58 protein-coding genes and 1 other RNA gene (1 of these 59 running past the window's edge) are annotated in these 55,859 nt (G+C 71.5%); 28 read left to right on the top strand and 31 right to left on the bottom strand.

Annotation, left to right across the window (positions count from 1 at the left end; genetic code table 11):
* On the top strand, positions 1-169 hold the final stretch of the coding sequence (locus AC1DVZ_RS02240) for a deoxyribonuclease IV (RefSeq protein WP_477616556.1). 644 nt of this gene lie to the left of the window's left edge; 169 of the gene's 813 nt are visible here — the last part of the coding sequence; its start codon lies off the left edge, out of view; its stop codon occupies positions 167-169.
* Positions 170-194: 25 nt separating this feature from the next.
* Here the strand turns inward: AC1DVZ_RS02240 and AC1DVZ_RS02235 are convergent, their stop codons facing one another.
* The 5 genes from AC1DVZ_RS02235 to clpS form a co-directional block, all read right to left on the bottom strand.
* A complete protein-coding gene (locus tag AC1DVZ_RS02235; protein WP_477616555.1) occupies positions 195-914 on the bottom strand; it encodes an MBL fold metallo-hydrolase in 720 nt (239 codons plus the stop codon).
* A 222-nt stretch (positions 915-1,136) separates the two neighbouring features.
* Positions 1,137-1,904: an MBL fold metallo-hydrolase gene (locus AC1DVZ_RS02230; protein WP_477616554.1), complete on the bottom strand. Its 768-nt coding sequence runs from the start codon at positions 1,902-1,904 to the stop codon at positions 1,137-1,139.
* Positions 1,901-2,752 (bottom strand): glutamate racemase, encoded by an 852-nt coding sequence (gene murI, locus AC1DVZ_RS02225; RefSeq protein ID WP_477616553.1) that lies wholly within the window; start codon positions 2,750-2,752, stop codon positions 1,901-1,903. The genes AC1DVZ_RS02230 and murI overlap by 4 nt, the downstream gene beginning before the upstream one ends.
* Positions 2,753-2,836: 84 nt before the next feature.
* Positions 2,837-3,538, bottom strand: a complete 702-nt coding sequence (locus tag AC1DVZ_RS02220) for a DUF2017 domain-containing protein (protein WP_477616552.1) — start codon at positions 3,536-3,538, stop codon at positions 2,837-2,839.
* Between the two features lies 1 nt (position 3,539).
* Positions 3,540-3,830 carry an ATP-dependent Clp protease adapter ClpS gene (clpS, locus tag AC1DVZ_RS02215; RefSeq protein WP_477616610.1) on the bottom strand — a complete coding sequence of 97 codons (291 nt, stop codon included), beginning with the start codon at positions 3,828-3,830 and terminating at the stop codon, positions 3,540-3,542.
* Positions 3,831-3,967: 137 nt separating this feature from the next.
* Between clpS and AC1DVZ_RS02210 the strand changes: the two genes are divergently transcribed.
* The 9 genes from AC1DVZ_RS02210 (at position 3,968) to AC1DVZ_RS02170 (ending at position 16,562) form a co-directional block, all read left to right on the top strand.
* Positions 3,968-5,221 carry a nicotinate phosphoribosyltransferase gene (locus AC1DVZ_RS02210; RefSeq protein ID WP_477616609.1) on the top strand — a complete coding sequence of 418 codons (1,254 nt, stop codon included), beginning with the start codon at positions 3,968-3,970 and terminating at the stop codon, positions 5,219-5,221.
* 29 nt (positions 5,222-5,250) lie between these two features.
* Positions 5,251-5,841, top strand: coding sequence for an isochorismatase family protein (locus AC1DVZ_RS02205; protein ID WP_477616551.1), 591 nt, complete (start codon positions 5,251-5,253; stop codon positions 5,839-5,841).
* 145 nt (positions 5,842-5,986) lie between these two features.
* Positions 5,987-7,399, top strand: coding sequence for an MFS transporter (locus AC1DVZ_RS02200; protein ID WP_477616550.1), 1,413 nt, complete (start codon positions 5,987-5,989; stop codon positions 7,397-7,399).
* Positions 7,400-7,412: 13 nt separating this feature from the next.
* A complete protein-coding gene (locus tag AC1DVZ_RS02195) occupies positions 7,413-9,644 on the top strand; it encodes a molybdopterin oxidoreductase family protein (protein WP_477616549.1) in 2,232 nt (743 codons plus the stop codon).
* Positions 9,641-11,242, top strand: coding sequence for an FAD-dependent oxidoreductase (locus tag AC1DVZ_RS02190; protein ID WP_477616548.1), 1,602 nt, complete (start codon positions 9,641-9,643; stop codon positions 11,240-11,242). Before AC1DVZ_RS02195 ends, AC1DVZ_RS02190 begins: the two co-directional genes overlap by 4 nt.
* A gap of 10 nt (positions 11,243-11,252) precedes the next feature.
* On the top strand, positions 11,253-13,832 hold the full coding sequence (gene nirB / locus AC1DVZ_RS02185; protein WP_477616608.1) for a nitrite reductase large subunit NirB: 2,580 nt from the start codon (positions 11,253-11,255) through the stop codon (positions 13,830-13,832).
* The gene (gene nirD, locus AC1DVZ_RS02180) at positions 13,829-14,245 is read left to right on the top strand and encodes a nitrite reductase small subunit NirD (protein ID WP_477616547.1); all 417 of its coding nucleotides are present in this window, start codon (positions 13,829-13,831) and stop codon (positions 14,243-14,245) included. Before nirB ends, nirD begins: the two co-directional genes overlap by 4 nt.
* Positions 14,242-15,453, top strand: coding sequence for a uroporphyrinogen-III C-methyltransferase (cobA, locus tag AC1DVZ_RS02175; protein WP_477616546.1), 1,212 nt, complete (start codon positions 14,242-14,244; stop codon positions 15,451-15,453). Before nirD ends, cobA begins: the two co-directional genes overlap by 4 nt.
* A gap of 20 nt (positions 15,454-15,473) precedes the next feature.
* Positions 15,474-16,562, top strand: coding sequence for a uroporphyrinogen-III synthase (locus tag AC1DVZ_RS02170; protein WP_477616607.1), 1,089 nt, complete (start codon positions 15,474-15,476; stop codon positions 16,560-16,562).
* Positions 16,563-16,574: 12 nt separating this feature from the next.
* Here the strand turns inward: AC1DVZ_RS02170 and AC1DVZ_RS02165 are convergent, their stop codons facing one another.
* Together AC1DVZ_RS02165 and AC1DVZ_RS02160 are read right to left on the bottom strand one after the other, a co-directional pair.
* The gene (locus tag AC1DVZ_RS02165; protein WP_477616545.1) at positions 16,575-18,500 is read right to left on the bottom strand and encodes a bifunctional metallophosphatase/5'-nucleotidase; all 1,926 of its coding nucleotides are present in this window, start codon (positions 18,498-18,500) and stop codon (positions 16,575-16,577) included.
* A gap of 155 nt (positions 18,501-18,655) precedes the next feature.
* Positions 18,656-19,954: a homogentisate 1,2-dioxygenase domain-containing protein gene (locus AC1DVZ_RS02160; protein ID WP_477616544.1), complete on the bottom strand. Its 1,299-nt coding sequence runs from the start codon at positions 19,952-19,954 to the stop codon at positions 18,656-18,658.
* A gap of 76 nt (positions 19,955-20,030) precedes the next feature.
* Here AC1DVZ_RS02160 and AC1DVZ_RS02155 point away from each other — a divergent pair, with 76 nt between their 5' ends.
* Both AC1DVZ_RS02155 and fahA read left to right on the top strand, forming a co-directional pair.
* On the top strand, positions 20,031-20,885 hold the full coding sequence (locus AC1DVZ_RS02155) for a hypothetical protein (protein ID WP_477616543.1): 855 nt from the start codon (positions 20,031-20,033) through the stop codon (positions 20,883-20,885).
* A 1-nt stretch (position 20,886) separates the two neighbouring features.
* A complete protein-coding gene (fahA, locus tag AC1DVZ_RS02150) occupies positions 20,887-22,137 on the top strand; it encodes a fumarylacetoacetase (RefSeq protein WP_477616542.1) in 1,251 nt (416 codons plus the stop codon).
* Between the two features lie 7 nt (positions 22,138-22,144).
* Here the strand turns inward: fahA and AC1DVZ_RS02145 are convergent, their stop codons facing one another.
* Together AC1DVZ_RS02145 and hppD are read right to left on the bottom strand one after the other, a co-directional pair.
* On the bottom strand, positions 22,145-23,116 hold the full coding sequence (locus tag AC1DVZ_RS02145) for an RDD family protein (protein ID WP_477616541.1): 972 nt from the start codon (positions 23,114-23,116) through the stop codon (positions 22,145-22,147).
* Between the two features lie 139 nt (positions 23,117-23,255).
* The gene (gene hppD / locus AC1DVZ_RS02140; RefSeq protein WP_477616540.1) at positions 23,256-24,476 is read right to left on the bottom strand and encodes a 4-hydroxyphenylpyruvate dioxygenase; all 1,221 of its coding nucleotides are present in this window, start codon (positions 24,474-24,476) and stop codon (positions 23,256-23,258) included.
* A gap of 107 nt (positions 24,477-24,583) precedes the next feature.
* Here hppD and AC1DVZ_RS02135 point away from each other — a divergent pair, with 107 nt between their 5' ends.
* The gene (locus tag AC1DVZ_RS02135) at positions 24,584-25,054 is read left to right on the top strand and encodes an Lrp/AsnC family transcriptional regulator (protein ID WP_477616539.1); all 471 of its coding nucleotides are present in this window, start codon (positions 24,584-24,586) and stop codon (positions 25,052-25,054) included.
* A gap of 110 nt (positions 25,055-25,164) precedes the next feature.
* Here AC1DVZ_RS02135 and AC1DVZ_RS02130 read toward each other — a convergent pair whose 3' ends face one another.
* The 5 genes from AC1DVZ_RS02130 to AC1DVZ_RS02110 all read right to left on the bottom strand — a co-directional run bounded on the left by AC1DVZ_RS02130 (position 25,165) and on the right by AC1DVZ_RS02110 (position 27,540).
* Complete coding sequence (locus AC1DVZ_RS02130; RefSeq protein WP_477616538.1) at positions 25,165-25,374, bottom strand: dodecin; 210 nt, start codon at positions 25,372-25,374, stop codon at positions 25,165-25,167.
* A 74-nt stretch (positions 25,375-25,448) separates the two neighbouring features.
* Positions 25,449-25,856: a hypothetical protein gene (locus tag AC1DVZ_RS02125; RefSeq protein ID WP_477616537.1), complete on the bottom strand. Its 408-nt coding sequence runs from the start codon at positions 25,854-25,856 to the stop codon at positions 25,449-25,451.
* A gap of 59 nt (positions 25,857-25,915) precedes the next feature.
* Entirely contained in the window at positions 25,916-26,308 is a 393-nt protein-coding gene (locus tag AC1DVZ_RS02120) for a hypothetical protein (RefSeq protein ID WP_477616536.1), read from the bottom strand.
* Positions 26,309-26,355: 47 nt separating this feature from the next.
* On the bottom strand, positions 26,356-27,141 hold the full coding sequence (locus AC1DVZ_RS02115) for an AfsR/SARP family transcriptional regulator (protein WP_477616535.1): 786 nt from the start codon (positions 27,139-27,141) through the stop codon (positions 26,356-26,358).
* 171 nt (positions 27,142-27,312) lie between these two features.
* On the bottom strand, positions 27,313-27,540 hold the full coding sequence (locus AC1DVZ_RS02110; protein ID WP_477616534.1) for a hypothetical protein: 228 nt from the start codon (positions 27,538-27,540) through the stop codon (positions 27,313-27,315).
* On the opposite strand from AC1DVZ_RS02110, the gene AC1DVZ_RS02105 reads away from it, so the two are divergent.
* The 4 genes from AC1DVZ_RS02105 to AC1DVZ_RS02090 all read left to right on the top strand — a co-directional run bounded on the left by AC1DVZ_RS02105 (position 27,539) and on the right by AC1DVZ_RS02090 (position 31,334).
* On the top strand, positions 27,539-27,727 hold the full coding sequence (locus AC1DVZ_RS02105) for a hypothetical protein (RefSeq protein ID WP_477616533.1): 189 nt from the start codon (positions 27,539-27,541) through the stop codon (positions 27,725-27,727). The genes AC1DVZ_RS02110 and AC1DVZ_RS02105 overlap by 2 nt on opposite strands.
* Before the next feature lie 39 nt (positions 27,728-27,766).
* Positions 27,767-27,958 carry a hypothetical protein gene (locus AC1DVZ_RS02100; protein WP_477616532.1) on the top strand — a complete coding sequence of 64 codons (192 nt, stop codon included), beginning with the start codon at positions 27,767-27,769 and terminating at the stop codon, positions 27,956-27,958.
* Positions 27,959-28,032: 74 nt separating this feature from the next.
* Positions 28,033-30,609, top strand: a complete 2,577-nt coding sequence (locus AC1DVZ_RS02095) for a nucleotide-binding protein (protein WP_477616531.1) — start codon at positions 28,033-28,035, stop codon at positions 30,607-30,609.
* Complete coding sequence (locus AC1DVZ_RS02090; protein ID WP_477616530.1) at positions 30,606-31,334, top strand: hypothetical protein; 729 nt, start codon at positions 30,606-30,608, stop codon at positions 31,332-31,334. The genes AC1DVZ_RS02095 and AC1DVZ_RS02090 overlap by 4 nt, the downstream gene beginning before the upstream one ends.
* 112 nt (positions 31,335-31,446) lie before the next feature.
* Here the strand turns inward: AC1DVZ_RS02090 and AC1DVZ_RS02085 are convergent, their stop codons facing one another.
* A complete protein-coding gene (locus AC1DVZ_RS02085; protein WP_477616529.1) occupies positions 31,447-31,797 on the bottom strand; it encodes a GntR family transcriptional regulator in 351 nt (116 codons plus the stop codon).
* 39 nt (positions 31,798-31,836) lie between these two features.
* Between AC1DVZ_RS02085 and AC1DVZ_RS02080 the strand changes: the two genes are divergently transcribed.
* The gene (locus tag AC1DVZ_RS02080; protein ID WP_477616528.1) at positions 31,837-32,694 is read left to right on the top strand and encodes a hypothetical protein; all 858 of its coding nucleotides are present in this window, start codon (positions 31,837-31,839) and stop codon (positions 32,692-32,694) included.
* A gap of 4 nt (positions 32,695-32,698) precedes the next feature.
* Here AC1DVZ_RS02080 and AC1DVZ_RS02075 read toward each other — a convergent pair whose 3' ends face one another.
* From AC1DVZ_RS02075 to AC1DVZ_RS02035, 9 genes are all read right to left on the bottom strand, one after another.
* Positions 32,699-34,453, bottom strand: a complete 1,755-nt coding sequence (locus tag AC1DVZ_RS02075) for a DEAD/DEAH box helicase (protein WP_477616527.1) — start codon at positions 34,451-34,453, stop codon at positions 32,699-32,701.
* Between the two features lie 129 nt (positions 34,454-34,582).
* Complete coding sequence (locus AC1DVZ_RS02070; RefSeq protein WP_477616526.1) at positions 34,583-35,548, bottom strand: zinc metalloprotease; 966 nt, start codon at positions 35,546-35,548, stop codon at positions 34,583-34,585.
* Between the two features lie 137 nt (positions 35,549-35,685).
* Positions 35,686-35,988, bottom strand: a complete 303-nt coding sequence (locus tag AC1DVZ_RS02065) for a DUF3039 domain-containing protein (RefSeq protein ID WP_477616525.1) — start codon at positions 35,986-35,988, stop codon at positions 35,686-35,688.
* Between the two features lie 31 nt (positions 35,989-36,019).
* Positions 36,020-36,577: a YqgE/AlgH family protein gene (locus AC1DVZ_RS02060; RefSeq protein ID WP_477616524.1), complete on the bottom strand. Its 558-nt coding sequence runs from the start codon at positions 36,575-36,577 to the stop codon at positions 36,020-36,022.
* Between the two features lie 152 nt (positions 36,578-36,729).
* Complete coding sequence (locus AC1DVZ_RS02055) at positions 36,730-39,135, bottom strand: DEAD/DEAH box helicase (protein ID WP_477616523.1); 2,406 nt, start codon at positions 39,133-39,135, stop codon at positions 36,730-36,732.
* Positions 39,136-39,350: 215 nt separating this feature from the next.
* Positions 39,351-39,782 (bottom strand): VanZ family protein, encoded by a 432-nt coding sequence (locus AC1DVZ_RS02050; RefSeq protein WP_477616522.1) that lies wholly within the window; start codon positions 39,780-39,782, stop codon positions 39,351-39,353.
* Positions 39,775-41,229: an NAD-dependent malic enzyme gene (locus tag AC1DVZ_RS02045; RefSeq protein ID WP_477616521.1), complete on the bottom strand. Its 1,455-nt coding sequence runs from the start codon at positions 41,227-41,229 to the stop codon at positions 39,775-39,777. The genes AC1DVZ_RS02050 and AC1DVZ_RS02045 overlap by 8 nt, the downstream gene beginning before the upstream one ends.
* A gap of 17 nt (positions 41,230-41,246) precedes the next feature.
* A complete protein-coding gene (locus AC1DVZ_RS02040; protein WP_477616520.1) occupies positions 41,247-41,711 on the bottom strand; it encodes a hypothetical protein in 465 nt (154 codons plus the stop codon).
* Positions 41,711-42,364 carry a class I SAM-dependent methyltransferase gene (locus AC1DVZ_RS02035; RefSeq protein ID WP_477616519.1) on the bottom strand — a complete coding sequence of 218 codons (654 nt, stop codon included), beginning with the start codon at positions 42,362-42,364 and terminating at the stop codon, positions 41,711-41,713. The genes AC1DVZ_RS02040 and AC1DVZ_RS02035 overlap by 1 nt, the downstream gene beginning before the upstream one ends.
* Positions 42,365-42,387: 23 nt before the next feature.
* On the opposite strand from AC1DVZ_RS02035, the gene AC1DVZ_RS02030 reads away from it, so the two are divergent.
* Both AC1DVZ_RS02030 and AC1DVZ_RS02025 read left to right on the top strand, forming a co-directional pair.
* A complete protein-coding gene (locus tag AC1DVZ_RS02030; RefSeq protein ID WP_477616518.1) occupies positions 42,388-43,014 on the top strand; it encodes an SIMPL domain-containing protein in 627 nt (208 codons plus the stop codon).
* A gap of 2 nt (positions 43,015-43,016) precedes the next feature.
* Complete coding sequence (locus AC1DVZ_RS02025) at positions 43,017-43,388, top strand: thioredoxin family protein (RefSeq protein ID WP_477616517.1); 372 nt, start codon at positions 43,017-43,019, stop codon at positions 43,386-43,388.
* A 54-nt stretch (positions 43,389-43,442) separates the two neighbouring features.
* Here the strand turns inward: AC1DVZ_RS02025 and AC1DVZ_RS02020 are convergent, their stop codons facing one another.
* The 3 genes from AC1DVZ_RS02020 to AC1DVZ_RS02010 form a co-directional block, all read right to left on the bottom strand.
* Positions 43,443-43,832, bottom strand: coding sequence for a hypothetical protein (locus AC1DVZ_RS02020; protein ID WP_477616516.1), 390 nt, complete (start codon positions 43,830-43,832; stop codon positions 43,443-43,445).
* Positions 43,833-43,920: 88 nt separating this feature from the next.
* Positions 43,921-45,600, bottom strand: coding sequence for a CDP-alcohol phosphatidyltransferase (locus tag AC1DVZ_RS02015; RefSeq protein ID WP_477616515.1), 1,680 nt, complete (start codon positions 45,598-45,600; stop codon positions 43,921-43,923).
* Entirely contained in the window at positions 45,597-46,424 is an 828-nt protein-coding gene (locus tag AC1DVZ_RS02010) for a CDP-alcohol phosphatidyltransferase family protein (RefSeq protein ID WP_477616514.1), read from the bottom strand. The genes AC1DVZ_RS02015 and AC1DVZ_RS02010 overlap by 4 nt, the downstream gene beginning before the upstream one ends.
* Positions 46,425-46,519: 95 nt before the next feature.
* Between AC1DVZ_RS02010 and AC1DVZ_RS02005 the strand changes: the two genes are divergently transcribed.
* The 6 genes from AC1DVZ_RS02005 (at position 46,520) to AC1DVZ_RS01980 (ending at position 51,642) form a co-directional block, all read left to right on the top strand.
* On the top strand, positions 46,520-47,503 hold the full coding sequence (locus AC1DVZ_RS02005) for a zinc-dependent alcohol dehydrogenase (protein WP_477616513.1): 984 nt from the start codon (positions 46,520-46,522) through the stop codon (positions 47,501-47,503).
* 3 nt (positions 47,504-47,506) lie between these two features.
* A complete protein-coding gene (locus AC1DVZ_RS02000; protein ID WP_477616512.1) occupies positions 47,507-47,905 on the top strand; it encodes a 6-pyruvoyl trahydropterin synthase family protein in 399 nt (132 codons plus the stop codon).
* On the top strand, positions 47,902-49,008 hold the full coding sequence (locus tag AC1DVZ_RS01995) for a glycosyltransferase family 4 protein (RefSeq protein WP_477616511.1): 1,107 nt from the start codon (positions 47,902-47,904) through the stop codon (positions 49,006-49,008). The genes AC1DVZ_RS02000 and AC1DVZ_RS01995 overlap by 4 nt, the downstream gene beginning before the upstream one ends.
* A gap of 176 nt (positions 49,009-49,184) precedes the next feature.
* On the top strand, positions 49,185-50,279 hold the full coding sequence (locus tag AC1DVZ_RS01990; protein WP_477616510.1) for a lysylphosphatidylglycerol synthase transmembrane domain-containing protein: 1,095 nt from the start codon (positions 49,185-49,187) through the stop codon (positions 50,277-50,279).
* Positions 50,272-50,994 carry a RibD family protein gene (locus AC1DVZ_RS01985; RefSeq protein WP_477616509.1) on the top strand — a complete coding sequence of 241 codons (723 nt, stop codon included), beginning with the start codon at positions 50,272-50,274 and terminating at the stop codon, positions 50,992-50,994. Before AC1DVZ_RS01990 ends, AC1DVZ_RS01985 begins: the two co-directional genes overlap by 8 nt.
* 24 nt (positions 50,995-51,018) lie before the next feature.
* On the top strand, positions 51,019-51,642 hold the full coding sequence (locus tag AC1DVZ_RS01980) for a hypothetical protein (RefSeq protein ID WP_477616508.1): 624 nt from the start codon (positions 51,019-51,021) through the stop codon (positions 51,640-51,642).
* A gap of 42 nt (positions 51,643-51,684) precedes the next feature.
* On the opposite strand, the gene AC1DVZ_RS01975 is transcribed toward AC1DVZ_RS01980, so the two are convergent.
* Positions 51,685-52,485 carry a phosphatase PAP2 family protein gene (locus AC1DVZ_RS01975; RefSeq protein ID WP_477616507.1) on the bottom strand — a complete coding sequence of 267 codons (801 nt, stop codon included), beginning with the start codon at positions 52,483-52,485 and terminating at the stop codon, positions 51,685-51,687.
* Positions 52,486-52,647: 162 nt separating this feature from the next.
* Positions 52,648-53,014: a transfer-messenger RNA gene (gene ssrA, locus AC1DVZ_RS01970) on the bottom strand.
* A 291-nt stretch (positions 53,015-53,305) separates the two neighbouring features.
* Here ssrA and AC1DVZ_RS01965 point away from each other — a divergent pair.
* A complete protein-coding gene (locus AC1DVZ_RS01965; RefSeq protein ID WP_477616506.1) occupies positions 53,306-53,947 on the top strand; it encodes a fasciclin domain-containing protein in 642 nt (213 codons plus the stop codon).
* A 52-nt stretch (positions 53,948-53,999) separates the two neighbouring features.
* Here AC1DVZ_RS01965 and AC1DVZ_RS01960 read toward each other — a convergent pair whose 3' ends face one another.
* Positions 54,000-54,686, bottom strand: coding sequence for a CAP domain-containing protein (locus tag AC1DVZ_RS01960; RefSeq protein WP_477616505.1), 687 nt, complete (start codon positions 54,684-54,686; stop codon positions 54,000-54,002).
* Between the two features lie 10 nt (positions 54,687-54,696).
* Positions 54,697-55,101 carry a winged helix-turn-helix transcriptional regulator gene (locus tag AC1DVZ_RS01955; protein WP_477616504.1) on the bottom strand — a complete coding sequence of 135 codons (405 nt, stop codon included), beginning with the start codon at positions 55,099-55,101 and terminating at the stop codon, positions 54,697-54,699.
* A 95-nt stretch (positions 55,102-55,196) separates the two neighbouring features.
* On the opposite strand from AC1DVZ_RS01955, the gene AC1DVZ_RS01950 reads away from it, so the two are divergent.
* Positions 55,197-55,808 (top strand): NAD(P)-dependent oxidoreductase, encoded by a 612-nt coding sequence (locus tag AC1DVZ_RS01950; protein ID WP_477616503.1) that lies wholly within the window; start codon positions 55,197-55,199, stop codon positions 55,806-55,808.
* Positions 55,809-55,859 lie beyond the last annotated feature (51 nt).

The raw sequence follows: 55,859 nt of genomic DNA, 5'->3' as shown, positions 1-55,859 counted from the left end.
CGAGTTCGACTCCGGGGCGGACCGCCACACCAACCTCGGCGAGGGGCTCATCGACCCCGACGAGCTGGCCGGTGTGGTCCGGGCAGCCGGCGCGCCGGTCGTCATCGAGACCCGGGGCGGCCTCGATGGTCAGCGCGCCGACCTCGACTGGCTGCGCGCGCGACTCTGACCGAGGTCAGTCCACCTGGGTGCGTTCAGTCGACCAGGGGGTGCGTCGCGAGGAACCGCCGGATCTGCTCGCGCGGGTTGTCGCCCAGGTGCGGGCCATGGGTGAACGCCGCCGTGGTGTAGTCCAGCTCGGCCAGCCGGTGGGCGGTCTTCTGGGTCAGCGCGAAGTTCGTGCAGAACGACTTGATCGGCCACCGCAGCCCGCGCACGTTGAAGATCGAGTCGCCGGTGATGAGCACCCCCGACTCACGATGCAGGTATGCCGCGTGGCCGGGTGAGTGCCCCGGCGTGTGCACGACCTCCAGACCTCCCGCGACGTCGAGCACCTGGCCGTCGACCAGCCGCTCCCCCACCGTGACCGCGGGGAAGGCGTTGGTCCCGAAGAAGCGCGTCATGAGCCTCGCGAGCAGGAACGACTGGTCGCGCTCGGCGGTGTGACCCGCCTCGGCGAACGGCGCGTCGTCCTCGTGGATGCCGAAGTCGAGCCCGGTCCTCGCGGCCACGTGAGCCGCGCCGCCCGCATGGTCGGGGTGCGCGTGGGTCAGCAGCAACCGGGTGACGTCCGAGGGGCCGGAGCCGATCGAGGAGAGGGCCGCCAGCACCTTGGGTCCGGACTGCTTGATGCCCATGTCGACGAGCGTGACCTGGCCGTCGGCGTCGCGGAGGATGAAGCCGTTGACGAAGTCACCGAGCAAGGGGATGCGCCAGACACCGGGCACGATCGGAACGGCTGCCGCTCTGGCCATGGTGGGAGCCTAGGCGATCACCCGCCACCACGCCTTCCCCCACTTCTGGCCACCCCTGCCGCACCAGGCGCCCTGAAACGGCCCTGCACCCGGCACCGGTGGCCAGAAGTGCGTTCGGGTCCCCACTTCTGGCCACCCCTGCCGCACCAGGCGCCCTGAAACGGCCCTGCACCCGGCACCGCTGGCCAGAAGTGCGTTCGCGTCCCCACCTGCGAGCTGCCCTCAGACCTGGTAGGTCTTTCCCTGGACCGCGAGGTCCAGCGGACCCGACCAGACGGCGGCGGCCTGCGCGCGGCATACCTCGGGGTCGTTCCAGGGCGGGATGTGGGTGAGCATCAGTCGCTGCACGCCACCCGCCGCAACCGCGGCCGCAGCCGCGCGGGAGCCGGACAGGTGGACACCCACCGTGTCGTCGCGGCCGTCGACGAACGCGCTGTCGACCAGCGCCAGGTCGGCGCCGGCGAGCAGCGGCGTGAGCGCATCGCACGAGTCGGTGTCGCCGGTGTAGGCGAGGACGGCGCCGTCGGCCTCGACGCGGAAGCCATACGCCTCCACGGGATGGTTGACCCGGTATGCCGTGATGCTGAACGGGCCGACGTCGGTCACCTGGGCGTCGGCGAGCTCGTGGACCACGAACTCGGAGCTCATCCCGCCGTGCTCGAGCCCGTGGTACATCAGGGCGAAGCGTTCCTCGGCACCGGTCGGCGCATGCACCGGGAGCTGACCCTCGACCCGACCGCCGGGACGGTACTTGCGGGTGACGTAGAGCCCGCAGACGTCCACGCAGTGGTCGGGGTGCAGGTGGCTGACGTAGACCGCGTCGAGCTCGGCCAGGTCGACGAACCGCTGCATGGGCCCGAGCGCGCCGTTGCCCAGGTCGAGCACGACCGACCAGGTGCGACCGGCGTGCTCGGCCTGCACGAGGTAGGACGAGGCGGGCGAGTCGGGACCGGCGAAGGAGCCCGAGCAGCCGACCACGGTGAGCCTCACCGGGAACCCCCCGAGGCAGCCGGTGCGGCGACGGACCGGACGACGGCATCCCCGAAGACCGCGTCACTGTCGGCGCCCACCTCCGGGCCGAGGAACCGGCGTGCGAGGCGGGTGAACTCCGCCGCGTCGCCGGTGGTCGTGAAGCCGTGGCTCGGCGGCGGCAGGTGGGCCGGACGCAGGGCGTCGGAGTCGGCCAGCACCCGGTAGACGTCCTTGGCCGTCTCGTCGGCGGAGGACACCAGGGTCACGCCGTCGCCCATGACGTAGGAGATCGCGCCAGTGAGCAGGGGGTAGTGCGTGCAGCCGAGGACCAGGGTGTCGACGTCACCGTCGATGAGCGGGGCGAGGTAGCCGCGGGCCACGTCGATGACCTCCGGTCCGCTCGTGACACCGGACTCGACGAACTCCACGAACCGCGGGCACGGGACGCTGGTCACGTCGAGGTGGGGTGCCGCGGCGAAGGCGTCGACATAAGCGCCGGACTGGTGGGTGCCCCAGGTGGAGATGACGCCGACGCGGTGGTTGCGGGTGGCTCGGGCCGCGCGCCGTACCGCCGGGCGGATCACCTCGACCACGGGCACGTCGTAGCGCTCGCGGGCGTCGTGCAGGACCGCCGCGCTCGCGGTGTTGCAGGCGATGACGAGGGCCTTCACGCCGTGGTCGACCAGGCGGTCGAGGCACTCGAGGGCGAACTCGCGGGACTGCGCGATCGGTCGCGGACCGTAGGGCGCGCGCGCGGTGTCCCCGAAGTAGGCGATCGACTCGTGCGGGAGCTGGTCGAGCACGGCACGTGCGACGGTCAGCCCGCCGTAGCCCGAGTCGAAGATCCCGATGGGTGCATCCGCCACGGGTCAAGGCTAGGTGCCGACCTCCCCGCGAACCTCATCCACGCGACGTCTGGTGTGTCACATCCTTTGGCCGCGTGGCCTCCGTCACGGAGTCAGGGCGTGGGCGAGGGTTTCCTGCAGCCAGGTGAGGAAGTCGTAGACCGCGAGCGCGTAGACCGCCGGGTCGTCCGGCGGCAGGCCCGACACCTGCTCCTCGAGCAGGTCGAAGTCGTCGTCCCGCTGGAGTCCGAGCCGCTCCCCCAGCACCAGCCGCACGTCGGTCAGCGCGATGAGCAGCGCGAGCGCCTGGGGCTGCTCGAGCGAGACCTTCTGGTCCTCGATGCCGGACAGCGCCCGGATGGCGGTCGTGAGGTTCGCCGACTTGCGGGCGCGCAGGCCGTCCTCGGTCAGCCGCCGGAACTCAGCCGCGATCTGGTCGTCCTCGCGGTTGGCCGTCGGGAAGATGCGCTCGAGCGCCGGGTCGCGCTCCTGTGGCACCGAACCGGTCAGCCGTGGCACCTGGTCGGCCGCCGACAGGGACACCCCCATGCCGATGCCACCGAGCCCCGCCACGATCTGGTCGAACTCGTCACCGGCCGCGCCGCCGCCGCCGTCGCCGCCGTCCTCAGCGCCAGCCGCGCCGTCCGCGCCGTCCGCGCTGTGCTGGCCACCCGGCACACCCTCGGCCGGCTGCTCGGGCTCGACGAGCTCGAGCACCTGCTCCATCAGCCCGACGACGAGGCCGCGCTCGACCGCGTCGAGCTTCGCGACGTAGCGCCCGTCGCGTCGCTTGAAACCCCGTGCCACGTCAGCTGTCCTTCTGGAAGGTGGCCCACAGGCCGTAGCCCTGGAGCGCCTCGGTGTCGGTCTCCATGCGCTCGCGGGCACCGGTCGAGACGACGGCGCGGCCCTTGGTGTGCACGTCCATCATCAGCCGCTCGGCCTTCGACTTGGAGTAGCCGAAGTAGGTCTGGAAGACGAACGTGACGTAGGACATCAGGTTGACCGGGTCGTTCCACACCAAGGTGATCCACGGGACGTCGACCTCGGCGAGCTCGTCGGTGGCGGCACTCTTCTGCTCGACGGGCGCGAGGGACATCTCGAGAGACATCTCGAGGGACATCTCGACGGGGACAGCATGTGGCACGGCCACCACCTTAGGCTGCCGACGTGACCCCACGTTCACCGAGCAGCCCGTCCAGCACGGCGCTGCTGACCGACCACTACGAGCTCACCATGCTCGAAGCCGCACTGCGCAGCGGTGCGGCCTCCCGGCGCTGCGTGTTCGAGGTGTTCGCCCGGCGCCTGCCCGACGGACGCCGCTACGGCGTCGTGGCCGGGACCGGCCGGCTGATCCCCGCCATCGAGCAGTTCCGGTTCGGCGACGAGGAGCTCGACCAGCTGCGTGGCGTCGTGGACGAGGCGACGCTCGCGTTCCTCGCGGACTACCGCTTCGACGGCGACATCGTCGGGTATGCCGAGGGCGAGTGCTACTTCCCCGGCTCGCCCGTGCTGGTGGTCGAGTCCGACTTCGCGCACGGGGTGGTCCTGGAGACGCTGGTGCTCTCGATCCTCAACCACGACAGCGCCATCGCGTCGGCTGCGTCGCGGATGACGTCGGCTGCGGGCGACCGGCCCTGCATCGAGATGGGCTCTCGCCGCACCCACGAGGAGGCCGCCGTGGCAGCCGCCCGTGCGGCCTACATCGCAGGGTTCGCGACCACGTCGAACCTGGAGGCGGGTCGCCGCTTCGGCGTGCCGACCGCCGGCACCGCGGCGCACGCCTTCACCCTGCTGCACGACGACGAACGGGAGGCGTTCGCCGCCCAGATCGCCGCGCTGGGCAAGGGCACCACCCTGCTGGTCGACACCTACGACGTGCCGGCCGCGGTCGCCCTGGCCGTCGAGCTGGCCGGGCCGGAGCTCGGCGGCGTCCGACTCGACTCGGGCGACCTGCTCGTCCAGGCGCGCGAGGTGCGCGACCAGCTCGACCGGCTCGGCGCCACGGACACCCAGATCATCGTGACGAGCGACCTCGACGAGCACGCCATCGCGGCCCTGGCAGCCGGGCCGGTGGACCGCTACGGCGTGGGGACCTCCCTGGTCACGGGCTCGGGCGCCCCCACCGCGGGGATGGTCTACAAGCTGGTGTCCCGTGAGGACGGCTCCGGCGCGATGGTCGGCGTCGCCAAGCGGAGCAAGGACAAGGCGTCGGTCGCCGGGCGGAAGTACGCCTTGCGTCGGCGCAACGCCCGCGGGATCGCCGAGGAGGAGGTGGTCGGCATCGGCCAACCCCCGCTCGACGACGGGGACGACCGCGCGCTGCTGGTGCCGCTCATGACCGCCGGCCGGGTCGTCGGTGACGGCGCCGGCGACCTCGAGGCCGCCCGCGCCCGGCACACGGCCTCCCGCGCCGAGCTCCCCGCCGCCGCCAGGAGGCTGCAGCGCGGGGAGCCCGCCATCCCGACGACCTACCTCGACACCGAGTGACAGGCCGCCGTGGCAGTAGCGTGCGGAGCATGAGCCGCGCGCTGGTCATCGTCGACGTGCAGAACGACTTCTGCGAGGGCGGTTCGCTCGCCGTGGCCGGCGGCGCCGAGGTGGCGCGACGGATCAGCGAGCACGTGCTCGCCCACCACGAGGAGTATGCCGCGATCGTCGCCACCGCCGACTGGCACGACGACCCGGGCGCCCATTTCAGCGAAACACCAGACTTCGTGGACAGCTGGCCGGCGCACTGCCGAGTGGGCAGCGACGGCGCGCTGTTCCACCCGGCCGCCGAACCCGCGTTCGAGTTCGTGGAGGCGATCTTCCGCAAGGGCCACCACAGCGCGGCCTACAGCGGGTTCGAGGGGCACACGGTGCAGGCCGATGCGACGGTGGGCCTGGCCGAATGGCTGCGCGACCGGGCCATCGAGGAGGTCCACGTGGTCGGCATCGCCACCGACTACTGCGTGCGTGCCACCGCCCTCGACTCCGCCGAGGAGGGCTTCGAGACGACGGTGCTGCTCGACCTGACGGCCGGGGTGGCGCCGGCGAGCACGGCGACGGCACTGGTCGACCTGGCCACAGCGGAGATCACCACGCGCGGCGAGGTCGTGCGCGGGTAGCCGCCCACGCGGCATACCCCGCCTTTCACCGGGACTTTCCCACCCGGACTTCTCACAGACCCCATGACGGGACTGTGCGGCAAGTGTTACGAGCGCTTTACGGCGGTCGCAGGGGTGCGAAACATCCGTTTGTCACGCTTCCCGTGTGACCACGAACCTGACCTCGGGCGACTCCGCCACCGCGACGGCGCCGGCCAGCACGGCCGGCGCCACACCTGGCAGCACCGCTGCCACCACACCTGCCACCACGTCTGCGCCGACCCACCGGTCGGGGCGCTGGATCGACCACTGGGATCCTGAGGACCCCACCTTCTGGCGCGGGGGCGGGCGCTCCATCGCGCGACGCAACCTCAGCCTGTCCATCTTCGCCGAGTTCCTCGGCTTCTGCGTGTGGGCCCTCTGGAGCGTGGTCGTCCCACTGCTGCCGGCGGCCGGGTTCAGCCTCACGCTCGACCAGCAGTTCTGGCTCATCGCCGTGCCCAGCCTGGTCGGCGCGACCGTGCGGATCCCCTACACCTTCGCCGTGCCCCGCTTCGGTGGACGCAACTGGACCATCATCTCGGCACTGCTCCTCCTCATCCCGGCGTCGGCCCTTGCCTGGGTGGTGACGGAGCCCTCGTCGTCCTTCGGCCTGCTCCTCACGTGCGCGGCCCTGGCCGGTTTCGGCGGCGGCAACTTCGCGTCCTCCATGACCAACATCTCCTTCTTCTTCCCCGAGGCGGAGAAGGGCAAGGCCCTGGGCCTCAACGCCGCCGGCGGCAACCTCGGCACCGGCCTCGTGCAGATGGTCGTGCCTGCGGTCATCGTCATCGGGGCGGGCACGCACCTCGAGCGGGCCGGGCTGATGTTCATCCCGCTGGCGTTGATCGCTGCGGTCCTGGCCTGGCGCGGGATGGACAACCTGACCGGGGCCAAGGCGGACTACCGCAGCTTCGCCGCGGCGACCCGCAACCGGCACACGTGGATCATCTCGTTCCTCTACATCGGCACCTTCGGGTCGTTCATCGGCTACTCGGGCGCGTTCCCGACGCTGCTCAAGACGCAGTTCCCCGAGACCCCGACGACCATCGCGTTCCTCGGTGCCCTCATCGGCGCGCTCACCCGGCCGCTGGGCGGCATCGTCGCCGACAAGCTCGGCGGCGCCCGGGTCACGATCGCCTCGTTCGTGCTGCTCGCGGCTGGTGCGCTCGGCGCCATCGAAGGGCTGAAGTCGCACAGCTTCGTCGTGTTCTTCAGCTCCTTCCTCGTGCTCTTCGTCGGGGCAGGCATCGGCAACGGCGCGACCTACCGGATGATCCCCGCGGTCTTCCGCGCCGGCGTCAGCCCGGAGCGCCTCCCGATCGCGCGCAAGACGGCCGCGGGCTGCATCGGGATCGCCGGCGCGGTCGGCGCCTACGGCGGCTTCTTCATCCCCCGCGGCTTCGCGATGGCCAAGGCGCAGTACGGCTCCCTGGTCCCCGCCCTGTGGGTCTTCATCGTCGCCTACCTCCTCATGGCCCTGACGACGTATGCCGTGTACGCGCGGCGGAGCTCGTCGCTCGCCGCCGAGACGATCTGAGCCGGGAAACCCTTTGACCCCCACGCCCCACGCCACCGGCAGCCCGGCTCCCAGCGCCACCAGCGCTGGGAGCCCGGGTGTCGCCACCCACTGTCCGTACTGCGCCCTGCAGTGCGCCCAGACCCTCACGCCCACCCCCGGACTCGACGGTGCCAAGGGCGTCACCGTCGAGGGCCGGGCCTTCCCCACCAACCGGGGAGGCCTGTGCCAGAAGGGCTGGACGAGCGGCGAGGTGCTGACGACACCTGACCGCCTGACCACCCCTCTCGTGCGCGGGGTCGACGGCGAGCTGGCGGCGGCCGGCTGGGACGAGGCCCTGGACCTCGTGGCGGACCGACTGCGCCGCATCCGGAGCGAGGACGGCGCCGACGCGGTGGCCGTGTTCGGCGGTGGTGGCCTGACGAACGAGAAGGCTTACCAGCTGGGGAAGTTCGCCCGCGTCGCGCTCGGCACCGCGAACATCGACTACAACGGCCGGTTCTGCATGAGCAGCGCCGCTGCCGCGGCCAACCGGTCCCTCGGCATCGACCGCGGCCTGCCCTTCCCGCTGACCGACCTGGCCGTTGCCGACGCGGTCCTGCTCCTCGGCAGCAACCTCGCCGAGACGATGCCGCCCTCTGTCGCCCACCTCGCAGACGTGCGCGGGCGCGGCGGGCTCGTGGTCGTCGACCCCCGGCGCAGCGCCACGGCGGACCTCACCAAGGACGGCCAGGGACTGCACCTGCAGCCGGTGCCCGGCACCGACCTCGTCGTTCTCCTCGCGATCGCCCACATCCTGCTGTCGGAGCACCTCACCGACGCCGACTACCTGGAGGCCCGCACCACCGGCCTCGAGGACGTGCGTCGTCGCGCTGCCGCGTGGTGGCCGGAGCGAGCCGAGCAGGTGTCCGGTGTCCCGGCCGGGCTCCTGCGAGACGCTGCCCGGCTGCTGGCCGCCGCGAGTCCCGCCCGGGGCGGCCGTGGAGCGTTCGTCCTCACCGGACGCGGTGTGGAGCAGTCCCGACAGGGAACGGCAACGGTGTCTGCGGCGATCAACCTCGCCCTGCTGCTCGGCCTGCCCGGCCGCGTGGGCAGCGGGTACGGCGCGGTGACCGGACAGGGCAACGGCCAGGGAGGCCGCGAGCACGGCCAGAAGTCCGACCAGCTTCCCGGCTACCGCATGATCGACGACCCCGACGCGCGCGCCCACGTGGCCGGCGTCTGGGGCGTCCCCGCGGCGTCGCTGCCCGGCAAGGGCAAGCCCGCCGTCGAGCTCCTTGCCTCACTGGGCACGCCGGGTGGTCCCCGCGCCCTGCTCGTGCACGGTTCCAACCTGCTGGTCAGTGCCCCCAACGCCCAGCCGGTGGCCGACCGGCTCCGTTCGCTCGACCTCCTCGTGGTCTGCGACTTCGTGCCGTCCGAGACGGCGATGCTCGCCGACGTCGTCCTGCCGGTGACGCAGTGGGCAGAGGAGGAGGGCACGATGACCTCGCTCGAGGGCCGCGTGATCCGACGTCGCAAGGTGGTGGACGCCCCATCAGGCGTGCGCAGCGAGCTGTGGGTCTGGGCCCAGCTCGCCTCCCGACTCGGCTCGGCGGGCACGTGGGACATCGAGCCGAGCCTGGTCTTCGACGAGCTCGCCCGGGCCAGCAAGGGCGGACGTGCCGACTACAGCGGCCTGAGCCACGGCCGTCTCGACACCGGAGAGGCCCTCTACTGGCCATGTCCCGAGGCTGCTCCCGGCGAGGCCCCGCATCCCGGCACCCCCCGGTTGTTCGACGAGTCCTTCCCCACCGCGGACGGGCGCGCCCGCATGGTCGCCGTCGACCACGTCGGACCCGCGGACGACCTGCGCCCGGACGCACCGCTCTACCTGATCACCGGCCGCGTGCTGCAGCACTACCAGTCCGGGGCCCAGACCCGACGCGTTCCGGCGCTGGCGGCCGCGGTCCCCGGCGTCTTCGCCGAGGTGCACCCGCTGCTCGCAGCGCGCCTTGGCGTCGTCGAGGGCGAACGGGTGCGCCTCACGACGAGCCGGGGATCGGTCGCCGTCCCGGCACGCATCACCGACTCCATCCGGCCCGACACGGTGTTCATGCCGTTCCACTGGGCAGGCACCAGCAGCGTGAACCGCCTCACCAGCGACGCGACCGACCCCGTCTCGGGGATGCCCGAGTTCAAGGTGTGCGCCGTCGACGTCACGCCCGCGAGGGTCCAGCTCACGGGCCAGGGCACCCACCACGTGAATGCCGAGGCCCGGGCATGACCCGCCTCGTCGTCGTCGGGAACGGCATGGTCGGCTCGCGGTTCGTCGAGGACCTGCTCGGCGCCGACGTCGCCGGCCGGTTCGAGGTGACGGTCGTCGGGGCCGAGGGGTGCGAGCCCTACAACAGGGTGCTGCTCAGCGAGGTCGTGGCGGGCAAGCACGACCTCGCCGCCCTCACCCTGCCGACTCCCTCCAGCCCCCGGCTGCAGGTGATGCGTGGCGAGAGCGTGACCCACGTGGACCGTGAGGACCGGCTCGTGGTCACCACCGACGGTTCGCGCCTGCGCTACGACCGCCTCGTCCTCGCCACGGGCTCCGCGGCGAGAGTCCCCCCACTCCCCGGTCTGTGGACCGGCAACCACCTCACCAGCGGCGTTCATGCCCTGCGCACCATCGACGACGCCCGTGAGATCGTMGCGGCCACGCTGAACGCCCACCGCGCCGTCGTCCTCGGGGCGGGAGTCCTCGGTATGGAAGCCGCGTGCGGGCTCGCCAGACGTGGGGTCGCCGTCACAGTCGTCCACCCCGCGAGCACCCTCATGGAGCGCCAGCTCGACGAGGAGGCCGGGCGGGTCGTCGAGCTCGCGATGTCGGGTCTCGGCATCGACCACCGCGTGGGTGTGGGCGCGACCGAAGCCCTGGTCGAGGGCGGTCGGCTGCACGGCCTTCGCCTCGACGACGGTGAGGTCGTCCCCGCCGACCTCCTCGTGCTCGCGACGGGCACCATCGCCAGCACCGCTCTGGCCAGGGCAGCGGGCCTCACGGTTGACCGGGGCGTCGTCGTCGACGACACCCTTCGCTCCCCCGACGACGCCCGGGTCTTCGCCCTCGGCGACTGCGCCCAGCCTCCCGAGGGCGGCACCGGTCTGGTCGCCCAGGGATGGGACCAGTCGCGACGGCTCGCCGCGCACCTGTGCGGAGACGCGACCACACCGGACGCCTCAGCCCCTCGGCCGAGCTCCACGTCGCGGCAACCGTCGGCGGTCGGGAGCGACGTCGTGCGGCTCAAGGCCCACGGCCTCGACGTCGTGACCATGGGGGTGTGCGGGTCGCAGCGCGCCGATGACCCGGCGCAGCGCACGCTGCGCCTCAGCGACCCCGACGTCGGCCGCCACATCGAGGTGGTCGTGTCCGGCGGAAGGCTCGTCGGCGCCACCTGTGTCGGTGCGGGCGCGGTCGCGGCAGACCTCGTCACGACGTACACGCGACGCACCCCTGTTCCTGCCGACCCGGCATACCTGCTGCTGCCGGCCCTCATGCCGCACCCGGCCAGCGCACCCACCTCACCCGCCGCCCTCCCCGACGACACAACGATCTGCCGCTGCAACGGCGTCACCAAGGCCGACATCTCCGCGTGCGTGCACGAGGGGGCCACCAGCGTGGACCAGGTCGCCGGCGCCACCCGCGCCACCACGGGCTGCGGGGGCTGCACCGACGACGTGTGCGCCCTCGTGGACTGGCTCTCGTCGAGCGCCGGCCCCACCGCAGCGGCCGACACCGCCCCCGCCCACTCCTCACCCTCCGACGTCCGTCCGGGTGAGAACCACGTAACGAAGGGGAAACACGTGATCCACAGCCCTGAAACGGCAGTCTCCTAACGTGGCCGCCATGGTCCAGAACCCGTCTCCGCGCCAGCTCGTGGTGGTCGGCGGCGGCATGGTCGCCCGACGCCTCGTGGACGCCCTGCGTTCGCGCGACGCCGCCGGTGCGTGGGCGGTGACGCTGCTTTGCGAGGAGCCGCGGGCCCCGTACGACCGGGTCGCCCTCACGTCGTACTTCACCGGACGCGACCCCGACGACCTCGCCCTCGGTGGCCAGGAGCTCTGGGACGACCCGCTGGTGACCCTGCGCCGCGGCGTCGCCGCCACGGCGGTCGACCGCGAGGCCCGCACCGTGGCCACGTCGGACGGCCGCACGCTCCCCTACGACTCGCTCGTCCTGGCGACGGGTTCGTATGCCGCCGTGCCCCCGGTCCCCGGCAAGGACCTCCGCGGCGCCTTCGTCTACCGCACCATCGACGACGTGGCCGACCTGCGGGCCTACGTCGAGAAGCTGCGCGACGAGCTCGGCCGTCCCCTGCGCGGAGCAGTCGTCGGCGGCGGGCTCCTGGGACTCGAGGCAGCCGGAGCCCTGACCGCGCTCGAGGTCGGCACCACGGTCGTCGAGTTCGCCCCTCGCCTCATGCCGCTCCAGGTCGACGACGGCGGCGGCGAGGCCCTTCGCCGCCTCATCGAAGCCCTGGGCGTCACCGTCCGCACCAGCACCGCCACGTCCAAGATCGTGGGACGCCTCGGGCGCGTCGCCAGGATGGAGTTCGCCGAGGGCGCTCCGCTCGACGTCGACGTGGTCATCTTCGCCGTCGGTGTCCGACCGCGCGACGAGCTCGCCCGGGACGCCGGCCTCGAGGTCGGAGAGCGTGGGGGCGTCGTCGTCGACGACTCCTGCGCGACGGCCGACCCTGCCGTCTGGGCCGTCGGCGAGGTCGCCTGCATCGGTGGCCGCACCCTCGGCCTCGTCGCCCCCGGCTACACCATGGCCGAGATCGTCGCCGACCGGCTGCTCGGTGGTGAGGGCACCTTCCCCGGCGCCGACCTCTCCACCAAGCTCAAACTGCTCGGGGTCGACGTCGCGTCCTTCGGCGACGCCTTCGCGGCCGAGCCCGGCGGCCTCGAGGTCGTCATCTCCGACCCTGTCGCCGGCGTCTACAAGAAGCTCGTGATGTCCGACGACGCCCGCACCCTGCGCGGCGGCATCCTCGTCGGGGACGCCAGTGCGTACGCCGCCCTGCGCCCGATGGTGGGGCGCCCCCTGGGTGGCGACCCGGCGGCATACCTCCTCCCCGAGGGGGCCGCGCCGGCACCGGCGGGCGACCTGCCCGACGACGCGACGGTGTGTTCCTGCAACAACGTCTCCGCCGGCGAGATCCGGTGCTCGGTCACCGACGCCGGCTGCACCGACCTCGCCGGGGTGAAGGCGTGCACGCGGGCTGGGACCAGCTGCGGCTCCTGCCTCCCGCTCGTCAAGCGCCTCGTCACCACCGAGCTGGAGAAGTCCGGCGTGGAGGTGAGCAACGCGCTGTGCGAGCACTTCGCGCTCTCGCGGGCGCAGCTGTTCGACGTGGTCCGCGTCCAGGGCCTGACGACCTTCAGCGAGATCATCGGCCGCCACGGCACCGGTCGCGGCTGCGACATCTGCAAGCCCGTGATCGGCTCCATCCTCGCCTCACTGGGCACCGGGCACATCCTCGAGGGCGAGCGGGCGTCGTTGCAGGACACCAACGACCACGTCATGGCCAACCTCCAGAAGGACGGTTCCTACTCGGTCGTCCCGCGCATCCCCGGGGGCGAGATCACCCCCGAGGGGCTGATCGTCATCGGTGAGGTCGCCAAGGACTTCGGGCTCTACACCAAGATCACCGGCGGCCAGCGCATCGACCTGTTCGGCGCTCGCATCGAGCAGCTCCCGAAGATCTGGAAGCGGCTCGTCGACGCGGGTTTCGAGTCAGGTCACGCGTACGGCAAGTCCCTGCGCACGGTGAAGTCGTGCGTCGGGTCGACGTGGTGCCGCTACGGCGTGCAGGACTCGGTCGGCCTCGCCATCGCGCTGGAGCTGCGCTACCGCGGGCTGCGGTCCCCGCACAAGCTCAAGCTGGGAGTGTCCGGCTGCGCGCGGGAGTGCGCCGAGGCACGCGGCAAGGACGTCGGTGTCATCGCGACCGACAACGGCTGGAACCTCTACGTGGGCGGCAACGGCGGGTTCACGCCGAAGCACGCCCAGCTGCTGGCCGAGGACCTCGACACCGAGACCCTCGTCCGCACCATCGACCGCTTCCTCATGTACTACATCCGCACCGCGGACCGGTTGCAGCGCACCGCGATGTGGGTCGAGGACCACGAAGGCGGGCTCGACGCCATCCGGGCGGTCGTCCTCGAGGACAGCCTCGGCATCGGCGCAGACCTCGACGAGGCGATGGCGGGCCACGTCGACGGCTACGAGGACGAGTGGGCCGCCGCGTTGGACGACCCCGAGAAGCTGCGCCGGTTCGGGTCGTTCGTCAACGCACCCGACCAGGCCGACGACTCCCTCGCCTACGTGAACGAACGCGGTCAGGCCCGACCGGCCACGCCGTCCGAACGCACCGATGGCGCAGTGCTCATCGCCGGAACGACCTTGGAGGTACGCCGATGACCGCCGAGATGAGCCTCTCGCCACGGGCTTCCGAGGCGAGCTGGCACCCGGTCTGCGCCCTCGAGGACCTGCCCCGCGAGCGCGGTGCTTGTGCGCTGGTGGACGGCGTCCAGATCGCGTTGTTCCGTGCCTACGACGACGCCGTGTATGCCGTGCAGCAGCTCGACCCCTACAGCGGCGCCCACGTCATGTCGCGTGGCATCGTCGGCACCCGGGGTGGGGCGCCCACCGTCGCGTCACCGATGTACAAGCAGGTCTTCGACCTGCGCACCGGCGAGTGCCTCGACTCCGTGGGCAAGGACGCTCGTCAGCTGCTCGTGTACCCGGTGCAGGTGGCCGACGACGTGATCAGCATCGGACTTCCGGTCCTGCCCGGTCAGCCTGAGCTGCCCGTCCAGCGCGGTGCCGGATGACGACCCTCGTCGGCCTCGAGGTCGCGGATCGCCCCGTCCTGGTCGTCGGGGGCGGCCCCGTTGCCGCACGCCGGGCTGCCCGGCTGGTCGCGGACGGCGCATCGGTCACCGTGGTGTCCCCCCACCTGTGCGAGGACCTCGTCGACCTGGTCGCCCAGGGGCAGCTGGTCTGGCACGACAGGGAGGTCGAGGAGTCCGACGTCGAGGGCGTCTGGCTCGTCCACGCAACCACTGACGACCCCCGCACGAACACCCTGGTCTGCGCGTGGGCGACCGCCCGTCGGGTGTGGAGCATCTGTGCCAGTGCAGCCGAGCACGGCACTGCCCGAACCCCGGCGACGACCGACCTGGCCGGGCTGGGCGTCGCGGTCGTGTCCCACGGCACGCCGGACCCCGCCCGCGCTCGCGCCGTCCGCGACCAGCTCGCGGCGAGCCTGCGCGACGGCGAGGTCGACCTGCGACGCCGCCGTGCGCGAGCCGGCCAGGGGCGGGTGGTGCTCGTCGGTGGCGGGCCAGGCGCTGCGGACCTGATGACCCTGCGCGCGCGGCGCATCCTGTCCGAGGCGGATGTCGTCGTCACCGACAGGCTCGGCCCGACCAGCGTGCTCGCCGACCTGCCGTCCGACGTCGAGGTCATCGACGTCGGGAAGACCCCGGGCCTGCATGCCGTCACCCAGGAGGAGATCAACGCCATCCTGGTGGAGCAGGCGGAGCGTGGTCGGCTGGTCGTGCGCCTCAAGGGTGGCGATCCCTTCCTCTTCGGACGCGGTGGCGAGGAGCAGCTGGCACTGGCTGCCCACGGCATACCGGTCGAGGTCGTGCCGGGCGTCAGCTCGGCGTTGTCCGCCCCTGCCGTGGCAGGCATTCCCGTCACCCACCGAGGCACGGTGGGTGCCCTGCACGTGGCCCATGGTCACGGCCGGCTCGACGACACCGCGGTCTCCGCCGTCGTCCGCCGTGAGGCGACCMTGGTGGTGCTGATGGGCATCTCCCTGCTGGCCGACCACGTGTCCCGGCTGCTGGACGCCGGGGCCTCCGGCGCGGTGCCCGTCGCCATCATCGAGAACGCCAGCCTGCCCACCCAGCGGGTGAGCCGGGGGACCATCTCGACCATCGTCGAAGTCGCCGCCGAGCGCGCGGTGAGGGCTCCGGCAGTGATCGTCGTCGGCGCCGTTGCCGCAGCGGGGTTCCTCGAGGGCGGCGAGTGAGCGCTCGCCTGGGCCAGGTGATGGCCGGCTGCGTCGTGCTCATCACGGCGGACCGGCGATCCGGCGAGCTCGCCTCCGCCCTGACCCGCCGCGGCGCCACCGTCCGGCACGCTCCGGCGATCAGCATCGTGCCGCACGAGCACGACGACGAGCTGATCGCCCACACCAGGGAGCTGCTCGCCGAGCCCCCTGAGACCGTCGTGATCACCACCGGTATCGGGTTCCGTGGGTGGGTGGAAGCGGCCGACGCGGCCGGCCTGGCCGAGCAGCTCTTCGGGGTGCTCTCGAAGGCACGCCTCATCGCGCGGGGCCCCAAGGCGCACGGCGCGATCCAGGCTGCCGGGCTGCAGGCCGACTGGGTGGCGGAGTCCGAGACGAGCGCCGAGATCCTCGAGCTGCTGCTCGCGGAAGGCGTGGCCCAGCAACGGATCGCGGTGCAGCACCATGGTGCGGGCGCGGACGGCCTCGACACGGAGCTCACCGCGGCGGGGGCGTTGGTGCGCAGCCTGGTCGTGTACCGCTGGGGGCCGCCACCCGATCCGGTGGCGCTGAAGCTGTCCGTCATCGCGGCCGCAGAGGGAGAGATCGACGCCGCCGTCTTCACCTCGGCGCCCGGAGCAGCCGCCTGGTTGGCCGAGGTCGACGCGCAGGGACTCGGCGAGCACGTCCTGGCGAGGATCCGCAGCGGCACGATGGTGATGGCTGCGGTTGGCCCGATCACGGCCAAACCATTGCAGGACAGGGGAATAGAGCCGATCGTGCCCGATCGGGGCCGTCTCGGCGCCCTGGTGCGCACCCTCGTGAGCCACTACGAACAAGCCCAGACCTCCGCCGTCCTGACGAGCGCCGGGCGCCTTCAGGTCCGTCGCACCGTCGCCCTGCTCGACGACCACGTGCTGCCCGTGTCCCCCAGCGGGCTGGAGGTGCTGCGCGTGCTGACCTCTGCCGGGGGCGAGGTCGTCACGCGCGCGCAGGTCCTGGCGGTGCTGCCCGGCGACTCGACCGATCCCCACACCGCCGAAGTGGCCGTGGCCCGGCTTCGCGAGGCGGTCGGACACAAGGGGCTCATCCAGACGGTCGTCAAGCGCGGTTACCGACTCGCGATCTGACGCCCGCCGGCGCTAGTGCCGACCGCCTTCTGCTGCACCCTCGACGACCACTGGCTCACCATTGGCGACCAGCTTCCAGTCGTAGGTCGTGAACGTGGTCGGGTCGATGGGCTCGTTGTTGGCTCCCTTGTCGACGGTCCAGTCGATCAGGAGCTGCCGGATCTCGACCTGCGCGTTGTACAGCACCGGCGCAGTGGTCACTCCGGGGAAGCCGCCACCACCGGACTGGCGGTAGTTGTTGATCGCGATGACGAACTGCGCCGCAGGATCGATCGCCTCGCCGTGGTAGGTGAGGTTGGCGATCCGCTGCCCCACGGGCTGGGCGATGTCGATGTCGTAGGCCAGCGAGAAGTCCAGGCCGCCCATGATGTCGTAGTTGTAGTCCGGGATGGCGGAGCCCGTCGTGGGGCTCAGGGCACCCGTCACGTCGTCCGGCGCGTACGGTCCGGTGCCGCTGACGGTCTCGAAGAAGGCGGCCGAGTACTCGAGGTAGGCCTTGACCTGCGCGCCGGTGAAGCGGATCCCCAGGAGCGTGTTGTCGTAGATGTAGAGGCCGGCGATGTCGCGGACCGTGACGTTGCCGGCGGGGATGGCGGCTTCGCGGTTGAACGGCGCGGCGATCGACAGCACCGGCAGCACTTCGTCGGGGGTGCCCACGAGGGCGGCCTTCACGGCTTCGGCCTGCACGCGGTTGATGAAGTCGATCGCGGCCGTGTCCTCGAACCGTGCCGTCGCCGCCGACATGGCGACGGTGCACCTGCCGATGACCGAGTTGACGTAGGTGCGCACGATCGCGTGGTCGTCACGGACCAGGTCGGCCACCGCCGGGTCCTCAGGGACCGAGTTGGCGTTGAGCACGTGCGAGTGGGCGGCGGCCAGCTGCCAGCGCCCCTTGACCAGCTCGAGGTCGAAGTCCATCACGGACAGCCGCATGCCCCACTTCAGCGGCTCGGTCAGCAGGACCTTCTTTCCCGGCGTGACCTTGCTGGCCACGAGGTCCTCGATGATCTCGACGTGGGCGTGACCGACGAGCACGGCGTCCACCCCGGCCACCTCTTCGGCCAGCTGGCGCGACGCGTTCTCCGGGAACGGCAGGGCGTCACCGTAGGACGACCCGGGCTTGGCCCCCGAGTGGCAGGACACGATGACCAGGTCGCAGCCTGCCGCCTTGAGCCTGGGGACCATGACCTTGGCCTGCTCGACGATGCCGGGGAAGCGGACCTGACCCTCGACGTTCGCCTTGTCCCAGATGGCGACGCCCGGCGTCACCAGGCCGAGGATGCCGACCTTCACGTCCTTGCCGCCACGAGCCTTGAAGGTGCGGATGAGGTAGGGCTTGAAGATCGGGGCGCCGGTGGCCCAGTCGACCGAGTTGGCGCTGAGCAGGGGGAAGTCGCACTGCGACTCGAAGGTGCGCAGGGTGTCCAGGCCGTAGTTGTACTCGTGGTTGCCGAGCGCCGCCGCGTCGTAGCCGATGGCGTTCATGGCCTTGGCCATCGGGTGGACCGAGCCGCCGGTGATCGGGTCGACCTTGGCGTAGTAGTAGGACAGGGGCGTGCCCTGGATCGTGTCACCGGCGTCCAGCAGGAGGGTGTTGGCCTCGCCCCGCTCGGCGCGCATCGCCGTCACGAGGGTCGAGATCTTGGCCAGGCCGATGTCGTTGTGGGCCGGGTCGTCGTACTCGACGTCCTTGAAGTAGTCCCAGTTGAAGACGTTGCCGTGGGTGTCGGTGGTCCCCAGCACGGTGAGCCGGAACCGACCCGGCGTGCCGGCCGCCACTGGCCTCGGGTCAGGCCCCGCGTCGGGCGCTGCGTCCGCACGCGTCGCGCCCCCGAAGAAGGCTGCCCCGGCTCCGCCGACCACGGCCAGCGCGATCATCTCGCGACGGCTGCGCTCCTGCAGGGCGAGGTCCTGAACGGCGGTGCGGGGCGACGTCACGATTGCCTCCAACGACAGGTGGCCGGGGACTCGACGGAGTGCCCGGGGGCGCAGGCCACGGCTGCGTCGACGTGGCGGGGTCTTCCACCCTAACCCGTGTGGCGGATACCCGACCACGATGTGCACAAAAACGGCATTGTGCACAGAACCCGCCGTCACCCGATGCTGTAGTCCGATCCGTCGGCACCTCGCGTGGCTCCACGGGAGGCAGCGCCACCGCGGCTCCACGACCAGGCGTACTTGCCGTCGTCGACCGTCCTGCCGCCCTCGCCGAGCTCGAGCGGGCGGAAGGTGTCGACCATGACCGCCAGCTCGTCGAAGTACTCCACGCCGATCGAGGCCTCGGAGGCACCGGGCTGCGGCCCGTGCGCATGCCCGCCGGGGTGCACCGAGACGGAGCCCTTGCCGATACCCGACCCCTTGCGGGCCTCGTAGTCGCCGTCGACGTAGAACATGATCTCGTCGCTGTCGACGTTGGAGTGGTAGTAGGGCACGGGGATCGACAGCGGGTGGTAGTCGACCTTGCGCGGCACGAAGTTGCAGATGACGAAGTTCCAGCCCTCGAAGACCTGGTGCACCGGCGGCGGCTGGTGCACCCGCCCGGTGATCGGCTCGAAGTCGCGGACGTTGAACGCGTAGGGGTACAGGCAGCCGTCCCAGCCGACCACGTCGAGTGGGTGGAACGGGAGCGTGTGGACGGTGCCCACGAGACCGCCACTGCTCGACGGACCGTTCCCGCGGTGCTTGATGAAGACCTCGGTCTCGTCGTCCGCCTTGCTGCCCACGTCCTCCGCCAGGAGCGGACCGGCCGGCCCGCGCAGGTCGCGCTCGCAGTAGGGGGCGTGCTCGAGCAGCTGGCCGTACTTGCTCAGGTAGCGTTTCGGCGGCGTGATGTGCGAGTTGGCCTCGATGCAGTAGACCCGCAGGGGCTCCTTGCTGGAGCGCTTCGGGATCCACCGGTGCGTGGTGGCCCGGGGGATCACGAGGTAGTCGCCCTCGGCGACGTCGAACGCCCCGAACACCGTCTCGACCCGAGCCTTGCCGCGCTCGACGTAGACGCACTCGTCGCCGATCCCGTTGCGGTACCAGGGGCTGGGAGCCCCCGCCACGGCATACGAGATGCGGACGTCACCGTTGCCGAGGACGAGGCGTCGCCCGGTCACGACGTCGGTGTTCTTCACGTCCTTGGCCTCGAAGAGGTCGTGCAGCCTGAGGTGCCGCGGCACGAGCGGGTGGTTCGGCGTCGTCGACAGGTCACCGATGGACCACTCGCGGGCGCCTGCGATGGTCGAGGGGATGTTGCGGTGGTAGAGCAGCGAGGAGTCCGAGGAGAAGCCTTCCTCCCCCATGAGCTCCTCGTAGTAGAGCTCGCCCTTCGTGCCGCGGCCTGCCGGCCGGCGGTGCTGGGTGTGCCTCTTGGGCGGGATGCTGCCCATCGCCTGGTAGTGCGCCACAGGTCCACCTCGGTGTGGTCTCGCGTCGGTCCGGGCCGGGTCCTCGGCCCCGTCCCACCCTAGTAGCCTGCCCGTCATGCCATCGCTGTCGGATGCCGCCGCCGACCGCCCGGCCGAGCCCTCGCTATTCGCCTCACTCGTCGACGACGCCGCTGTCTTCCCCCCGGGCAACGCACCCCTCCCCGAGGCGGTGCGCCTGCACCGCCTCCACCGCACCAGTGGGTATGCCGCGTGCGTGGGTCCGCTCCTCGTCCCCGCCTCCGCCGCCGGCGACCTCGGCCCTCTGCTCGACGGCACACGCCTGACCATGGCGGTCATCGGCCGGCCGGGCACCCCCGGCGCCGAGGTGGCCGCCGCCGTGCGGCGGCTCCGCTCGACCGAGCACGTCGAGGTGGCCGGGGTCGAGCTCGGCTGGGCCCCCGGCTGGCGGGTCACCGACTTCGGCGACCTGCCCGTCAGCCTCGAGGTGCCGCGGGGACCCGACCAGCTCGCCGCGATCGCCGACATCGCTGCGGATGCCTCGGATTCCGTTGCGCGGCAGGCGAAGTTCCGCACCGGTGCGACCGAGACCTGGGCGTGGCCGGACGAGACCGAGCTCGCGACCTTCGTGCGCAACGCCATCGACCACGACCTCGGCTTCAAGCTGACCGGCGGCCTGCACCACGTCGTCCGTGGCACCCACGACGGCCAGGAGCAGCACGGCCTGCTCAACGTCCTCGCCGCGGTGCGGTGGGCCCTCAACGGCGAGGACGTCGATGAGCTCGTTCCCCTTCTGGCGGAGCGTGATCCGGCCGTCCTCGTCCCCCAGATCACCCGCATGAGCGCCGCTGACGCGGCGATCGTGCGGGCCTTCTTCACGGCATACGGATGCTGTGAGGTGACCGACCCGATCGGCGAGCTCACCACGCTCGGCCTCGTCCAAGGAGCCTGACTTGTCCTCCCCCAGCACCTGGCTCGACCTTCCCGCCGACCACCCGTTCGGGCTCGCCCACCTCCCCTTCGGCGTCTTCTCGACGGCGGACACCGCACCACGGGTCGGCGTGCGGATCGGCGACTGGGTGCTCGACGCCAGCGAGGTGGCGCGGATCGGCCGCGACGCCCACGGCGTGGGCGACGGTCCGGACCTCACGGCGGCGTGGGAGCAGCCCAGCCTCAACGCGTTCCTCGAGCTGGGGCACGAGGCCTGGGCAGTCGCGCGCGCGTGGCTCATCGAGATCCTCTCCGAGGACGTGCACGAGGAGGGCGTCAGGCCACACCTGGTGCCGCTCGACGACGTCGCCCTGCACCTGCCGATCGAGGTCGCCGACTACGTCGACTTCTACGCCAGCGAGCACCACGCGACCAACGTGGGGCGCATCTTCCGCCCCGACTCCGAACCGCTCACCCCGAACTGGAAGCACCTGCCCATCGGCTACCACGGTCGCTCCGGCACCGTCATCGTCTCCGGGACCGACGTCGTGCGGCCGCAGGGCCAGCGCAAGGCCCCGACCGACGCATCGCCGACCTTCGGGCCGAGCCGCAAGCTCGACATCGAGGCCGAGCTGGGCTTCGTCGTGGGCGGCAGCACCACCCTGGGCGACCCGGTCGACGTCGGCCGGGCCGCCGAGGACCACCTGTTCGGTGTCGTCCTGCTCAACGACTGGAGCGCCCGCGACATCCAGGCCTGGGAGTACGTCCCGCTGGGCCCCTTCCTCGGCAAGTCCTTCGGGACGTCGATCGGCGCCTGGGTCACGCCGATGGCTGCCCTGCAGGCGGCACGCGTGCCGCTGCCCGGCCAGGACCCCGAGCCGCTGCCCTACCTGCGCGGCGGAGCGGACTCCGTGTTCGGGCTGGACCTGCACCTCGAGGTGGAGTGGAACGGCACCGTCGTCGCCCGTCCCGAGTTCCGCGACATGTACTGGTCGCCCGCCCAGATGCTGGCCCACCTGTCCGTCAATGGCGCCTCGATCCGCAGCGGTGACCTGTTCGGCTCGGGCACCATCTCCGGGGAGGCGAAGGACACTCGCGGCAGCTTCCTCGAGCTCTCGTGGAACGGAACCGAACCGGTCCGGCTGGAGGACGGCAGCGAACGCACCTTCCTCGAGGACGGCGACACCGTCGTGCTGCGAGCCACCGCTCCGGGGACCGACGGTTCACGCCTCGGACTCGGAGAGGTCGTGGGGCGGATCGTCCCCGCCCGCTGAACGAACGCTAGCTGCGGGGCTGCTTGCCGACGACCACGTTGGTCTTGGCGAGCTTGTCGTGCAGCGCCTGCTTCTTGTCGTCCCACGCGGGCCACAGGAGGTCCACCAGGGCGGCCAGCGAGAAGACGTTGCCGAGCAGGGGGATGTTGCCGAGCAGGCCGAGGATGGCCTGCACCGAGGTCCGCTTGGCGGCGACGGCCACCGTCAGCGGTCCCGGGCGCTCGCGCAGCCGCACGCTGATCCCGAGTGCGGACTTGCCGGGAGTCGCCCCCGTGCGAGTCAGGAAGAAGACGGCGTAGCCGAACCCGATCGCGGCGGCGACCGCCCCGAAGGCCAGCAGGTAGCCGTAGTTCACGTTGTTGGCGGTGATGGTCTCCAGCGTCGAGGCGTTCCCCGAGTCGACGGCGTTGGTGATCTCGTCCCACACGGGCTCGATGGCCTTGAACGCCAGCCAGCCGCCCAGGAGCATGAGGATGAGGAACTGGATGATGCCGTCGATGAGGTAGGCGCCGACCCGCTGCCAGTAGCCCGCGAGCGGCTGGCCGTCGGGCGTGGTCGCCACGGCCTGCATCCCCGGGTAGGCGGGGGCGTTCCAGCCGCCCTGCTGCGGTGCACCGGGGAACTGCGGGTTCTGCTGACCCGGGAACTGCTGGCCCGGGAAGTGCTGGCCCGGGAAGTGCTGGCCCGGGAACTGCTGGCCCGGCGCCCCCGTTCCGGGAGCCGGCGGCGCGGCATACCCACCCGGCGCCGTCGGCGATTGACCCTGGGACTGGTCCTGCGGCTGACCCTGTGCCTGRCCCGGGTACTGGGGCGGGTGTCCCTGGCCCGGGTACTGCTGCTGCCCGGCCTGGGACGCCGCCGCCGTCGGACGAGTCGACCGGGGGGTCGTGTGGTTGCTCCAGACGACACCGTCGAAGTAGCGCAGCTGCTGGTCGTTCTCGGGGTCGTCGTACCAGCCGGCTTTCGTGGGCATGTCCATGTGCCCAGCCTCTCACGCTGGCTGCGGGCTCCCCGACAGTCATCCCACCCTGCGTGCGCCCGTCATGCCACGAGCACACAGCGAGGTATGCCGGGTGGGTGACCACCCGGCATACCGGCGCGTGTCCTGCGCCTGTGGCTCAGAGGTTGCCGCGGGCGTCCTGCTCGCGCTCGATGGCCTCGAAGAGGGCCTTGAAGTTGCCCTTGCCGAAGCCGAGCGAACCGTGCCGCTCGATGATCTCGAAGAAGACGGTCGGGCGGTCGCCGAGCGGCTTGGTGAAGATCTGCAGGAGGTAGCCGTCCTCGTCACGGTCGACGAGGATCTTGCGCTTCTGCAGCTCCTCGATCGGGGCACGCACCTCACCGATGCGGGAGCGCAGCTCGTCGTCCTCGTAGTAGGAGTCCGGGGTGTCGAGGAACTCCACGCCGTTGGCACGCAGCTCGTCGACGGTGCGCAGGATGTCGTTCGTCGCCAGCGCGAGGTGCTGGGCCCCGGGACCGTTGTAGAACTCGAGGTACTCGTCGATCTGGCTCTTGCGCTTGGCGATCGCCGGCTCGTTGAGGGGGAACTTCACCCGGTGGTTGCCGTTGGCGACGACCTTGGACATGAGGGCGGAGTAGTCGGTGGCAATGTCGTCGCCGATGAACTCGGCCATGTTCACGAAGCCCATGACCTTGTTGTAGAAGGTCACCCACTCGTCCATCTTGCCGAGCTCGACGTTGCCGACGATGTGGTCCAGGGCCTGGAAGAGGCGCTTGGGGGCACCATCGCGCTTGACCCAGGTCGACTGCCGCGCGACGTAGCCGGGCAGGTAGGGACCGGTGTAGCGGGAACGGTCCACGAGGGTGTGCACGGTGTCGCCGTAGGTCGCGATCGACGCGATGCGCACGGTGCCGTGCTCGTCGGTGACGTCCTCGGCCTCGCGGACCACGCGAGCGCCCGCGGCCTTGGCCTGGGCGACGCACTTGTCGACGTCGGGGACCTCGAGGGAGATGTCGACGACACCGTCACCGTGCTTGGCGTGGTGCTCGATGAGCGGGCTGTCGGGGCTGACCGCGCCGTTGACGACGAACCGGATCGAGCCCGACTTGAGGACGAACGACTTGTGGTCGCGCTGACCGTTCTCGGGGCCGCTGTAGGCGACCAGCTCCATCCCCCACGCCGACTGGTAGTAGTGCGCGGTCTGGCTGGCGTTGCCGACGACGAACACGATGGCGTCCCACCCGGTGACCGGGAACGGGTCCTTGCTCTCGTCGTACTCGACGAGGCCGACCAGCTGCTTGAGCTGTTCGATGTCGAGGTTGGCCTCGCGCTCCTGCGGGGTCAGGTCAAGGGTGGTGTCCGTCGCGTGGGTGGTCATCTGTGCAGCGTGACGCGTGGCCACCGAGTGTGCAACTGTATGCCGCTGCGGTGCACACTCTGCGCAGAATGCTGGCTTGGAGGGCCTCCCCGATAGACAATGTGACCATGGATCTGGACGAGCTCGACGGACGGCTGATCGCCCTGTTCACCACCGCGCCGCAGATCGGTGTGCTGGGGGCCTCGCGCGAGCTCGGGGTCGCGCGGGGGACGGTGCAGGCCCGGATCGACCGACTGGTCGAGCGGGGTGTCATCCGGTCGTGGGCGCCGCAGATCGAGCCGGCGGCGATGGGCTACCCGGTGTCGGCGTTCTGCACGCTGGAGATCCGCCAGGGCCGGGGCCACTCCCCCGTGGTCGACCACCTGTCGCGCATCCCCGAGGTGCTGGAGGCACACACGATCACCGGCTCGGGAGACCTGTACATCCACATCGTCGCGCGCGACAACGCCGACCTGCAGCGCGTCATCGATGCCGTGGTCGACGACGAGCACGTCATCCGGGCCAACACCGCCATCTCGCTGGCCACGCGCATCCCGCTGCGCACCCTGCCGCTGGTCCAGGCGGCATCCGGCAGCTGACCCAGCCTGCACTTCTGGCCACCCATCGCGCACGCGAGCCCGGAATCCGGGGCAGCTCCGTGCACCAGTGGCCAGAAGTGCGGGAGAGAGAAGTGCGGGAGGGAGAGGGGTCAGGCGTCGAGGCGGAAGCCGAGCTTGACGGTCACCTGCCAGTGGGCGATGGCACCGTCGGTGATCTGCCCGCGGACGCTCTGCACCTCGAACCAGTCGAGGTTCCGCACCGTCTTGGCGGCCTGGGTGACGGCGTTCGCGACGGCGGACTCGACGCTGTCGGGTGAGGTGCCGACGACCTCGGAGATGGAGTACACGTGGTTGGCCATGGCCTGCTCCGTCCTCGGCGGCCCAGCGTCGCCGTCCTCGTCACGCTAGCGGCGCAGGGCTCGCGGGACCACCCTCAGAGGTGGTCGCCGACGAAGAACCAGGTGAAGAAGGCGATGCCCAGCAGCATGCCGACGTGCCCCAGCGCGGACAGCCACGGGCCGTGCGCCCAGCCGTCGTCGGTGGCCCCCGTGGCATGACGGCCACGGGTGGGTACCCATCGGGCCAGCACCAGCAGGCCGATCACGACCACCGCCCACCACGCAACCATGGCCACCCAGCCCACCAGCCGCGGCGCGCCGACCAGCCAGCCGATCCACGCGCCGAGGGCAACGACCCCGAGCGACGTGTGCGTGTTCAGCAGGACACGCGGGGTCTCGGTCACCCCCGACTGCTTCTCGGTGGCGATGAGCCGCGAGCGGGTGAGCAGCACGACCACCGCCGCGAGCGCGGTGAGCATCCAGACGAGGTTGACGAGGTCCACGCCCGCCAGCCTGTCGTGAACAGCCGCCACCACGCAACGTCCAGGCGGCGGACCTCAGGCTAGACCGAGGAGAAGGCGTCGGGGTCGGTGCCCAGCCGGGCCCGAAAGGCGCTGTCGAGGGCTGCGTCGTCCTCGATGGCCTCGTCGTAGTGGTCGTCCGACGACAGCTCGAGGACGCTCGCCCGGTCGTGGTCGTCGAGTGCCCCCGCTGCGATCTCGCGACGCACCGCCGCGATGGCCTCCGATGCTGCCGGCACGTGGAGCCACCGGTAGCCGGCCTCGGCGGCGTCCAGCTCCTCGTCGGTCATGTTCTGGACGGCATCCAGGACGCCACCCGACATCGCGGAGCTGTGCAACCTCAACGCAGCAGCGAGCGCCTGGTCACCGACGCCCGGGGTCGGGCCACCGGCCTCGAGCGCCGCGCGGTTCCAGATGGTGTCAGCCTCGTCCATGGGGGCAGCATGTCACCTCATCCCTGCCCGGCGCAGGACGAACACCGTCACCGTCCGCGTGGTGGCCGTCCCGGCCGCCGGTCGCKGGCCCCCGGACCGGTGCGCCAGTGCCGGGACGTCGGCGCGCGCGTGCTCAGCAGGGACTGCACCAGCGCCGTCGTCCGAGGGTCTGGTGCCAGGCCGAGCTCGCTGCGCAGGAGGGAGACGAACGCCTGGTAGTGGGACAGGGCCGCAGACCTGTTGCCCGACTCGAGGAAGATCCTGATCAGTGCTTGGTGCGACGACTCCCGCAGCGGTTCGAGCCGGATCGCTCGCAGTGCCGTGTCGAGGGCGTCGGTGACCATGCCACGACTGGCCAGCGCCGCCACCTGGTCGTCCAGCACCTGCAGCTCGAGGTGTCGCAGCCGCTCCCGCTCGAGGGTCACCCACTCGTCCGGCCAGTCGGGAAGCAGCTCGAGGTGGAAGGTGCCCGCCCAKGACGACACATCGTGCAGCTCGCCGGCTCCCTGGCGCGCGGCGGCGAGCCGGTTGGTGTCCACGTCGACGTCAGGCCCGAGGCGGAGGGTGGTCACGCCGGGCCGCAGGAGCGGGCCGAGCCGCCGGGCTCGCCACACCGTGGACCTCAGGCTTGCCGCGGCTTGAACGGCCGGCACCGCGGGCCACAGCTCGCTGGCGGCACGCACCCTCGCCACCGAACCTCCTTGCAGGGCAATGAAGGCAAGGAGTCGCTGAACACCAGGTGTGACCTCGACGAGGCCGTCGGGACCGCGGAGCTCGAAGCCACCGAACAGTCGCAGGAACCAGCTGTCCTGCTGCACCACTGCACCAGCCACGAGCCACCACCCAGGAGCCGGGGGGCAGGGTCGACCACGAACCAGGCCGCCCCACCCAGTCTTGTTTATTGCGCTCGATTCGGCATGTTCGGCCGTTGTGAGCCACCCCTGCACTCCCACCCCATTGGTGGAGGCCCGCCGGACTCGGAGGGCGATCGCATCACGACGCGATCAACGACAAAGTCCGGCGAACGCATCAATACTGGCGCGATCTTGGCCACCCGGCATACAACCGATGTCGTAGACGCCTCCGAGGGACGCCGTGACGCGGCGATGACGATCCGGCGGCGTTCCCTTGACATCCGCAAGAGAAACCGGTGGCGCCGCGCCAACGAAGCGGTGACGTGCGCCTTCTTTCATGGTCAGTGGCACTACGTCATGAGAGGGGGTGAACACCATGACCGCACTGTCCTTCGAGGAACTGCGCGCCGAGGAGATCGAACTCCTGCCGTCGCGCGAGACCTTGGGTTGGTTCAACTATGCCAACGTCTCGGCCACCAACCTGGCCATCTCGCAGAACGCGGCAACGTTCCTGTCGCTGGCGCACGCGTCGGCCAACCAGATCGTCGCCGTCAGCCAGTCCTGAGCACCACGTGAGACCTGAACGATGGAGAGGAGGTCAGCCATGCGCGAGAACGTGTCGATGCGTGAACTCGAGGCAACCACAGTCGAACTGCTCCCGAACCGGGAGACGCTCGCACTGTTCAACTTCGCCAATGTCACCGCCGTCAACCTCGCAATCGCGATCAACGCGGCGTCCATCGGATCCGCTGCCGTTGCCCATGCGAACCAGTACGTCGTGGTGATGCAGGGCTGAAGTGCAGGGCAGGTGGGGCGCGCTGCTGCACCCCACCTGCCTCGCATCGGGGCAGGAGACGAGGAAGGACGACGATGACCGAACGAGCCAGCACGGTGGCACGGGAGGCCTGGTCCGGCGGTACGGCGGAGCTGGCCGCCGGGGTGACGCTGCTCGGGGAGTACGAGGGCTCCGGCTTCACCGAACCCCACTACCTCATTGCGCGCCCGGACGGGCAGGTCCTGCACGTCTCACAGCTGCTGTACCTGGTCGCGGCCCACCTCGATGCGAGAACCGAACCAGAGCGGGTCGCCGCGACCGTGAGCGAGGAGTACGGCCGCACGCTCTCGCTCGAGGGCCTGCAGTTCCTGATCGACGAGCGACTGCGCCCGATGGGGGTGGCGGCACACGACCCGGCCCACGACCCGGCACACGATCGGGCGGACGACCCGACGCACGATCGGGCGGACGACCCGACGCACGACCCCGCAACCGCGATGGTCTCGGGGTCGACGACTGCACCGCCCGCACCACCGCGAGCGGACCTCCTTCTCAAGCTGCGGCTTAAGCGCACTCTCGTCCCCGCCCGGCTGACCCGCGTGGTCGCACGGTGCCTGGCGCCGTTGTTCCACCCCGTCGTGGTCGTCGCCGCGCTGGCGGCCGTCATCGGTGGCGACGCCTGGCTGGTGCGCACCGCCACCCTGTCGGCTGCCACGGCAGCCGCCCTGACGACACCCGTGCTCCTGCTCGGGTTGTTGGGGCTCCTGCTGGTGTCGACGCTGGTGCACGAGTTCGGCCACGCCGCCGCGTGTCACCGCGGAGGCGCCCAGCCGGGAGACATCGGCGTGGCGGTCTACCTCGTCTACCCCGCCTTCTTCACCGACGTCACGTCGTCGTACCGCCTGGGCCGGGCGGGGCGGCTGCGCACCGACCTCGGCGGCGTCTACTTCAACGCCCTCACCATCGGTCTGCTCACCGCGCTGCTCGCCGTCACGGGATACGAGCCGCTGGTCCTGGCCATCGTCCTTGTGCACCTCGAGCTGCTCCAGCAGCTGATGCCGATCGCCCGCCTCGACGGCTACTTCGTGGTGGCCGACCTCGTCGGCGTGCCCGACCTCTTCGGCCGCGTCGGTCCGATCCTCGCCGCCATGCTTCCCGGACAGAGTGCCGGGCCGCGGGTGCGCGAGCTGCGCCGCACCGCCCGCGTGGTCATCACGGCCTGGGTGCTGACCGCCGTTCCCGTCATGGTCGGGGCGCTCGTGTACGCGCTGTTCAAGACGCCCGCCATGGTGGCGTCCATCTGGGAGGCCGAGCAGCAGCAGTGGCGACAGCTCGTCCAGGGGATCTCGCTCGTCGACCCGGCGGCAGTGGTCCTGGCCGGCCTGTCGATCGTGCTGCTCCCCCTCCCGCTCGCAGGTCTCGCCCTGCTCGTCGGCGGCATCGCCCGCCGTCTGGTCGCCCGGGTCGTGGCCCGCGTCGGCCGTCCCACCGTCCACGGCCCGCGCCGCGCGGGCTCCCGTCCACTGGAGGTCACGATGTCCGGATCGAAGCCTGCACCAGTCCTGCCGATGCTGCAGCCGAACGAGCCAACCGAAGCCGATGAGCGCGCGCCCGCGAGCCCGGCACCCAGCCACTCCGAGCCACAGCCCTCCGAGCCGCACCTCTCGGAACCAGCCGAGTCCACCGGCCTGTCCGCCCGGGAGACGGTCATGTCCCGCTCGGCAGCCGACTTCACCGAGGAGGCGATGCTCCGTCCCTCGTCGCGCCCTCCCGCCCGCGGCTGGCGCCGTGGGGTGTACACCGCGACCCGCGGCGGCGTGAACCTCGGCCCGAGTGCCGAGGAGCGCCGTCAGCTCGACATCCTGGGACGGGTGCGCACGCCGGTGCGCGGCTGCCGCCGGATCGTCGTCATCTCCCGCAAGGGGGGCGCGGGCAAGACCACGACGGCCCTCATGCTCGGTCACACCCTCGCGAGCCACCGCGGCGACCGGGTCGTGGCGCTCGACGCGAACCCGGACGCCGGCAGTCTCGCCCACCGCATGCGGCGCGAGACCACCAACACCGTCACCACGCTCCTCGCGGAGCGCGACTGGATCCACCGGTATGCCGACATGCGCGGCTTCACGTCGCAGGCGGCGGACACCCGGCTGGAGGTCGTGGCCTCCGACGACGACCCCCGGATCACCCAGGCCCTGGGCGAGGAGGACTACCGCCGCGCGATCGAGATCCTCGACCGCCACTACAACCTCGTGATCGTCGACACCGGCACCGGCATCCTCGACAGCGCCATCCAGGGCATCCTCGCCGAGGCGGACCAGCTCGTGGTCGTGATGCCGCCGGCCCTCGACGGGGCCCGGGTCGCCGCGATGACGCTGGACTGGCTCGAGGAACACCACCACGGAGAGCTGGTCAGCGGCGCCGTCGCGGTCGTGAACGCCGTCCACGGCAAGGGGCAGCTCGAGATCGAACGCATCGAGGAGCACTTCTCAGCCCGGTGCAGGGGCGTCATCCGGATCCCGTGGGACCCGGTGCTCCAGGCCGGAGCGCACACCTCCCTGAGCGACCTCGGCCAGCCGACCCGCGACGCCTACCTCGAGCTCGCGGCCACGGTGGCCGGCGCGTTCGGGCAGTCGCGCGGGGCCGGGGCCGTCCCCCTCGGTGGTGGGCGGTGAGGCTCCACGGCACGCGCCGGCGTTCCATTCGCGTCGCCGCCGGGGGTGTCGTGGCGCTCGCGCTCGTCCTTGGCCAGACCACTGCTGCCCAGGCCCACCAAGGCCGTGACCAAGCCCCTGACGCCAAGGCACACCAAGCCACCACTGCCACCTTCGACGACCAGCGCATCGTGGAGCTGACCACCGAGGGTTCACGGGGAAGGGCCGGGCTGGCCCTCCACCAGACCCGGGCCGAGTCCGTCACCGCCACGAACGCGGCCGTCGCCTACACGGCGTGCGACGGCTGCCGGGCCGTCGCGCTGTCGTTCCAGGTCGTCATCGCGGACGGCGCGCCCAAGGACCTCGAAGTCGGCAACCTCGCGGTGGCGATGAACGAGAACTGCAGCGGCTGCGAGTCGGTGGCCGTCGCGTTCCAGGTGGTGCTGGCCAGCGACCGGCGCCTCGTCCTCAGCAACGACGGGCGACAGCAGCTGAACGACCTGCGCCACCAGCTCAAGGCACTGGCCAGGTCCGACCTGCCGGTCGCCGAGATCCAGAGCGAGGCGGAGTCGATGATGTCCGACGTCGCCACCGTCCTCGCGGCGCAGCTGAGCGTGCGACCCAAGGTTCGGTGCGACCACGACGTGGAGCGCCGACCCGGCCGCGCGTCCGACAACCGCGACACGCACCCGTCACCGCGGGACACCGATCCGACCAACGACCGCTACGGCGACAGCGACGTGTGACCCACGATCCGCCGGGCGTGCCCCCGCCGCCGTGACCTCCGGGGGCACGCCCGGTTCCACCCCGTCCTGCCAGGGCCGATGCGTCGAAGGATCTTCCGCACGGTCGGGCCGGCTACGAACCGAGCCCCTCGATGATGTCCACGAGCTCCTCCACCCGGTAGCCGTGGCGACGGGCGAACTCGACGAGCTCCCGCGTGCGCTGGACGACCGCGCCGCGGGCCGGGGTGCTGGCGACCGACACCCCGCGCCCACGCCGGAACTCGAGCAGGCCCTCGTCGCGCAACAGGCGGAGGGCGCGCAGCACGGTGTTGGTGTTGACGCCCAGCACGGCAGCCAGGTCCTTGGCGGGCGGGAGCCTGTCCCCGGCCCTGGCCTCGCCCTCGGCGACCGCACGTCGTATCTCGCCGGCGACCTGCTCGTAGAGGTCCGTCGAGTCCGTCTTGTCGATCTTGACGTGCAACATGGTGCTAGTAATAATAGCTTCATTGGCCAAGGAGTTCGCATGACCCTCACAGCTCCGCCCGGGCAGGCAGGCCCCCGCGACATCGTCTCCCCCCAGGTCGAGGCCGCCGTCATCGAGCAGGCCCGACGCCGAGCGCGCCGCAGGCGCGCGGCCACCGCCGGGACCATCGGGCTCCTGCTCGCGGCAGCGTTGGCGCTGTTCGCCTTGCGCGACAACCCACCCACTGGGCGGCCCAGCAGCGACGCAGGTGGGGAGCTCGCAGCCGTCGGACCCGGCCCCCGCTCGGCGCAGCTCGTCGACAGCTACGGGATCGTCCACGACGGCTGGGTCGCGGCGTACGCGGACGGACGCGTCATCTGGCACCTGGAAGAGGCCCCCTACGGGACGCTGGACAACCTGGCCGAACGGCGGCTCAACGAGGCCGGGATGGCCCGCCTCCGCGCCGGTGCCATCGACTGGACCGACTTCCTCACAGACCCAGCGAAAGCCCTGCCTCCCACCGCCTGGGCGGAGCCCTCCGCACGGCCCTACGTCCCCTCGTCCTACGCGGTGTGCCTGGAGTGGGTGGCGGCCGACTTCACGTCATCGCGGGCACTCGCCGTGAGGGAGCTGCCGAGGCCGGCCCGCGACGTGCTCGAGGGGCGCCCGCTTGCGCGCCGCGCGTTCACGAGCTGGCATGACCCGCCCGCCCCAACCTTCACGCCCCCCGTCTCCGCGTGGCACTGCGTCGAGGTGGACCGGGCAGCCATCACCGCCATGGCCGGGACCCGCACCATCGAGGAATGGGGCGGCACCTCGCGGGGCATCACGTTCTTCCAGTACCCGGACGGTTCCGCTGACGTCGGCCGAATCCTGCCCTTGCTACCCCACGGCGAGTTCGACCCGGCGGGCGGGTGACGCGTCAGCGACGACCGACGAACCAGGCCCTGATCTTCTCGACCCGGGCCACGACCTGCTCGGAGGTCGCTTCGTCCAGCGAGGGTCCACCGCAGGCTCGCCGCAGCTCGTTGTGCACGACGCCGTGCGGTGTGCCCTTCTTCCGGGCGTAGGCGGCCACCAGCTTGTTGAGCTCCTGGCGCTGCGCGGCCAGCGCCCGGTGCGCGGAGACCGGCTGCTCGGCCTTGCGCGGCCGGCGGGTGCTCTGGGCGGTCTGCCGCTCGTGCAGCAGCACCGCCATCTGGTCCGGCTCGAGCAGGCCGGGGAGCCCGAGGTACTCCTGCTCCTCGTCCGAGCCGGTCATGGCGTTGAGCCCGAACTGCTTGGCGTCGAACAGCACGTGGTCGAACTCGGCGTCCGACTCCAGCGCCTCGAAGGCCATCGCGTCGATGTCGGGCGTACGCGCCGTGCGGTTCGCCGCATCGATGAGGGCGTCCTCCTCGGCCCACATCGCGGCGGCGCTGTCGGACTCCTTGGTCACCCGGTCGAGGGCGTGGTCGCGCTCGTCCTCGAGGCGGGCAGCGTGCTCGAGGATCACGGGCACCGACGGCAGGAAGACCGAGGCCGTCTCACCACGGCGGCGCGCGCGGACAAAGCGCCCGACCGCCTGAGCGAAGAACAGCGGGGTCGACGTCGAGGTGGCGTAGACGCCCACGCACAGCCGTGGCACGTCGACACCCTCGGACACCATGCGCACGGCGACCATCCAGCGCGAGTCGCTCGCGGCATACTCCTCGATCCGCGCCGAGGAGCCGGCGTCGTCGGAGAGCACCAGGGTGGGCTTCTGCCCGGTCAGGGCCTCCAGGATCCGCGCGTAGGCGCGCGCTGCGGTCTGGTTCGACGCGATGACGAGGCCGCCGGCGTCCGGCACGCCGCGGCGCACCTCGGTCAGCCGCTTGTCGGCCGCCGCCAGGACCGACGGGATCCACTCCCCCTTGGGGTCCAACGCGGTCCGCCACGCCTGCGCCATGGAGTCCTTGGTGAGCATCTCGCCGAGCCGGGCGGCGATCTCGTCACCGGCCTTGGTGCGCCACCGCATCGCGCCGCCGTAGGCGAGGAACAGCACGGGCCRCACGACACCGTCACGCAACGCCTCGGCATACCCGTAGGTGTAGTCGGCGGAGGAGCGCCGGATGCCGTCACGGTCCTCGGCATAGGTCACGAACGGGATCGGCGACGTGTCCGAGCGGAACGGCGTGCCCGTCAGGGCCAGCCGGCGGGTCGCGGGCTCGAACGCCTCGCGGATCGCATCCCCCCACGACAGCGCGTCGCCGCCGTGGTGGATCTCGTCGAGGATCACGAGTGTGGGGGCGGACTCGGTGCGGGTGCGGTGCAGGGACGGCTTGCTGGCCACCTGCGCGTAGGTCAGCGCGACCCCGTCGTACTCGCTGGAGTGGCGGGCCGAGGAGTTCGAGAACTTCGGGTCGATGTGGAGGCCGACCTTGGCAGCGGCTTCGGCCCACTGGGTCTTGAGGTGCTCGGTGGGCGCGACGATCGTCACGGCCGAGATGGTGCCGCGGCCGAGGAGCTCGGTGGCGAGGCGCAGCGCGTAGGTCGTCTTGCCCGCGCCGGGCGTCGCGACCGCGAGGAAGTCGCGCGGATCCGCCTGCAGGTATGCCGTGAGCGCGGCCTGCTGCCAGGCGCGCAGCTTGTCGGCCGTCCCCCAGGCCGCCCGCTCCGGGAACGCTGGTGACAGGTGGGAGGCGGCGGCGGTACTCATAGGGCGGCCACGGTATCCGGTGCCGCGAGACGACATGCCGAGGCCCCGGCGTCTGAGCCGGGGCCTCGGGGGTGTGCTAGAGCGTGTCGCTGGTCGGCGGTCCGCTGCGGTGGGTCATCGCCTTGTCGGTCAGCTGCCTTGGCGGTAGGTCACCCAGGAAGTCTTCATGCGGTCCACCTGGTTGGGCGAGAACCTGTCCATGCAGGCGTCGTCGGTGTAGTCCATGAAGTTCGTGATCGGGTCCAGGCCGGGCTTGCTGGCGCAGCTGTCGCGTCCGGTCGGGCAGCCGAAGGCCGGAGATGCCTCGGCAGGGGTGTCCGCGACGTAGTCACCGTTGCCCGCACACCCGCCCTGGAACGTGTGGTAGAGCCCGGCCCAGTGACCGACCTCGTGGGTGCCGGTGTCACCGAGGTTGTAGGGAGCGGCATCGCCGTCCGGCAGGCTCTCGTCGAGGACCACGACGCCGTCCATCGCGTCGTAGCTCGCCTTCGGAAAGGTCGCCCAGCCGAGCAGGCCACCCGACAGGTTGGCGGTGTAGATGTTGAGGTCGTCCATCGACCCCTGTCGAAGCGCCGTCTTCATGGCGCGCTCGGCGCTGCTGCCTTGGGCGAGGTTGTACCAGGTGCTGTTGTCGGTGGTCGTCGTCCCAGCGAGCTGGAAGGTGAAGCCGCTGCCAGCCCACGCGTCGTTGAGCACAGCGACCTGCTTGCTGATCTGGGTCCCGCTCACCGCTCCGGCAGAGCCGCTGGTGATGACGTGGAAGTACACGTTCACGGCCGCCGACGTGAAGGGGGTGCCACCACCGGGCTTGCGGACCGAGCCGTTGGGGGCTTTGGTGTAGCCCTTGGCCGCCATCGCCTTGGCGAGGCTGGCCTCCATGGCCTTGGCCTGCGCGGCGGACAGCTCGTTGCCGTCCTTGCGGTTGCCACCCTGCGCGCTCCTGGCGGCGTTCACCGAGTCGGTGTGCGTGGCGCAGTCTGCGGCGACCGTGGACTCCCCGGCCATCGGTTGGGCGACAGCACTGCCCTGGCCGAGGCCGAGTGCGGCGGCCCCCAGCACCAACGTGGACAGGGCGATTCGAGAGCGAAGCAACATGTGCGTCCTTTCGCGGGTCACCACCTCCCGGGTTGGGAGGTGGCTCGACCTCGCACGCTAGGAGGCATCGCCCCTGCTCAGGGACGCACAAAGGTAAAGAGTCGTTCAGGCTTTGGGTCGACGCCGACGCTCGTCGGCTACTCGCCGCCGTCCTGCGGGGCGCGCAGCCCCTCGTAGATCTCCTTGCACGTGGGGCAGACCGGGAACTTCTTCGGGTCCCGACCGGGGATCCAGACCTTGCCGCACAACGCCACGACGGGATCGCCGGACAGGGCGCTCTCGAGGATCTTCTCCTTGCGGACGTAGTGCGAGAACCGCTCGTGGTCGCCCGGTTCCTGAAGCTGCTCCTCGACCTGCTCGCGCTCCAGCACGGCCGTCGTCGTGGAGGGCTGGGCCTGCGGGACCAGCGGGTCGTCCAGGGGGATTGGGGGCTCGCTCATCCCCCGAGTGTATGCCGGGTCGTGCTGCGGCTCAGTTCATCTCGGGGTCGGTCGGGAAGGTCGCCACGAACGCCAGGTGGTCACGTTGGCGACGCAGCACGCGGGTCCAGAGCTGCTCGGGGTCGTCGTCGAAGGCGTCGCGTCCCTCCGACTCCACGACGTACCAGCTGCCCGACGCGACCTCCTCCTCGAGCTGCCCCGGTGACCACCCGGCATACCCCGCGAAGATCCGCAGACCGGCCACCTCCGGCACCACGATCGCCGGAGGCGTGTCGAGGTCGACGAGTCCCAGCCCGCGGAACAGCCGCTTCACCCCGAGCGGTTCGACGTCCCCGGGGACCGTCACGAGTCCGAGCGCGCTGTCGAGGCCGACCGGGCCTCCCTCGAACAGCACCGAGGGCGCGGTGGCGTACGCCTGCCAGTCAGGCAGCACGACGTCCACCCGCGCATCCATCGGACGGTTGAGCACCACTCCCTGCGCGCCCTCCGCGTCGTGGTGCAGGAGGAGGACGACGCTGCGGCAGAACACCCCGTCCACGATCTGGGGCGTCGCGACGAGCAGGCTGCCCGACAGGTCGATGGTCTCCACGGTCCCATTCTGCCTGCCCCATGCCAAAGCCCCGGTCGCGGGGACCGGGGCTTCGACCATTCAGGTGATGCGGTGGTGGGTGATACGGGCCTCAGGCGCTGCGGCGATCAGCCACCGCTCGCGTCACCCGAGGGCCCGGTATGCCGCGTGGTTCAGCCCCGCGCTGCGCGCGAGTAGCTGGGGCGGTCACCGCGCGAGCCGCCGGAGCGGTCGTCACGGAAGGAGCGGCTGCCGCCACCCTGGCGCGGGCCGCGGGGGCCACCGCCACGGGGGCCGCCCTGGCCGGACGGGCGTCCGCTGCGCTTGTTGCCCTCGAGGACGCGGCGCACCTTGTCCTCGGGCACCGGGATGCCGCTGGGGGTCACGGCGCCGGTCGCCGCGAGGCGAGCGTCTCCGGGGATCGCCTTGGTCGGGACGGCGTCGATGCCGGCGTCCTTGGCCATCCGCTCCATGGTGCGGCGCTGGTGCGGCAGTGCGAGGGTCACGACGGTGCCCTTGTCACCCGCGCGAGCGGTGCGACCGGAGCGGTGCAGGTAGTCCTTGTGGTCGGCCGGCGGGTCGACCTGCAGGACGACGGAGACGTCGTCGACGTGGATGCCGCGGGCGGCGACGTCGGTGGCGACCAGGACCGGCAGGCTGCCGTCACGGAACGCGCCGAGGACGCGGTTGCGCGCACCCTGGTTCAGCCCACCGTGCAGCGCCGCGGCGAAGACACCCTGCTCGCGCAGCTGGAGGGCCACGCGGTCGGCACCGAGCTTGGTGCGCACGAAGACCACGGTGCGCCCCTCACGGTTGGCGACCTCGGCCGTGATCGTCTTCTTGTGCATCGGGTCGATGAGCAGCACGTGGTGCTCCATCGTGGTGACGGACGCCTTGGCGTCGTCGGTGGAGTGGGTCTTCGGGTCGGTGAGGTAGCCCTCGACGAGCTTGTCGACACCCTTGTCGAGGGTGGCCGAGAAGAGCATCCGCTGACCGCCGGCGGGCATCTGGTCGAGGATGGCGGTGACCTCGGGCATGAAGCCCATGTCGGCCATGTGGTCGGCCTCGTCGAGGACGGCGATCTGGATGTCGCGCAGCTGCACGGCCTCGCGCTCGATGAGGTCCTTGAGCCGGCCGGGGGTGGCGATGAGCAGGTCGACGCCGCGGTTCAGGGCGCTGATCTGCGTGGTGTAGGACAGGCCACCGGCGACGAGCTTGTGCTTCAGCCCGAGGACGTGCACCAGCGGCTCGAGGGCGTCGGAGACCTGCATGGCCAGCTCACGGGTCGGCACGAGCACCAGGGCCCGCGGACGACGGGGGGCAGCCTTGTCGCCGTCGGCGAGACGGGACAGCATCGGCAGGCCGAAGGCCAGCGTCTTGCCGGAGCCGGTCTGGCCACGGCCGAGGATGTCCATGCCTGCGAGGGCGTCCGGGATGGTCGCGGACTGGATCGGGAAGGGCGTCGTGATGCCGTCGCGGGCCAGTCGCTCGACGAGGCGCTCGCTGAGGCCGAGTCCGGCGAAGCCGTTGTCGGCGTCGACGGTCACGGGACCGTCGACCGTCTTGCGGGTCGCCTTCACCCAGGTGTCGGCTTCCATGCGCTCGGCCTCGGGGTCGACCTGACCCTCGAAGCTGCGGGCGGGCCGGTCGTTGCGGTCGAAGCTGCGGGCCGGGCGGTCGCTGCGGTCGAAGCTGCGGGCCGGACGGTCGCTGCGGTCGTAGCTGCGGGCCGGACGGTCGCTGCGGTCGAAGCTGCGCGGCGCGCGGTCATCGCGGTCGTTGCTGCGCGCGGGACGGTCGCTGCGGTCGTAGCTGCGCGGCGCGCGGTCATCGCGGTCGTTGCTGCGAGCCGGACGGTCGCTGCGGTCGTTGGTGCGAGCCGGACGGTCGTCACGGTTGAAACTGGTCACTCGGTGGTCCTCACGGTTGGTGTACTGACGGGGACCACGGCTGTCACTACGGTCACTGGCACTACGGTCACTGCGACGAGCCGGGCGGTCGTCACGGGTGGAGTCGCGGCGCGGCGGCCGGTCGTCACGGTTGAAGGTGCGGGCCGGACGGTCGTCGCGGCCGTAGGAGCGAGGCGCGCGGTCATCGCGGTCGTTGCTGCGCGCGGGACGCTCGCTGCGGTCGTAGCTGCGCGGCGCGCGGTCGTCACGGTTGAACGTGCGAGCCGGGCGGTCGCTGCGGTCGTAGCTGCGGGGAGCGCGGTCGTCACGGTTGAACGTGCGAGCCGGGCGGTCGCTGCGGTCGTAGCTGCGGGGAGCGCGGTCGTCGCGGTCGTTGCTGCGCGCGGGACGCTCGCTGCGGTCGAAGGTGCGCGGCGCACGGTCGTCACGGTTGAACGTGCGGGCGGGGCGCTCGCTGCGGTCGTAGCTGCGGGCCGGGCGGTCGGAACGCTCGGAGCGCTCAGGGCGACGGTCTCCGTCGCGAGCCGGCCGAGCGGCATACGAGCTGCCACTGGAGGGGGCGGATGACTGGCCGCGGTGGGCCTTCTTGGGGCCCTTCTTCGCGTCAGCCTTCTTTTCTGGGGTCCACCGGGCCTTTTTGGGCGCGCCGGATCGCAGGTTCTTGGGCACTGATATTCAACTCACTTCAGGTACTCGAGGTAGACACGTCTCGAGCGACCTGGCGAGGGCAACGAAGAAGACGAGCCTCAGGCCCGTGGGGCCCGTTGGACCGGATCAACAGTTGTCATCCGGTGGGACTGCAGTCGGAGTAGGGAATGCGTCTGTGGCGCCTATGCCACCTGATGGCGCTGCCAGGCGCCGCCGAACTGAGCCAGAGCAGTCTATCAGCGCCGCAGGGACCGCCCGACCACGACGGACGTGACCCCGAGCACCACGCCGGAGAGGTCCGCGACGGCATCCCAGGGGTCACCCGAACGGTTCGGGAGGACGTAGTGCTGGACGAGCTCGCTCACCGGTGCGTGCAGGGCCAACAACCCCACGAGGTAGGCCGGCCGCACGCCGGCCAGCAGCCCCGCCACCGTGGGCAGCAGGAAGAGGAGAGCGTGAACGACCTTGTCGCTCCACGTCACCGGGCCCTGGAGGTCGACCCGCGGCCAGTAGAGCGCGGCCACCTGGACGGCCAGCAGAACTGCAAGGACCACACCTGCGGACCTGCGCTGCGGGCCGACGACCATGGTCGCCGGTCCCGGGTCCGCGCTGAGCACGTCGGGCGACGAGCCCGCAGGAGTCGGGTCGTCGGGCGACGACCTAGCCAATGAACTCGGGCTCTTCCGCCATCCGACGGGTGGGGACCTGCTCGGGGGCCGTACCCAGCACCGCTGCCTTGACCGCGGCGGCCACGACCTTGGAGACGTCCGGGTGGAACACGCTGGGGATGATGTAGGCGGCGTTGAGCTCCTCGGGGTGGACGACCTCGGACAGCGCCTTGGCGGCGGCCAGCATCACGTCCTCGTCGATGGACGTCGAGGCTGCGTCGAGCAGTCCGCGGAACACCCCCGGGAAGACCAGGACGTTGTTGATCTGGTTGGCGAAGTCTGAACGGCCGGTGGCCACGACGGCGGCGTACTGGGCTGCTGCGATGGGGTCGACCTCGGGCTCGGGGTTGGCCATGGCGAAGACGATCGCCCCGTCGTTCATCGTGGCGATGTCCTCGCCGGTGAGGATCCCCGGGGCGGAGACACCGACGAAGACGTCGGCGCCGGCGATCGCGTCCTTGAGCGTGCCGGTGACGCCGCGGTGGTTCGTGTTGGCGGCCGACCAGGCCAGGGCGGGGTGCTGGCCCGACGCGATGTCCTCACGGTCGGGGTGCAGCACTCCGAGGTGGTCGGCCACCACGACATCGGTCGCGCCGGCCTTGAGCAGCAGCTTGAGGATCGCGGTGCCGGCGGCACCCGCGCCCGACATGACCACGCGGCATTCGCTGAGGTCCTTGCCGACCACGCGCAACGCGTTGCGCAGGGCGGCCAGGGTGACGATCGCGGTGCCGTGCTGGTCGTCGTGGAAGACGGGGATGTCCAGCTCGTCACGCAGTCGGGCCTCGATCTCGAAGCAGCGCGGCGCCGAGATGTCCTCGAGGTTGATGCCCGCGAAGACCGGGCTGATCGCCTTGACGGTGCGGATGATCTCCTCGGTGTCCTGGGTGTCGAGGCAGATGGGGAAGGCGTCGATGTCGGCGAACCGCTTGAACAGCGCCGCCTTGCCCTCCATCACCGGCAGCGCGGCCAGCGGGCCGATGTTGCCCAGGCCGAGGACGGCCGAGCCGTCCGTCACGACAGCGACGGTGTTGCGCTTGATGGTGAGGCGGCGCGCGTCCTCGGGGTTCTCCGCGATCGCGAGGCAGACCCGCGCGACGCCCGGCGTGTAGATCAGGGAGAGGTCGTCGCGGTTGCGGATCGGCACCTTGGACTCGATCTTGAGCTTGCCGCCCAGGTGGGCGAGGAACGTGCGGTCCGAGACCTTGCCGATCTCGACGCCGTGCACCCCGCGCATCGCCTCGACGAGCTCGTCGGCATGGGTGGTGTCGCGGGCAGCCGCGGTGACGTCCACGCGCAGCCGGTCGGCGCCAGAGGCCGTGACGTCGAGGCCGGTGACCAGCCCGCCGCCCTTCTCGATGACGCCGGTGAGCTCGGAGACCGCGGTGGCGCGGGCCGGGAGGGTCAACCGGACGGTGATGGAGTTGGACACGGACGGCGCTGCGCTCATGGTCGGCATTCTCCCGATTACCGAGGGGTATGCCGAACCGGTGCCGAATCGTGGCCAGCGACCCGCCGCCGCCGCAGGCCGAGAGCCAGTCGTTCCTCGACGAGCTCCTGTCCCCTCATTGCGAGCCAGCCGCACACCACGGCCAACGGCAGCTCGACGACCACGGCCATCGCCAGGGCGACCCACCGCTCCCCCGGCGTCGGCGCCGTCACCACGTCGAACCACGCGTCGGTCGCCAGCAGCGCAGCGGTCGCACCGGATGCGGCACCGAGCCAGCGGGCACGCCGCACCGCCGCCCACCCGGTCACCGCCAGCAGGATCAGCAGCGCCACGTCGAAGCCACCCCAGGCGAGGTCGAAGTGCGCCGCCGGCGCGGTGCCGGGCAACGCCACGAACAGGTATGCCGTCCAGGGCAGCATGAGGGCCGCGAGCGCGGCGAGCACCCAGCCGACGACGGTGACCCGACGAGCCCGGGCGCGCATCAGGCCGACGCTGTCGGGGCTGTCGGGGCCATCGCCCGCAGCAGGTAGCGCTCGTGCTCGATCTCGCGGCCCCAGAAGACGGTGTCGGTCAGCTGCACCACGACCGGCTCCCCCACCAGCTCGCCGACGAGCGCCGCGAGCTCGTCGGAGGGCACGCCGGCGCGCCACGGCAGGTCCGGCCCGCCGTCGGCGCCCTCCAGGCCCCAGCGTCCCTCGACCAGCACCAGCCGGCCGCCGGGTCGCAGCAGCCCGGCCCACCGGCGCAGTGCCTCCGTGGGGTCCGGAAGCGTCCACAGGATGTGCCGGGCGAAGACCACGTCGAAGGACCCCGGCTCGAAGGGCGGCTCGCTGGCGTCCGCAGCCGCGATCTCGATGGCCGACCCGAACGGTGCGGCCTTGGCCAGTGCCCGCCGCACCATCTCCGGCGAGAGGTCGATGCCACGCACCTGGTGGCCCATCTCGGCCATGAGCACGCTCATGGTGCCCGTGCCGCAGGCAAGGTCCGCCACCAGCGACGGGGTCGTGGGCAGCCAGGTGCGCAGCAGGTCCTTCCACGCAGCACGGATGTCGGAGTCGAGCAGCCCGTGGTCGGGGTAGTTGTCGTACTCGGCTGCGAAGTCGTCCCAGTAGCGGCGGATCTCGTCGGTGCTCATCGGCTCAAGCCTAGGCTGGACGCATGACAGGACACAGCGGGTCACACGTGGAGGTCACCGGCTCCGGCACCGCGTCAGCGGCGCCGGACGTGGTCCGCGTCAGGGCGGGGGTGCGCTGCGACGGCGACGACGTCTCGTCCGCACTCGCCGACGCGGGCAGTCGCGCACGGGGCCTGGCCCAGGCTGCCCGCGACCACGGCGTGGTCGATGCCGACCTGCGGACGACGGGCACCGGCGTCCACCCCCGGCACGACCGGGAGGGGGTCACGGTCGTCGGCTACACGGCATACCAGAGCCTGTCGGTGACGGTGCGTGACCCGGCGCTGGTCGGGAGCCTGGTCGAGGCGTTCGCCGGCGTCGCAGGCAACGCCCTCACCATCGACCACATCGGACTCGAGCTGGCCGACTCCGCACCCCTGCTCGCGCGGGCGCGCGAGGCCGCCTTCGCGGACGCCAGGGCAAAGGCGCAGCAGTATGCCGCCTTGGCCGGCCGCCAGCTCGGGAAGGTTGAGCGACTGTCCGATGTTGACCGGGGTGGAGCTCAGCCCCGGTTTGCCATGATGGAAGCCGGCAAGGCGGCAGACCTGTCCGTCGAGCTGGGCGAGAACTCGGTGACCGCGACCGTCGCGGTCCGATGGGAGTGGACCTAGAGATGGCTAGCACGACGCTGACGGCGGAGAACTTCGAGAAGACGATCCTGCAGGGCGGCACCGTCCTGGTGGACTTCTGGGCCGAGTGGTGCGGGCCGTGCAAGCGGTTCGGACCGGTCTACGAGGCAGCCTCCGAGCAGCACGCCGACATCGTGTTCGGCAAGGTCGACACCGAGGCCGAGCAGGCCCTCGCCGCCGCGGCGAACATCACCTCGATCCCCATGCTCATGGGTTTCCGGGACGGCATCCTCGTCTTCGCCCAGGCGGGCGCGCTGCCCGCACCCATGCTGGAGGACGTCATCGCCAAGGTGCAGGGCCTCGACATGGACGCCGTGCGCGCGGACATCGAGTCGCAGAAGGCCAGCCAGAGCTAGGCGCTCGCGTCGGCCCGCCTTGGCTGGGCCCTCGCGCCCGTGCGGTCAGCCCGGTCAGCGGTGCGCCGCCATCGGCGGGCCATGGGTGGTCGACCTGCTCGCCCACGACTGCAGGAGCAGCAGCCCACCCACGAGGATGCACAGCACCTCGGAGATCGCGGCGGCGTAGACGTAGAAGCCCTCCCACCGGTCGTGGATCCCCATGAAGCCCACCGTCGTGGCGAGGACGAACGCGCCCAGCGTGGACGCCCCGAATCCGAGGGTGAGGAAGGCCGGCACCCAGTGGTGCCAGCGCAGCAGCAGGACCGCGATGACCACCCCGGCCACGACGTTGACGAGGAACGCTGGTCCCACCGACTGGTGGCGCACCCCGCCGAACCAGAGCTTCAGGTGGTCCGCGGCCGACACGACCAGGGCCGCCGCACCCAGTGCTCGCCACACCATGTCACTCTCCTTCTCCCGGCCGTCCCCGCTCCGGCGTCCTGGTGGTGAAGACGGTCCAGGGCCGAGTCGCGTTCAGTGGTCGACGCGGTCAGTGGTCCCGGCCCTTGGTGGCGTCCGCAGGCGGACCGAACGCCGCGAGGAAACGGTCGCGGAACGCATCCATCGGCCAGCTGGGCGCGTCGGGACGGGGACGCATACCGTCCTGCCAGCCCCAGCCATGGATCCGCTCGGTCACGCGCGGGTCGTGGGCCACGATGGTGACCGGCACCCGGTGGCTGGCCCCGGGTCCTGAGACCACGCTCGAGGGCTGGTGGTCGCCGAGCAGCACGAGGACGAGGTTGTCGTCGTGGACCGTCCGCACGAACGACACGAGACTCTGCAGCGAGTAGGAGATCGACTCCGCGTAGGCCGCGCGCACGGACGCCGGGTCCCGCCAGGTCTGCGCCTTGGTCTGCGCCTGGGCGCGGATGGGGCCGAACACCGAGCCGTCTCCGACCGACGACCAGTCGACCATCCTCGGGAGCGGAGCCCACGGGACGTGGCTGGTCACCAGGTCGATCTCGGCCATCACCGGGGCGCGTGCCCCGCTCGACAGCTCCCGGTCGGCGAAAGCCTTGAGGGTGTACTGGTCCGGCATCGTCGCGTACCCGAAGGCCGGGCCGGCATACCCGACGTTCCGCGCGTCGTAGACCTGGTCGTAGCGGTAGAAGGACCGGGCCTGCGGCCAGTCGTGCCGGTTCGCGGGGACGTCGCCCACCGTGCGCCAGCCCGCGCGCTTGAACGCGCCGCTCAGGGTGAGCCGGTCGGTGGCGACGAGCTGGTCGTAGCGCCGCTGGCTGTCGACCCAGACACCCGACTGGAGGGTGGAGTGGGCCAGCCAGCTCGTGCCCCCGAACGTCGGTGAGACGAGCCAGGCGCTCCGCGTCGCGTAGCCGGCGGCACGCAGCTGGCTCGTCCCCCGGTCCAGCGTCGACGAGACCGACGCCGACTCCGGCGAGCCGGTGACCGCCACCTCGCCGTAGCTCTCCACGAAGACGATGAGGACGTCCTTGCCGCGCAACCCGGACAGCAGGTCGCCGGCCGGTGTCGCCGCGAAGGGGTCCCGCGCGACCGCGTGGGCGAACACCGCACGGTCGCGCACCGCCGCCCGAACCTGGCCCACGTGGTCGGTGACGAGTCCCACGGACGGCGTGGCCGCGAAGGGCAGGCCCGGGGCGACCTGGACGTTGCCGACCGCAGCCACGACCCACGCGGCGGTCACGACGACGAGTGCCGTGGCCCACCCGCGCCGGTGGCGGTCACGGTGAGCATCCAGCAGTCGCCCCAGGTGTCGTACCGACAGGGGGAACCCCACGAGCAGGCCGAGGACGAGGACCACCGCACCGATGGCGGCTGCGGTGGCGGCGGCCCTTCCCGCGGAGTCGTCGACCAGGCCGTAGGCGTAGGGCAGGTAGGTCCAGTCGGTCACGACGTCGAAGGGCCGGCTCAGGGCCGAGGTGAACGCGATGTCGAGGAGCTTGAACACCGTCAGGACGGCCAGCACCAGACCGCCCAGCAGGGCCACCCCGCTTCGCCAGCGGGAGGGCAGCACGAGCAGCATCGCGAGCACGACGACCGACTCGAGCGGCAGGCGCCCCAGCCAGTCGACCGGCCTCCCGATGGCGCCGTCCGGCGCGACGAGCACCACCCACACGACCAGGCCGGTCACGAGGGCGGCGATCGTCGCGGCGAGTCGCGCCAGGCGACGCCACCCCGACACGGGGGTCACTCGAGCGCCCTGGCCGGCTGGTTCGCGGCTTCATGACCCACGGCTGGGGCCGGGGTGGCGGCGCGACCGTCCCCGAGGAGCCCGGAGGGGCCGACCCGCCGCTGCCGCGACGGCCACAGCTCGGCGACCTGGGTGCCGAACGACCAGGCCAGGAGTGCGAGCGCCACGGCCAGGGCGGCCACGCACGCACCCCGCGGCAGCACCTGGGCCGTGACCACCGTGAGCACGACCCCCTGGAGCGCGGCAACCGCCTTGCGCGACCAGCGAGGTGGGACGGCACCACCGAGCCAGGGCGCCACCCAGGTCGCGGTCAGGAACCCGTAGCGAAAGGCCCCGATCGCCAGCACCCACCAGCCGACCACCACCGAAGCCGCCACGCTGAGGACGAGGATGAGGAAGGCGTCCACCTCCATGTCCATCCGCGCCCCCAGCGGTGTCTCCGTCCGACTGTGCCGGGCGACCCACCCGTCGACGGCATCGAGCACCAGCGCCAGACCCGCGATCGCCACGAGCATCGTGGGGTGCCCGTGTCGGAGGGGAGGCCCCTGCCCGAGGAGATGCGCGTGGCCCAGCAGGGACTGGGCGGTGAGCGCCGCCACGGCACACGCGAGCGTGGCCCGGGTCACCGTGACGTGGTCCGCAGGTCCCAGGCCTCGTCGACCCTGCCCCGCGAGCCCCCGCGACAGGAGGGCCAAGCCGACCAGCGCGCAGCCGAAACTGATGGCCACCGCTGCGCCGCCGACGGGTGCCGCCCAGCCGAGGGCGCCGAGCAGCACCAGCTGGGTGACCGCGCTGTCCACCGGGAGGGCTCGGAACGCGCGCACCACACCTCCTCTGTCACAGCGTCTGACCACTAGGACGGGCCAGGRCGTACCGGCGTTCACGGGACCCCGGAGCGGGCGATGGCTAGGGTGGGCTCGTGTCCGCCGCTGCCCGCGCGTACTGGCTGGCCGAACCCGGGGTCGGTGAGATCCGGCCTTCGGCGCTACCCGCCTGCGGACCGGGGGACGTCCTCGTTCGCACCCTGTACTCGGCCATCAGCCGCGGCACCGAGACCCTCGTCTTCGGGGGTCGAGTCCCACCGAGCCAGTATGCCGCGATGCGGGCTCCCTTCCAGGAAGGTGACTTCCCGGGGCCGGTCAAGTACGGCTACCTGAACGTCGGCGTCGTCGAGGACGGCCCGGCCCACCTCGTGGGCGCGACCGTGTTCTGCCTGTTTCCCCACCAGACGAGGTACGTCGTCCCGGTGGACGCCGTCGCGGTCGTGCCGGACGGCATACCTGCACAGCGCGCCGTGCTGGCGGGCACCGTCGAGACGGCGGTCAACGCCCTGTGGGACGCCGCTCCCCTGGTGGGTGACCGCGTGGCTGTCGTGGGTGCGGGCATGGTCGGGTGCTGCATCGCACGGCTGCTGGCACGGTTCCCCGGGGTCCGCACGACCCTGGTCGACGTGGACGAGTCCCGAGCCGCCGTGGCGGCCGCACTGGGCGTCGACTTCGCCGTCCCCGGAAGGGTGGAGCTGGGGGGTGCGGATCTCGTCTTTCACACCAGCGCGACCTCGGCGGGCCTCCAGCTGTCCCTGGACCTGCTCGCCACCGAGGGCGAGGTGGTGGAGCTCAGCTGGTACGGCGACCGCGAGGTGGGCATCGCCCTGGGCGGCGCGTTCCACTCACGCCGGCTCGGCATCCGTGCCAGCCAGGTCGGCATGGTCTCGCCGGCCCGACGCTCGCGGCGGCGCCCGGCCGAGAGGCTGGCCCTGGCCCTCGAGCTCCTGCACGACTCCGCCTTCGACGCCCTCGTCACCGGCCAGTCGGTCTTCGACGAGCTGCCGGTCGTCATGGCCGGCCTCCACGACGGGAGCCTTCCGGCGATCTGTCACCTCATCACGTACGACCAGGGGTAGACCGTGTTCAGAGTGACCGTGCGGGACCACATGATGATCGCCCACAGCTTCCGCGGCGAGGTCTTCGGACCGGCCCGGGCACTGCACGGTGCGACCTACGTCGTCGACGCGACCTTCCACTGCGACACCCTCGACGCGGATGGCATCGTCGTCGACATCGGTCGGGCTGGGGCCGCTCTGCACGAGGTGCTCGCCGACCTCACCTACCGCAACCTCGACGAGGACCCGACACTCGAGGGCACCAACACGACGACGGAGGTGCTGGCACGAGTGGTGGCCGACCGCCTGGCCGACCGCGTCCACGCCGGCAACATCGGCGACACGGCGCGGCGCGTCAGTGCCATCACCGTGACGCTGTCCGAGTCCCCCGTGGCGTGGGCCAGCTACGAGCGGACCCTGTGACCACGGTGCACGTCGTCGTCCCGGGCACCGTCGACGACCCGACGCGGCCGAGCGGCGGCAACACGTACGACCGCCGGGTCTGCTCGGAGCTGTCGGCGCTCGGCTGGTCGGTGCAGGTCCATGCGGTGCCCGGGCCCTGGCCACACCCCGACGCCCAGACCCGGGCGACCCTTGCCCAGGAGCTGGCCGCCCTGCCGCGGGACGCCGTGGTCCTGCTCGACGGACTGGTCGCGTCGTGCGCGCCCGACGAGCTCGTGCCGGCGGCGTCCAGGCTGCGGGTCGTCGTGCTCGTCCACCTCCCGCTCGGTCACCCGCCGCCGGTCCAGCCGCCGCTGGTCCAAGAGCCACCGGTCCAGCCGCCGCAAGGGGACCACGACGTCGCGGAGGGTGAGCGACTGGTCCTCGAAGCCGCCGCAGCGGTCCTCACCACCAGCGACTGGACCCGGCAGTGGCTGGTGGACCACTACCGCCTGGCTCCCGACCGGGTCAGCGTGGCCCAGCCCGGAGCCGACCGCGCCACCCCTGGCAGCGGCAGCCGGTCGGGTGCCGAGCTGCTCTGCGTGGCAGCGGTCGTCCCGGCCAAGGGTCACGTCGAGCTGCTCGACGCACTGACCGCGGTGGACGACCTGCCGTGGCGGCTCGTCTGCGCAGGAGCCCTCGACCTCGCCCCGGACCACGTCGCGCGGTTGCGCGCGCAGTGCCACGAGGCGGGGATCGCCGATCGGGTCACCTTCGTCGGTCCCCTCACCGGCCGCGACCTCGACCTGGCGTATGCCGCGGCGGACGTGCTCGTGCACGCGTCGCGGGTCGAGACGTACGGCCTGGTCGTCACCGAGGCGCTCGCCCGTGCGCTTCCGGTCATCGCGACCTCCGTGGGCGGCATCGCGGAGGCGATGGGCGCAGCCCCCGACGGCACGGTGCCGGGCCTGCTGGTGTCGCCCACGGAGCCGGGCGAGCTGGGCCGGGCGGTGCGGTCCTGGCTCGAGGACGCCGGCCTGCGCGAACGGCTTCGTGCGGCCGCCCGTGGACGCCGCATCACGCTGTCGCCGTGGTCGACGACGGCAGAGGCCGTCGCCTCCGTGCTCAGCGAGGTCGCGGCGTGACCCTCGCCGTCGGCATCCCCACGGGCCACGGGCACCCGCGCACCACGGCGTGGCGGGCTGGGGTGAACCCCGGCCACGCGGCATACGTCGATGTTTGTGCAGGCGATGTCTGTTCAGAACGTGCCCGTGGCCGACCCGACCAGACCGAACCGAATCAGGAGAGGCGTGCCTTGGGGATGACCCGACGCCACGACGAGTGGTCGCGCGAACCGCGCGTCCTGTCAGCCTTGGCGCTGCGCGTCGGCCGCTCCCCGGTGACCCATCGCGTCGGCGGCGCGGCCGTCCTGGGGTTCGTGGTCTGGCGGCTGGGCTTCGACTCGTCCCTCCACGCCCTCGGCGCCATCGACGGGTGGTCGCTCGGCCTCGCGGTGGTCCTCACCGCCCTCACGACCAGCTGCTGCGCCTGGCGGTGGAGCCTCGTGGCTGCCGGGCTCGGCACCCGGGTGCCGCTGCTGCCTGCCGTGGCGGCCTGCTACCGCTCCCAGTTCGTCAACACGGCGACCCCCGGTGGTGTGCTCGGGGACGTCCACCGCGGCGTGCGGCTCGGGCGCCAGCACGGCGACACCGGCAAGGGCGTCCGGTCGGTGTTCTGGGAGCGCAGCGCCGGCCAGGTCGTCCAGGCCGTGATGGCACTCGGAGCGCTGACGCTGCTTCCCTCTCCCGTGCGACCGCTCCTGGGTTGGGTGTGGTTCGTCGTCCTGGTGTCCGCCGTGTGCGGACTGGTCTGGCGGCTCAGCACGAGGCGGCGCAGGGCGGGGCTGCGGGCGAGGCGGCGCAGTGCGAGCCGGCGGCCGAACGGAGGGACGCGCGCGCTCGCCACGGCGACCTGGGCGGAACTTCGTCGAGCACTCTTCGCCCGACGCACCTTGCCGCTGGTCGTCGTGGCCTCGGGGCTGGCCGTGACCGGTCACGTCATGACCTTCGTGGTGGCGGCCCGCACGGCCGGGGCAACCGCACCGACGGCGCGGCTCGTGCCCCTCGCGTTCGTCGTCCTCGTCTCCATGGGGGTGCCCGTCAACCTCGCCGGCTGGGGACCCCGGGAGGGCGTTGCCGCCTGGGCCTTCGGGGCCGCTGGCCTGGGGGCGGACGCAGGCCTGTCCACCGCGGTGGTCTACGGCGTGCTGGTGTTCGCCGCCAGCCTGCCGGGGGCGGTCGTGATGCTCGTGGCGGGCCCGTGGCACGCCCGACGCGCCCGACGCGCCCCCGCGGAGAGTGCCGTCGCCGGCAGCCCACAGCTGGTCGCGGCCACCGGGGAGCCGGCGCGTGGCTGACCGTCCCTACACCCTGCTCAGCTGCAGCATCTCGATGGATGGCTATCTCGACAACGCCTCCGCGGGCCGGTTGCAGCTGTCCAACGCCGCCGACTTCGACCGCGTCGACGCCGAGCGGGCGGCCTGCGACGCCATCCTCGTCGGGGCCGGCACGATCCGCGATGACGATCCCCGGTTGCTCGTGCGCTCCGCCGATCGGCGTGCGGGACGTGTCGCGCGCGGACACCCGCCGTCGCCGACGAAGGTGACGGTGACGAGGGGAGCGCCGTTGGACCCCGACGCAGCGTTCTTCCGCGTCGGCGACGGTGAGAAGCTCGTCTACTGCCCCAGCGGGGCGGCGGCGATCGTGCGGCAGCGGCTGGGTGACGTGGCAACCGTCGTCGATGGCGGCGAGCCGGTCACGCTGCGCAGGGTCACCGAGGACCTCCACACCCGAGGGGTGCGCCGGCTCATGGTGGAGGGCGGCGGCTCGGTGCTCACCCAGTTCCTCACCGAGGACCTGGCCGACGAGCTCCAGCTGGTCGTCGCCCCCGTCTTCGTCGGCGACTCCCGCGCCCAGCGGTTCGTCGGCGACGGCGGTTTCCCGTGGTCGGAGGGTCATCGAGCCGCCCTTGCCGACGTGCGGCAGATCGGGGACGTGGCCCTGCTGCGGTATGCGCTCTCCCCACGGTTCCGCTCGAGCCGGTCGGACAGGTCCAGCGGGTCGGACGGGTAGAGCTGGACTGGCAGACTGCGCCCCATGACGTCGTGGTCCATCCAAGCCCTGGGGTGGGCAGGTTCAGCCCTGCTCATCTTCTCCCTGCTCCAGCAGCGCGTGCTGCGCTTCCGGCTGCTCAACCTCACCGCGAGCTGCACGCTCGTGGTGTTCAACGCGATGCTGCACGTCTGGCCGATGGTGGGCATGAACACCGTCACCGCCGGCATCAACATCTGGATGATCACCAAGCTGCTGCGCGAGCGCGGCGACGAGTCGGTCTACGAGGTGGTGGCCGTCGGTCCGGACGAGTCCTACCTCCAGCACTTCCTCAAGGTCCAGGGCAAGGACATCGCCCGGTACTTCCCCCAGTTCGACGCCGCCGACCTCGGGACCGGCCGCAGCGCCTACCTCGTCGAGCGGGGCAACGAGACGGTCGGGGTGGTCGTCGTGCGGGATGCCGGCAACGGTGTCGCCCAGGTGGAGCTCGACTACGTGACGCCCCGCTTCCGCGACTTCTCTCCCGGCGAGTTCGTCTACCGCAGCAGCGGGCTGTTCCGAGGCAAGGGCATCCGGCAGATCGTCACGCCCCCGGGCATGGTCAACCCCTACTACGCGCGCCTCGGCTTCCGCGAGGATGGCGACCACTGGGTCGCCGACCTGGCCTGACCCGACGCCACCGACCCCACCGCGCTCGTCTCCGAACCCTCCTCAGCGGCCTTGGGTCTCACGACGGACGGTGAGGAACAGCCGGTGCGCGGTGATCACTGCCGCCGCCCACGCGAGCCCCAACGCCCACCCGGCCACCACGTCGGTCAGCCAGTGGTGACCGAGGAAGACCCGGCTCAGGCCCATCGTCACGACGAAGAAGGCGCCGACCGCCACGGCCGCGAGGCGCCCCCACGCGGCGTCGAGGCGGCGCAGCAGGAGGTAGACGAGGATCGCCGTGAGCACGGTGGCGTTGAGCGTGTGCCCACTCGGAAAGCTCGGCGAGCTCTCGTAGGGCGGCACGGCGTCGGACAGGGGCGGCCGGGCCCTGCCGATCAGGGCCTTGCCGGTCGTCGTCATCGCCAGCGAGCCGGTCGCCGCGATCACCATGAGCACCAACGGAGTTCGGGACCTCCATCGCCAGACCATGAGCAGCGTCAGGACGGTCGTGACGATCGGCATCCCGATCGGCCCGCCGACATCGGTGTAGAGCGTGACCGCGTGGTCGAGTCCGGGCGTGCGCCACGCGATCGCCTGGTCGAGGACCGGTTGGTCGAGCCCGGCGATGCCGTCGGCCTCGACCACGGCCTCGTAGACCTCGGTCGCCACCGCCGTCAGAGCCACCGCTGCGGCGCCGCCCACCAGGGCGGTCACGACCAGGACGACGTGCGCTGCGCTCCACCGGGCGAGTCCGACCGCCCGCGGCACCACCCACGACGCCAGCCGGCGGCCGGCGGAGGTGCGCCAGTCGGTCAGGTCGCGGGACCCGATCCGCTCCTCGGCGGAGGTGTCGTCGCGCAACATCGGGCCATCCTCGCAAAGCCGGCCAGGCGGCATACCCACTGGCCTGCGGCGCTGCCGGTATGCCGCGTGGCCGGGCGTCGCACGCGGGCTCGCCCGCGCACCACGAAGGCCCGGTCGCGAACGACCGGGCCTCGAGGCTGAACTGCCGTGTGAACACCGCGGTGGTGGAGGTGGCGGGAATTGAACCCGCGTCCATTGACGGGAAACCAGGACTTCTCCGGGTGCAGTGCGCTGTGGATTTTCTCGGCCCCAGTGCTCGCACGCACACGTCCACTGACAGGCCCAGTCGAGTAAGAGTCCCGCGCAGCCCCTCGACATGACTGCGCAGCAAGTTCTCTAGTTGACGCCAGACACTGAGACGAGAACTAGCTCAGGCTGACGGACTTTGGAGCTCGCTCAGGCGGCGAGGGCAAAGTCGGTGCGCTTGGAATCGGCACCTATTGGTTTGCCAGGAGCGTTAACGAGATAACCAGGCATCCTCGACCCGCTTCCCCTGAAATGCCGACCAATGTCGAAACCGATCACCCCCGTGCTCCTGCGAGTGCAGGGGTGTTCACACGACCGCTGTTCAGTTGGTGTTGCTGTGGACCAGCCTACCGTCCAACAGCGACAGGCCCTCACGCATTTCCGGGTACGCCCGCTGTCGTGCTCGTGAGGACACGCCACAGCCCCCCTCAGGCTGGCCGGCTGAATCTGTCCAAGGTTTGTCCAATCTGTTTCACGACCACCCCCGAATCCCCTGCGCAGGGTCCGGATCCGCGGCCAGCGGTGACCGCAGTTCCGGGACCACCACACCGCAGTGGAATCCTGGAGGACAAGCATGTTCGCTCGACGCTTCATGACAGTGGTGGCGGCCTTCGGCCTCGCCGGCACGGCCGCCCTCGTCAGCGCCCCATCGGCCTCGGCGCACGGGTGGGACCAGTCCGCGACCGGCACCCGCAGCCTGGCCGCGGTGCTCGCCAAGGACGGTGCCGGCTTCGACCGGAACTGGAACGACTTCGACATCGTCGACAACGCGGTCACGGCAGTGCTGACCGCCAAGCCGGGTTCGGCCGTCGGGGTCCTGGCCGACGGGACGGTCGCCCTGACGGCGTTCCTGCCGACCGACAGGGCGTTCCGCAGGCTCGCGTCCGACCTCACGGGCAAGCACTACACCTCGGAGTCCGACGTCTTCGCCGACGTCGCCTCCCTGGGCATCGACACCGTCGAGGCCGTGCTGCTCTACCACGTGGTCCCGGGGGCCACGGTCACCTACCGCCAGGCGTTGCAGTCCGATGGCGCCGCCCTCACGACGGCGTCCGGTGGCATCGTGACGGTCGACGTCGTCGGAGGGTGGTTCGTGTCCCTCGTGGACGCCGACCCCACCGACCGCAACCCCTACGTGGTGCGGGCCAACATCAACAAGGGCAACGCCCAGATCGCCCACGGGATCTCGGAGGTGCTGCGACCGCTGGACCTCTGATCCCTACGACTGACCGGCCGCGGGCGCTGCAGCGGGCGTGCCCGCGGCCTGGTCAGCCCCCGAAGTCCTGGGTCCAGTAGTGGCCGTAGGAGCCGCCCCTCGCATGTCCGACGCCCAGCGCCGTGAAGGAGCAGTTGAGGATGTTCGCCCGGTGGCCCGAGCTGCCCATCCACGAGCGCATCACCGCCGACGCCGTGGCCTGCCCCGCCGCGATGTTCTCGCCGATCGTGCCGCCTGCGTAGCCGGCCGCCCGGATCCGGTCGGCGAAGGTCCGTCCGTCCTTGCTGGTGTGCGAGAAGTAGTCCTTGGCTGCCATGTCGGCGCTGTGCCCCTGGGCCGCCCGCTGCAGGGCAGAGCTCGTCCGCACCGGCCCGCACCCCGCCTTGGCCCGTTCGGCGTTCACGAGGGACAGGACCTGCCCGACGACGCTGGTTCCGGTCGCGGGCTTCGGGGTGGCCTTCGGTGTCGGTTTCGGGGTGACCCTCGATGTCGGCGTGGCTCGCGGCCTCGGCGTCCCCCTGGAGGGCGCGGGCGGGCGGGTGGTCGTCGTGGTGCTCGGCGACGCCGGGCGGGCGGCCGTGGTCCTGACGGCACTCGTCGTGGGGCCGGCGCTCGCGGACGACGCGGATCCACTGCGAGTGGGCACCCGGTCCTCGTCGGAGGACGCATCAGCGCAGGCGGCCAGGGCCAGTGCCGCGGCCGCCGCAAAACCACAGGTGCGGAGCAGGAGAGTGGGCAAGGAGCCCAACCTACGCCTCCTGCGCCACGTACTCGTCCCGGGCAGCGAGGATCGTGCTGACGTGCGTCTCGGCCCAGTCCGTCAGCACGGCGATCGGCCCTCCGAGGGACACCCCGAGGTCCGTGAGGGCGTAGTCCACCCGGGGCGGCACCTGGGCGAAGACGGTGCGCGTGAGCAGGCCGTCACGCTCCATCGCGCGGACCGTCTGGGTGAGCACCTTGGGCGCCACGCCACCGACGCGCGCGCGGAGCTCGGTGAACCGCAGCGGACCACCTGCGAGTGCGCCGATCACCAGCACGGTCCACTTGTCGCCGATCCGGTCGAGCACCACGCGGGTGGGGCAGTCGGGGTCGAAGGCGTTGCCCCGCTCCCCCTCGGACGTCTCCACAGCCCCTCGGACCTGCTTGGTAACCATGAGGTACTTATAGCACGTTGAAGTGCTCAGTTACCAATGGTTACTGTGCAGGGCAGACGACACCCACGACGTTCCATCCCACGGAAGGCATCACCATGAAGATCGCCCTGTTCGGCGCCAGCGGCATGATCGGCTCTCGCATCGCGACCGAGGCCATCTCCCGCGGCCACGAGGTCACCGGCTACACCCGCAGCAGCTCCCCGCTCCCCGACGGCACCGTTGCCGCCACGGGCGACCTCGCCGACGAGACGGCCGTCAAGGAGGCCGCCACCAGCCACGACGTGGTGGTGTCTGCCACCGGTCCGAGCCGCACCGGGGGCAGCCATGAGCCGTGGCTGGCCGCGGTCCAGAACCTCGTCGACCACGCCAGCGGCGCACGGGTGATCTTCGTCGGAGGAGCCGGCTCACTCCTCACGCCGGACGGCACGCGCCTGCTCGACTCACCGGGCTTCCCCAGCGAGTACCTCGCCGAGTCCCGCGCCGGCGCCGCCGCGCTGGACATCTTCCGGGCTGCGCCGGACGACCTGGACTGGACGTTCTTCTCCCCCGCCCCGGTCATCGCCCCTGGCGAGCGCACCGGCACCTACACGGTGGCGCAGGACGCCCCCGCGGGCGAGTCCATCAGCGCCGAGGACTACGCGGTCGCCCTCGTCGACGAGCTCGAGCGCCCGCAGCACCGTCGCCAGCGCTTCACCGCCGCGAGCTGACGGGACCGAAGGCGAGGCGCGGCGCGACCCGGCGGCACCCCAGCAGGTATG

This window comes from Pedococcus sp. P2_E5 (genome assembly GCF_056403895.1).
The sequence above is the reverse complement of the archived record's forward strand: the minus strand, read 5'-3'. Positions and strand labels throughout refer to the sequence as shown.

Bases quoted from the DNA above. Each gene is read 5' to 3' on its own strand.
- nirB (WP_477616608.1), top strand. From the start codon at position 11,253: ATGGTCCAGAACCCGTCTCCGCGCCAGCTCGTGGTGGTCGGCGGCGGC.
- AC1DVZ_RS01990 (WP_477616510.1), top strand. From the start codon at position 49,185: ATGACCCGACGCCACGACGAGTGGTCGCGCGAACCGCGCGTCCTGTCA.
- AC1DVZ_RS02095 (WP_477616531.1), top strand. From the start codon at position 28,033: ATGACCGAACGAGCCAGCACGGTGGCACGGGAGGCCTGGTCCGGCGGT.
- AC1DVZ_RS02110 (WP_477616534.1), bottom strand. From the start codon at position 27,540: ATGGTGTTCACCCCCTCTCATGACGTAGTGCCACTGACCATGAAAGAA.
- AC1DVZ_RS02030 (WP_477616518.1), top strand. From the start codon at position 42,388: ATGACAGGACACAGCGGGTCACACGTGGAGGTCACCGGCTCCGGCACC.
- AC1DVZ_RS02235 (WP_477616555.1), bottom strand. From the start codon at position 914: ATGGCCAGAGCGGCAGCCGTTCCGATCGTGCCCGGTGTCTGGCGCATC.
- nirD (WP_477616547.1), top strand. From the start codon at position 13,829: ATGACCGCCGAGATGAGCCTCTCGCCACGGGCTTCCGAGGCGAGCTGG.
- AC1DVZ_RS01965 (WP_477616506.1), top strand. From the start codon at position 53,306: ATGTTCGCTCGACGCTTCATGACAGTGGTGGCGGCCTTCGGCCTCGCC.
- AC1DVZ_RS02070 (WP_477616526.1), bottom strand. From the start codon at position 35,548: ATGTTGCTTCGCTCTCGAATCGCCCTGTCCACGTTGGTGCTGGGGGCC.
- AC1DVZ_RS01950 (WP_477616503.1), top strand. From the start codon at position 55,197: ATGAAGATCGCCCTGTTCGGCGCCAGCGGCATGATCGGCTCTCGCATC.
- AC1DVZ_RS02105 (WP_477616533.1), top strand. From the start codon at position 27,539: ATGACCGCACTGTCCTTCGAGGAACTGCGCGCCGAGGAGATCGAACTC.
- hppD (WP_477616540.1), bottom strand. From the start codon at position 24,476: ATGACCACCCACGCGACGGACACCACCCTTGACCTGACCCCGCAGGAG.
- AC1DVZ_RS02100 (WP_477616532.1), top strand. From the start codon at position 27,767: ATGCGCGAGAACGTGTCGATGCGTGAACTCGAGGCAACCACAGTCGAA.
- AC1DVZ_RS02120 (WP_477616536.1), bottom strand. From the start codon at position 26,308: ATGGACGAGGCTGACACCATCTGGAACCGCGCGGCGCTCGAGGCCGGT.
- AC1DVZ_RS02210 (WP_477616609.1), top strand. From the start codon at position 3,968: ATGCTCGAAGCCGCACTGCGCAGCGGTGCGGCCTCCCGGCGCTGCGTG.
- AC1DVZ_RS01955 (WP_477616504.1), bottom strand. From the start codon at position 55,101: ATGGTTACCAAGCAGGTCCGAGGGGCTGTGGAGACGTCCGAGGGGGAG.
- AC1DVZ_RS02170 (WP_477616607.1), top strand. From the start codon at position 15,474: ATGGCCGGCTGCGTCGTGCTCATCACGGCGGACCGGCGATCCGGCGAG.
- AC1DVZ_RS02205 (WP_477616551.1), top strand. From the start codon at position 5,251: ATGAGCCGCGCGCTGGTCATCGTCGACGTGCAGAACGACTTCTGCGAG.
- AC1DVZ_RS02040 (WP_477616520.1), bottom strand. From the start codon at position 41,711: ATGCGCGCCCGGGCTCGTCGGGTCACCGTCGTCGGCTGGGTGCTCGCC.
- AC1DVZ_RS02130 (WP_477616538.1), bottom strand. From the start codon at position 25,374: ATGGCCAACCACGTGTACTCCATCTCCGAGGTCGTCGGCACCTCACCC.
- clpS (WP_477616610.1), bottom strand. From the start codon at position 3,830: ATGTCCCTCGCGCCCGTCGAGCAGAAGAGTGCCGCCACCGACGAGCTC.
- AC1DVZ_RS02135 (WP_477616539.1), top strand. From the start codon at position 24,584: ATGGATCTGGACGAGCTCGACGGACGGCTGATCGCCCTGTTCACCACC.
- AC1DVZ_RS01980 (WP_477616508.1), top strand. From the start codon at position 51,019: ATGACGTCGTGGTCCATCCAAGCCCTGGGGTGGGCAGGTTCAGCCCTG.
- AC1DVZ_RS02080 (WP_477616528.1), top strand. From the start codon at position 31,837: ATGACCCTCACAGCTCCGCCCGGGCAGGCAGGCCCCCGCGACATCGTC.
- AC1DVZ_RS02035 (WP_477616519.1), bottom strand. From the start codon at position 42,364: ATGAGCACCGACGAGATCCGCCGCTACTGGGACGACTTCGCAGCCGAG.
- AC1DVZ_RS01975 (WP_477616507.1), bottom strand. From the start codon at position 52,485: ATGTTGCGCGACGACACCTCCGCCGAGGAGCGGATCGGGTCCCGCGAC.
- AC1DVZ_RS02155 (WP_477616543.1), top strand. From the start codon at position 20,031: ATGCCATCGCTGTCGGATGCCGCCGCCGACCGCCCGGCCGAGCCCTCG.
- AC1DVZ_RS02065 (WP_477616525.1), bottom strand. From the start codon at position 35,988: ATGAGCGAGCCCCCAATCCCCCTGGACGACCCGCTGGTCCCGCAGGCC.
- AC1DVZ_RS02085 (WP_477616529.1), bottom strand. From the start codon at position 31,797: ATGTTGCACGTCAAGATCGACAAGACGGACTCGACGGACCTCTACGAG.
- AC1DVZ_RS02020 (WP_477616516.1), bottom strand. From the start codon at position 43,832: ATGGTGTGGCGAGCACTGGGTGCGGCGGCCCTGGTCGTGTCGGCCGCG.
- AC1DVZ_RS02045 (WP_477616521.1), bottom strand. From the start codon at position 41,229: ATGAGCGCAGCGCCGTCCGTGTCCAACTCCATCACCGTCCGGTTGACC.
- AC1DVZ_RS02025 (WP_477616517.1), top strand. From the start codon at position 43,017: ATGGCTAGCACGACGCTGACGGCGGAGAACTTCGAGAAGACGATCCTG.